Raw genomic sequence first — 52,326 nt, 5'->3', positions numbered from 1 at the left:
GCGGGGGGAGGGGCGGGGCGGGGGGGGGGAGTGAGCGGGGGGGAGGGCGGGGAGGTGCTCGGCTAAGGTCTCTGGACCGATCCGCGGGGAGCCCGCGGATCGTGAAAGAGCGTGGAGGCCTGAGGCGATGGCGGGTCAGGGACGTAAGCCGGTCGTGGTCGAGGGCCTGGTCTGCGACGATCCGACCATCCTCGTCTGGGAGGACGGGGAGCGGGAGCTGTGGCGGCAACGGGCCGCCGCGCTGGAGCACGGCCTGGAGCAGCCCGACTGGGTAACGGCGGCCACCGGCGCGGACCGGCTCTCCGATCTGACCCCGCCGCAGATCTCCTGGCTGGTGGCGAGGGGCCCGGAGGCGTCCGCGCGGTCCCTGCTGGCGGCGCCGTCGCTGCTGCGGCATCGGCAGCGGATCGACGTGGGCCGGGTCGCGGTGGCGCGGTTCGAGATGGATGCGCTGGCGCTCGCGTTGAGTGAGGCCGGTGAGAGCGCCGACCGGCTGGGCGCGTTGCTGCTGCCGTTCCGCGGTCCGGAGCCGGCGACGCTGGTCGCTGGATGGCTGCGCCACCTGGGTTCCGCGCGGCTGTGGGCGCGGCTGTGGCTGCACCGGCATGCCGAGGCCGCGGCGCGGGCGCTCGTTCCGGCGGCGGTGGGACGGCCGGGCCGGGTGCGGCAGAACGCCGAGGACGCCCTGCGGCACCTGGTGGCGATCGGCAAGGGGCAGATCACGATCAAAATCGCTGAGGGGTACGGGGAAGCAGCACTCGCCGTCATCACCGCTCTGGTGGAGCCCGTTCCGGGCCGGGAACCGGCCGGCGGAGTGCTCACCTCCGTACCCCCGAAGGTTCTTGAAAGAGCGCGGAACCTGCCGGAGCCTCAGGTGAAAGAGGGCGGGACGATGCCGCCGGACGACGTCGCGAGCCTGGTGAACGCGCTGGCCAGGTCGTGTCTGGCGGAGGCGCCGGAGCCGCCGCCCGGCGATGTCGCACCGCCCGGCGGCCTGCCTCTGGCGGTCGAGTCGTCGGCTGCCACGCAGCCGCTGGTCGCCCCGGCCGATCCGGAGGCGGAGAAGCTGATCGCGAGCTGTGACGAACGGAGTCTGGCGGAGTTCGGGCGTGCGCTGCTCGACGCGTGGCTGACGGACGAGATGCCGGCGTCGGAGGCGTGGGTGGTCCTGGCGCAGGCGCACATCGGCGACGACGCCACCATGGACGTTCTCGCGCCGCTGGTGCGGTCGTGGCCGGCGCGCAGCCGGTACGCGCGGGCGATCGACGGGTTCGCGGTGCTGGCCACTGTGGGTTCGGATGTGGCGTTGCGGCATCTGCTGGCGATCGAGGCCAACATGTCGGGCGGTCCGACGAACGAGCGGGCGGCCGGCTATCTCCGGCAGGCCGCGGCACGGCGCGGGCTGTCGGTGACGCGTCTGGCGGACCGGCTGACGATCACGCACGGGCTGGATGCGGTGGTCACGCTGGACTACGGGCCGCGGACGTTCCGGGTGGTCACCGACGAGCACCTCACCGCGCACGTCGCCGGTGCGGACGGGCGGGTCCTGGCGAGGCCGCCCAAGCCGGGGGTCAAGGACACCAGGCCCGAGGCGTACCAGTGGTTTCTCCGGTTCAAGAAGGAGTTGCGGGCGACCGCGGCGGTGCAGATCGCGCGCCTGGAGCAGGACATGCTCGCGCATCGGCTCCGGCCGGCCGGCGATCTGACGGCGGTCCTGCTGCCGCACCCGATCCTGGGGCCGATCGCGCGACGGTTGCTGTGGGGCGAATACGACGGGGCCGGCCGCCTGGTGCGGGCGCTGCGGGTCGCGGAGGACGGCAGCTTCGCCGACCTGCACGACACGACAGCGGTTGTCGGCCGGGACACGCCGCTCGGCATCGTGCACCCGGCGGAGCTGGGCGGCGAGGCGGCCGGCTGGGCGCAGATCTTCACCGACTACGAGATCCTGCAGCCGTTCCCGCAGGTGCACCGGCCGGTGGTGGTGCTGACCGGCACGCAGCGCGCGGCGACCAGCCTGGCCGGGTTCGGGCCGGTGGCGGGGAGCCGGATCGAGGCGATGCTGAACGGGCGGTGGCGGGGCAACGGGTACGACACTGCGGACCGGGTGCACACCCAACTCGCGCGGGATCTGCCCACCGGGCTGACGCTGCTGGTCGAGGTGACGCCGGGTGTGCCGACGTCGACGTACCACGCGACCGTCGAGCAGCGGGTCACCGAGATCTGGGTCGACGACGACTGGGCGGATCACTGGCAGGTCGCGCGGCGTACCCCGTTGGGTGTTGGTGATCCGGCCGCCCTGTCGGAGTTGCTCGTCGAGCTGTACGCGCTACCCGGATAGGCCGCCACACTCCCGATCGTTGACGCGGCAGTCGGTGGGCTGGGCGTCCAGCAGGGTCGCGCCGCGCACATCGAACTCGATCACGACCGGGGTGCCGGGGGTGACCGTGCGGGTGGCGTCCACCGGCGTGAACGTCCACACCGCGCCCTCCTGCTCGGCGGTGGCACCGGAGACGGCGGCGATCTGCAGGGTGGCGCGGGGCAGGCTGACGCTCAGCCGCCAGTCCGCCGACGGGCCGCCGCCCTCGGCGGTGAGGGTCACGGTGGCGCGATAACCGAGCAGGCCGCTCCCGTTCGCCGCCCGGTAGTCGGCCGTCAGCACCGGCGGGGCGGCTGCGCTCGTCGAGGAGCTGGACGGTGGGACGGTGGCGGTGGCTGACGACCTGGCCGACGCCGAGGGTTTCGCGGTCGCGGACGTCGGCCGGATGGCCGGCGTCTGCTCGGTGACCACCGGCGGGGCGATGCTGGTGACCGCCGGAGGTGCCGGTGCGGCCTTTCCGGGCAGCGGCAGGGAGGTCAGGCCGCCGGGTGAGCCGAGCACGGCGAGAACCAGGACGACGGTGCCGCCGACCACCGCGAGGACTCCGGTGACCAGCCAGAGCGGGCCGGTCCGGCGCGGCGGGGAGCCGTCGGCGGGCCGGCGGCGGCCCGGCAGGTTACCGGCCTGCACGGCGGTGACCGCGCTGAGCATCGCGTCCAGCAGGACGACCATCGGTGAGCGGCGGGGCCGGGGCTGCGGCGGGTGATCCATCGGTTCGGCCTCGGGGTTCACAGTGACCTCAGACCGCTGAGCACTTGCTCGAGCAGCCCCTTGGTGGGTCCGGCGGCGGTGTCGGGAGAGCGCGGCAGGGTGATCAGGCCGGCGTCGCGCAGGTCGCTGAGCAGGACCCGTACCGGGCCGAGCGGCAGGCGCAGCCAGGCGGCGATCTCGGAGACCGACACCGGCCGCTCGGCGAGCTGCATGATCGTCGATTCCGGGCCGGAGAGCTCACCGGACGCGGTGGCGCCGGGCACCCGCTGCACGATCGCGCTCAGCGTGATCCCGCTCGCGGGCGCCTCGGACCGGCCCCCGGTGATGGCATAGAGCCGGACGAGAGGGCCGGCGTCCTCGTCGTACCAGACGTCCTGGGTGAACACTGAACCTCCGTGGGGATCGTCAAGAACCGACGACAGGAAGATCTACGTACGTCGTTGCCATATCGCTCATTTCGAACCGCGCGGGGTCCGGCGACTGGCCGTCGGACGGCTCCGGCTCGGTCACCAGGCCGGCGGGCAGGCTCACCTCGGCGACGAACCCGCCGGACGGACCGCGGAACAGCCGCACGGTGATGGCGTGCCGGGCGGCGAACCGGCCCACCGCGTAGAGGCCGGACCAGAGCCCGCCACCGGGCGGCCGCGGGTCGGACATCACCTGGCGGGCGTTCTCCAGGTCCAGATCGCTCATGCCCTGCCCGGCGTCGGTGACGGTCACCGTGTAGCCGCCCTCGTCGTCGCGGCTGCCGCTGACCCGTACCCGGGTCTCGGCCGGTGAGTAGGTGATCGCGTTGTCGATCAGCTCGGCGAGCAGGTGGGTGACCTCGAGGACGGCGTCACCGGCCAGCGCCGCCGGCTGGATCTGCGCGGTGGACACCCGCTGGTAGTCGTCGACCTCGGCCGCCGCACCGCGTACCACCTCGCCCAGCGGCATCGGCCGCTGCCACTGCCGGCCGGGCGTCCCACCGGCCAGGGTGATCGCCTTCTCGACGTTGCGCCGCACCCGGGTGGCCAGGTGATCGGCGCGGAAGAGCTGGTCGAGGGTCTCGTCGTCGGTCTGGGCGCGCTCCAGAGTGTCCAGGAGCCGCAGCAGCCGGTGCAGCAACCGCTGGCTGCGCCGGTGCATGTCGAGCAGGAGAGCCTGCATGCCCGGCACGGTGTCGTCGCGCGGATCGTCGCCGGCCGTCTGCGCGGCGGCGGCCGGTCGCCTGGCGGCACGGCGGGCCATCACCAGGATGCCGATCACGGCGATCAGGCCCACCCCGGCGACCAGCCCGGCGAAGACGGTCGCGCCGGCCACCCCCGGGGTGGCCGAGGTGACCGTGTCATGGACGGCGCGGGTCTGTGCCGTACGCAGGGCGGCGTTGACCGGGTCGGCCGCGGCGGCCCAGTCGGCGGGGGCGACCTGGGGTCCCTTGTCCAGCAGCAGCCGCTGCTCCACCGCCGCCAGCGGCTCACCGGCGGCGGCGAGCTCGGTACGCGCCTCGGCGAGCCAGGCACTACGGCGGCCGGCCAGGTCACCGACGCGCAGCAGCTCGGCATCGGTGACACCGGCCCTGGTGCTCAATGCCGTGCGCAGCAGGGCGTCCTGTTCGGACAGCGCTTCCCGCGCACGGGCGAGGGGCCGGGCCGGCAGCCAGGGCAGGTCCAGTCCCGCGGTGATGATCGCGCGGTAGCCGTCGAGCAGCTCACCGCGGTCGGTGCGGGAGCGGACCGCGCCGAGCGTACGAAGGGTCGAGGTGAGCTCCTCGACTGAGTCGACGGCCTCCGAGGTGTAGGTCCAGCCGTTCCGGCCGCCGGTGAGGGCGCTGAGGTCGGCGACGGCACGGTCGGTGCGGGACCGGGCGGCGGCGTCACCCCCGGAGGGAGCGGCGACCGCGAGCCTGCGCTCCTCCTGGAGCGCCACCACCACGGTGTCGACCGCTCCACCGAGCCGGTCGGCGGTCGCGCGGGACCGTACCCGATCGGCGGCGCCGGCCACTGCCGGAACCGCGGCGGCACCCCAGAGAACAACAAGGAGGATCAGCCCGGCTCCCAGCCGGGGATCGACGTCACGCCAGCGTGGGCGCTTCATGCGAGGGCTCCGTCCGGTCGTTCCGATGGTTGGTCGGCCAGCAGCTCACGCAGCCGGTCCAGCAGGTCACGCCGGTCGGTGCAGCCCAGCCGGTGCCGGATCCGCGCGACGTGATGTTCGATCGTCTTGGCCGACAGGTAGAGCCGCTCGGCGATCTGCTTGTAGGTCAGCCCGGCCACCACCAGCGCGGCCACCTCCTGTTCCCGCTCGCTCAGCAGGGGGCCGGTGGGCTCGCCGGACGGTGACCGGCCCTGCAGCACCCGGGCGCAGTCGAGCAGCAGGGTCATCGCTTTGCGGTCGGTGGTGCGCAGTGCGGCCTGCCCGGCGAGGCGCGCCCCGTCCCAGGCGAGGCCGGTCGCGGCCAGGTCGCGGGCGGCGGTCTCGACCTGTTCGGGGTCGATGCGGTCGGTGATCACCGCGAGCCAGTTGCGGGCGGCGGTGGCCAGTGCCGCCGCGAACGACCGGTTGCCCGCCGGCCGGTTGCCGGCCGGCCGGCTCCCGGGCGGCTGGTTGCCGGCCGGCTGGTTGTGGGCGAGGCGGTCCAGTGCGGTGGCGTGTCGTTCGGCCTCGGTTCGATCATCGGCCAGGATCGCGGCGTGCAGGCGGCTCCAGTGCAGCGGGACGCTCCAGAGTGGTGGGTCGCCCAGGCGTTCCAACAGGTGTTCGGCCTCGCTGAGGTGGGCGGCGACCCGGCGCTGCTCACCGAGCCGGGCCGCGGCGACGGCCAGCTCACCGAGCGGGAGAAGCGTGAACAGGTCCACGGGTTGGCTGATCAGAACCTGGCAGGCGTCCGGCCACACGGTGCGCAGCCCTACCGGGTCGCTGTCCCGCCTGGCCAGGGCGACCCGCAGCGCGGTGGCGAACAGCAGGTCCCGGCCGGGCAGCGCCGGCGCGGCGGTGTGGGCTTCGGTGAGCAGGCGGTCGGCGGTGGCGAGGTGGCCGCGCAGCATGCGGCCCCAAGCCTGGAGGAGCCGGTGGCGGGGTGCCAGCGGCGGGCCGCCCATCGACGCCCTTATCGCCCGCTCCAGGGTGGTCTCGGCGGTGTCCAGGTCGGCGGTGTGCAGGGCGACGATCGCTGCCAGTGCCGCCGGGCTGTCCGGCAGCAGCACCGCGGCACCCGCGGGTTCCAGCAGCGTGGCGGCCTGCACCAGGGTGGACAGTGCGGCGGCCGGCGCACCGGTGACCGATTCCCGCACCCCGCGCGCCATCAGCGTGGCGCTGGCCTGGACCAGGGTGGGCGGGCCGTCACCCGCGGCGGCCAGGCCGGCGAGCAGTTCCTCGGCCTCCGCCACCCGGCCGGTGGCGGCCAGCCCGGCGGACCGGAAACCGGCGGCCGGACCGGGCCCGGCCCAGCGCAGCAGCTCGGTGGCGCTGTCGAGGCGGCCGCGGTGGGCCATCGCGGCCGCCGACACGTAGGCCGACTCGGCGCGCTGGGCGGGTGTGCCGCTGGCGACAGCCCGGTCGGCCAGCTGGGCGGCGAGGTCGAGGTCGCCGGTGAGGGCGATGGCCAGCGCCCGGCGGGCTCCGGAGGGCCGGCCCGCGTCCGCTGCGGCAGCGAACAGGCGGGCGGCCAGGGCCGGGTCGCTCTCCAGGGCCTCCTCGCCGGCGGTTTCGAAGGCGAGACCGAGTTCGGGGCCGTGCCTGGTGTCCTCGGCGCTGTCCGGCAGCAGGTGGCGTACCAGCGGGAGCACCGGACCGCCGCGGGCCATCTGGAGCACGGCGAGACGCTGCCGCACATCGATGCGCTGCGCGATCGGCCCGAGCGCGGCCAGGGCGTGCCGGGCCAGCGGAACCATCGCGCCGTCAGCGCCGAGCATGCCGGTGGCCTGTCCGGCAGCGACCAGCTCGGCAACCGTCCGCTGGTCACGGTCCAGAAGCTTGGCGATCAGATCGTACGACAGTCCGGCACCCGCCTCGACCGCCAGCAACAGCGTGCGCAGGTCGGCGTCGAGCTCGTCGAGCTCGGGGGCGAACGGCAGCAGCGCGGCAACCGGCACCCGCGACGGCACCTCAATGCCGGATCCGCCGAGCGTGCCGGACCCGCCGACCACACCGGACCCGCCGACCACGCCGGACCCGCCGACCACGCCGGGCCCGCTGAGCGCGCCGGGACTGCCGAGCGCGGCGGCCAGCCGGGCGACGTACCGGGGGACGCCGCCGGTGAGTGCGACGAGCGGCTCCGGGATCTCGGCGGCGGTCAGCGGCGGCAGCACCACGGGCGGTTGCCTGCGCCGTAGCACCTCGGTGAGCGGGGCGAGCGCCGCCGGGCGCGGCCAGGGCCGGTACGCCACCACGATCCGCGCGTCCGGCCGCTCCGCCCGGTCACGCAGCAGCCGCAGCCGGTCGTCGTCGAGCCGGTGCGCGTCGTCGACGAGCAGCACCTCCGCCGCCGGCTCGATCCACGGCACACCGACCGTGACACCCGCCTGCCGGTACACCTGTTCCAGCTGCGCCAGCAGCGTGCTCTTCCCGAAGCCGCCGGGTGCGCAGACCGCGACACGCAGCGGCGCCGCCGGGTCGTTCCGCACCTCGGTGAGCAGTTCCCCGGCGTTCATCGGCGGCTCACCGCCGGAGCGGCGACCTGCAGTGGCGGGCGGGGCGGTATCTCACCGGGCTCGGGAACACCGAGCCGGGTGTTCGTCACCGGCAACAGCTCGGTGGGCATCACCAGAACCTCGGCAACCGGCTCCGGAACCCGCGACAACTCTCCCGGCGGGCGCAACTCTCCCGGCGGGCGCAACTCTCCCGGCGGGCGCAGGGACAGAGCGGCTCCCCGCGCGACGGTGAGCCACGGATCGTCATCGCGGACGATCGGCGCCGTGACAGCCCCGGCCAGCGCCTCCACCACCAGCGGATGCGCGGCACCCCCACCGGCCGGCAGCACCGCGGCCAGGTCACCGAGACCGATCCGGCACGCCCGCGCCGTACGGCGGAAAACGTCCACCAGAGCCGCCATCACCTCCCGCGCCCCCGCCGGCGTGCTCTCCGCCAGGTCGTCCCCGCCGAACTCGTCGGTCTCGGCGACACCCAGCACTTCGAGGCGGCCCGGCTCGTACGGAACCACGAACGCCACCTCGGCACCCGCGCGACCGATCCGGCAGACCGCGACCGGCCGCCCCGCCGCCACCGGCCGCCCCGTGGCGCGGTGCCGCTCGATCACCGCTCGGGCCCGGGTGACGAGCACGACGTTGCTCATCCCGGCGTCGTCGAAGGCCGCCCGGAGCAGGCCGGACCGGCCGGGCCCCCACGCGGTCGGGCAGGCCACCGCGATCCGCTCCGGTCCCTCACCCTGCCGTTCCCACACCATGTCGGCCGCTCTGCGCGCCTGCTCGACCACCAGCGCCTGGGGCGTGATGAGCAGGTTGTCGCAGTAGACCGGCACGTCGTCGCCGCACCGCCGCAACAGTCCGGGCACGGCCGGCCGCGAGTCGGTGGCGACCGGCTCGGCCGGGCCCCATCCGGCCCGATCGGGGGTGCGGCGGCAGATCGCGGTCCAGGCGCTACCGGATCCGACGTCGACGCCAAGGAGGTACGGCAAGGAAAGCTCCTCAGGACTGGGGGACTTGATGTTCGTACCAGATCGGGCATCCGGGGTCTTCCCCCAAATTCCGGCCCACCGGATCCCCTAACCCCCTAACGCCGGCATCCGCGGATCGCCGTACGTCAGGGGGACGCATCCCGATGTCCGAACCGGACCCGGCTCCTAGCGTTCTGGTCACACCGGCGGCCTGTGCCTCCGATGTCACAACCCGTGAGGAGATCGCATTCCGATGGATTCGTCCCCGACGTTGCAGGACTTCATCCTCAACCTGATCTACGACCCGGGCGCCCGGTCGGCGTTCGAACTGGACCCGCACAGCACCCTCGACGCCGCCGGCCTCGGTGACGTCACCGCCGCCGACGTGCAGGACGTGCTGCCGCTCGTGCTCGACTACGCGCCGCTGGCGAACACCTCAGCGCTGGACGGGCTGAGCCCGGTGGACGACCTGACCACGGGTGTGGCGCACCTCGATGTGGCGGGCGCTGTGGCGCACCTCCAGGCGATCACCGCGGGCGTCACCGCGGCGCCGTCCTACGTGGCCGGCGACCTGAACCTCGCGGCCGCGGGCACCATCACGGTGACCGCCGACCACCTGGTCTCCGGTGCGCTGGACTACGGCACCGGCCTGCTCAGCCACACCGGAGCCGGCCTGGCAGACGTCAGCGTGGGCGCCGTCGCCGGCGGGCTGGACGTCGCGCACGACCCGGCGGCGAGCCTGGACGCGTCCGTGACCACCTCGGTGGAGCACACCGTGGCGGACGTGACCTACAGCTCGGACGCGATCGTCTCGCAGGCCGGCGTCACCGGCACGCTCGACACCGCCGTCTCGTCCGCGGGCATCTCCGGCACCCTGGACGCCACCGTGAACACGGTGACCGGTGTGACCGGATCGCTCGGACTCGGCATCGATGACCTTGACGTCGCCGGGGTCCACGAGGCAACCTCTTCGATTGTCGGAGCGGTCCCGGTGAACGGCCTGCTGCCGGACGGCGGTGTTGTGGACAGTGTGACCTCGACGGTCGACCACCATGTCTCCAGCGTCACCGGCCTGGTGGGCGGTTCGGCGGAGCCCGCACCGGAGACCGATCCCGGCCTGCTCGGCGGGCTCACCGGCCTGCACTTCTGATTTCGGCCGGGACGGCGTCACCGGAACCGGCCGACTGGTCCCCGCCGGGACGGCGCTGCCGGAACCGGCCTAGCGAGAGGCAGGACGAGCGTCCCGATGAGAAGTTGGGAGGTCGGACCCACGGCGTATGCGGGTCCGGCCTCCCCCGCCCGGGCGGACCGGACGGAACTCGACGCCTTGGCCGCCCCCGGTGGGCCGGCTCTGCTGTGGCTGGACGTCCTCGACGCGACCATCCGCACCTGTAAGGAGCACGGCCGCCCCGATCTGGCCACCTGGCTGTGGAAACGCCGGACCCAACTGCTCGATCCGCACCTGCGGGTGCTCGTCGCCGGCGCCGCCAAACAAGGCAAGAGCCAGCTTATCAACGCTTTGATCAACGCCCCGGTCTGTGTGACCGGCGACGACCGCGGCACCACGGTGCCGACCGTCATCAGGCACACCGCGCAGCCCACCGCTCACCTGATCCGGCGCACCACTGCCGACACGGAGTGGACACCGGACGCGGGCCCGCAGGACCGGATCCCGCTCGGTGTCGACCGGCTGGCCGACGTGCTCACCGAGGCCCTCGCCGTGCAGCCCACCGGAGCGGCCGAGCGGATGCACGCCGAGGTCGGGCTGCCCCGGTCGCTGCTGGCCGGCGGACTCCAGCTGATCGACACGCCGCCGCTGCCGGGCCTGCCGGGCACCCTGCCGGCCGCCCTGAAGCAGGTACACGCCCTGCTCACCGCCGGCCGGGCCGACATGCTGATTCTGGTCTGCGAGGCCGGCCGTGAGCTGACCGACGCCGAGATCGCCCTGCTCGCCGACCTGGCCGCGGTCTTCCCCAGCCTGGTCGTCGCGTTCACCAAGACGGACTACGCGCCGCACTGGCGCCGTGAGGTCGAGTCCAGCCGGATGCGGCTCGCGCAGGCCGGCGTCGCCGCCACCGTGGTGCCCACCTCGGCCGCGCTGCGCGCCCGCGCCGCCCGCGACAGCGACACCGCGCTCAACACCGAGTCCGGCTTCCCGCAGCTGATCACCATCCTGCAGACCCTCGGCGCCGCCAAGCGCGACCGCCTGGCCCGGGTAACCGTCGGCCTGCTGGGCCGGACCGTGACCGACCGGCTGGCCGGGCCGTTGCGCGAGAAGCTCGAGGCGCACCGGGCCGAGAGCGCCGAGTCGGACGCCATGACCCGCCTGCACGAGGCCCAGCGCCGCATGGACGAGCTGCGCAAGTGCACCACCCGGTGGCAGAGCCGGCTGGCCGACGAGGTCGCCGACCTGATGTCCGACGTCGAGCACGACCTGCGCGAGCGCACCCGCGCCGTGATCGCCCGTTCCGACGAGACGTTCACCGAGTCGGACCCGCTGCGGGTCTGGGACGACTTCGAACCGTGGCTGCGCGAGACGCTCGTGGAGACCGCGCAGACCAGCCTCGGCTGGCTCGGTGACCGGGCCGCCTGGCTGGCCCGCTCGGTGGCCGCCGAGTTCCCGCCCGAGCTCGGTGAGGTGCTGCCGTCGTGGGTGCCCGCCGTGCCCGACGACCTGCCCAACCGGGTCACCGACCTGCGGAGCCCGCCGGTGGAACGGTTCACGATCAGCCAGAAGCTGTTCACCGGCCTGCGCGGCTCCTACGGCGGCGTGCTGATGTTCGGCCTGGCCACCAGCCTCAACGGGATGTCACTGATCAACCCGATCTCGCTCGGCGGCGGTGCCCTGTTCGGCGGCAAGAGCATCCGCGAGGAGGGCAAGTCGCTGCTCAAGCGCCGTCAGGCGGTGGCACGCGCGGCCGTGCAACGCCACGTCGACGAGATCTACATCGGCATGGCCAAGGACGCAAAAGATTCGGTACGCAGGGTGCAGCGCGCCCTGCGGGACCACTTCACCGCCGTGACCGAGGACCTGCAGGACGCGATCGTCGAGTCGCTGCGCACCGCCAAGGCAGCCGCCGAGCAGGAGGCCGCCGCCCGCGAGACCCGGGCCCGCCGCGTCGAGCAGGAGCTGATCCGGCTCGCCGGCCTGCAACGGCAGTCCCTGGCCCTGCTGCAAGCACCGGCATGAGCGGTGACGCGCTCGAGCAGCGGGTACGGGCACTGCTCGACCAGACCGCACAGGTGTTCCGCGGGCACGAACGCGCCGAGACGTGGCTGCGCCGGCACCGCGAGCGCCTCGACGAGCCGCTGCGGGTGGCCCTGACCGGTTCACCGCGGTCCGGCCGCTCCACACTGGTCAACGCGTTCATCGCCGAGGACGTGGCGCCGGTACGCGCCGGCGGCGTCCCGGTCTGGTTCCACGACGGCACCCGCCCCGCCGCCCGGGTCCACCCCGACACCGGCCCGCCGCTCGTCACCCCGCTGCAACGCGAGCCCCGCGGCGGCCACCTCGTAGCGGCGCCGGCGGGCACCAGGGCGATCGTCGTCGAGTGGCCGTGCCGGGCACTGCGGCACACCCGCCTGCTGGAGACCACCGGCGACGAGGCGCACACCGAGGCCGACGCGATCCTGCACCTGGCCCGCCATCTCGGCGACGACGACCTCACCCCACTGCAGGGTGCTCGGAGCGGACGGGGTGCCGCGGCTCTGCCCGTACACATTCTGGTGGTCCTGTCCCGGGCCGACGAACTTGCCGGCGGTCGCGCGGATGCCCTGCTCAACGCCAAGCAGATAGCTCGCCGAAGGCGGCGTGACGCTCATGTGGCCGCCCTCTGCCAGGACGTTCTCGCGGTGTCGGGCCAGATGGCATACGCCGGGCGCACGCTGCGGGAGGAGGAGTTCGCGGCCATCGCGGCGATCGCCGCCCTGCCCCGGGCCGAGGCGGACGCGCTGCTGCTCTCCACCGACCGGTTCGCCGGCACCGCCCTGCCCGCTGCCCTGCCTGCATCGGTGGGTGCCACCGCCCTGGCCGTCGGCGTTCCGGCCGAGCGGCGCGCGGCCCTGCTCGACCGATTCGGTCTCGGCGCGATCCGGCTGGCCACGACCCTGACCCGCAACGGTGCCCGGTCCCGGGCCGCGCTCGGCGAACAGCTCATCCGGCACAGCGGGCTGACCGATCTACAGTCCTCGATCAGCGACCTGTTCACCACGCGGCGCGCGGTGCTGAAGTCCCGGACCGCGCTGGTCGCCCTCGAACAACTGCTGCGCGCCGAGGACCGCCCCGCCGCCGGCCACCTGATCGCCGAACTGGAACGCCTCGTCGCCACCGCTCACGAGTTCCGCGAACTGCGACTGCTCGCCGCCCTGCGCACCGGCCGTGTCGCGCCTCCGGCCGACCTCGCTGTGGAGGCCCGCCGCCTGATCGGCGGTGAGGGCGACGCTCACTGCGAACGCCTGGGAATGTCCCCGGACAGCACTGCCGAACAGCTGTGGCCGGCCGCCGAGAACGCCGCCGCCCGCTGGCACGAACAGACCACGGCGGCGGCCACAGCCGGCGAACGGCGCGCCGCCCAGGTCGTCCTCCGCAGCTGCACCGCCATCCTCGACGACCTCGGCTGACTCCTCAGCACGGGCGCTGAGCGGTCAGTCGAGGCCGAGGCCGCGGCGCCCGGTCTCGTTGAGGTCCTCGGGGCGGAAGCGGTTGGGCCACGCGCGCTCGTAGTGCTCTTCGGGGAAATCGCTGGGGCTGGAACCGGTCAAGAACGCTTCCCGTACGCGGGCGGCGTAGCTCTCGTTGCGAGGGCACCAGGGTGCGGCCGGGATGTACATGACGTTGCCCCAGCCCTGCTGGTTCCGGACCGGCGCGACGCTGTGGATCATGTCGCAGTGCCACCAGACGCTGTCGCCGGCGCGGACGTCGGGGATTCCGGACAGGGCGCGCATCAGCAGCGGGTGCCACCGGTCGCCGGCGGGGAACACCTGGTTGACGGTGACGCCGCACATGTCGTCGTCGGGTACGTCGGACAACAGCGGGCGCAGCATCAGGTAGGCCATCGCCTCCGGGATCGCGACGGTGTGCAGCACACCCTGGTCGTGATCCATGTCGGACAGCGCGGTCCAGCCCTGGAAGGTGCGGAAGGCCGAGCACATGGTGGAACCGGGGTACTGCGGCCCGGCGGTGCGGTGCGCGGCGTCCCAGGGGTCGTACTGCTCGACGGCGCCGTCGAACAGGTGCCGGAACGCCTTCTGGTATGCCTCGGTCATCCACAGGTCGAGGGTGCCGGGGTCGAGGTGGGTGCCCAGGCCGCCCGAGTCGGCGCCCTCGGGGCGGCGGCGGATGCGATCGGGGTAGAGCGAGTCGCGGCTGGGGTCGAACCACTGCACGCCGTCGGAGGCGTGCTTCCACTGACCGTTCAGAAACGCCTGGACGGCCGCCATGCGCTCGCTCTGACGGGCCTGCATCTGGGCGGGGGACCAGTAGATCGGGTAGATCTCGGGCTTGGAGCCGACGCTGCCGAAGAAGTCGTCGCCGGGACCGCGGTAGTCGTCGAAGAACCGGTTGCTCTCGACGTAGTCGACGATGTCGGCGTCCCAGCCGAGGGCCTGCTGGCGCGGGAAGTGGCCGCGCACGACCAGGCAACCGCGCCGGCGCAGCAGCGCGAGCTGCTCGGCGGGCACGGTGCCGTTGGCGATGTCGGCGTAGTCGATCTCCGGCCAGACGGTCTCGCCCCGCTCCCGGGCGGCCTCGATGTCCTCGACCGCGGCCCGCACGCGCTCCTCGACGACGCCGAAGACCTCCTCGACGGTGCGGCCGGAAGCCGTGATGCGGGCCCGCAACGCGCCTTTGATCTCGCGGATCGCGGATGTCAGGTCGGCGGGGGTCTGCTCCCAGTGCGGAAGCGCGGGCAGCGTGGTGGCGGGAACGGTCGGGGCCGACACGGTCAACTCCTTCTAGTCAGGTCTCCTTACTTAGAAAGACGATAGGGGTGCCGAACCTTCCAGGCAAGGGCCCTGCCTAGAATTCGCGGATGGATGCCGTCAAGCCGTCGTCGGAGCTGGTCCGGGCGGTGACCGACGAGAACGTCCTGCGCGCCCTGATGCGGCACTCCCGCCTCACCCGCGCCGAGCTCGCCGGCACCGTCGACATCTCCAAGCCGACCGCCGGTGAGAGCGTGCGGCGGCTCGCGGAGCGCGGCCTCGTGATCGACACCGGCGAGCGCACCCCCGGCGGCCGTGGCCGGGGCCGTGTCGGCTCCTACTACTCCCTCGCCCCCGGCGTGGGAACCGCCCTGGCGATCGACATCGCTCCCGGCGGCGTGGTGGCCGAGTGCGTGGACGCCTACGGCGACACCGTGACACGAGCGGCCGAGGGGATCAACCGGCCCGCCGAGCCCGCACAGGTCGCGGCGGCGTTGCGGGCCGCCGTCACCGCGATCCACGACCACATCGGGCAAATACCGCGGCTCGCCGTCGTGAGCGCCGCCGACCCGGTCGACCGGGCCACCGGCCGGCTGCTCCAGCTACCCGACGCGCCGTTCCTCGTCGGCGAGCTGGACCCGGCCGAGATACTGCGCCCGTACGTCACCGGGCCGATCACCGTCGACAACGACGTCAACTGGGCCGCCCGCGCCGAACGCGACGAGTCCGGTGACCCGGCGCTCGCCGACTTCGCGTACCTCTTCCTCGGTGAGGGTCTGGGCTGCGCCGTCTCCAGCGACGGCGAGATCCGGCGCGGGCACACCGGCCTCGCCGGCGAGATCGCGCACCTCGTCACCACCGGGCCGGACGGCAGCGCGGTGCGGCTCATCGAGGTCTTCGAACAGCTCGGCCTGCGCCGGCCGGACTCCACCGCCATCGACGTCGAGAAACTCCTCGCCGGTGCGCCGCCGGTTCGCGGTGCCGTCGCCCGCGCGGTCAGCGGAGCCCTCTCGGCGATCGTCGCGCTCGCCGACCCGCGAGAGGTGATCGTCGGCGGCCCCTGGGGCAGCCACCCCGACATGATCGACGCACTCCGTTCCGCCTTCGCCGAGGCGCCCCGCAGCACCCCGATCCGCGCCGCCACCCTCACCGAGCAGCCGTCTCTCATCGGGGCACGCCGAGCCGCGATCACCGGCCTGCGCACCGCGATCATCGCCATGCACGGGCCGCGGGCCGGCTGAGCCGAGCGATCACGGCCGGCCCCACGCCAGGGTCGGGCCGGCCGAGCCGGAGGCCGGCATCTGTTGCCGGGAGATTTCCACCGCGTTAGGTTGCCTGTATCGACAGCCGTCGTTATGGAGTGCCACCTCACCCGGAGGAGTCCCGCATGGCTGTGCAGATCAGTCGCCGTACCGTTCTGGCCGCCGGAACGGGTGCGGCCGCCGGCCTCGCGTTGCCCGGTGCCGTTTTCGCCGGTGGCCATCAGACCGCAGGGGTGAGCTTCGTCCTCAACGCGAAGACCCTCGACGGCGGCGAGCAGGTCACCGCGGTCACCCTCGACACCTCCCGGCTCGGGCCGATCGACCCGGCGAGCCTGACCACCAGCACGTTCCGCGTGCACGCCACCGCCACCAGCCCGATCCCGCTCGCCCCCGGCGATCAGATCTTCAGCGAGTACGACCTCGACCGTACGGTGACCGCCGCCCGGCTCACCCGCGGCGGCGACATCGTGCTGGAGCTCAGCCATGCCGAGGGCCAGCTCGGCGGCGGTACCCTCGGGTACATCGCGAGCAAGGGCCGCAACGTCCGGCTCGATCTGGTCTACACGATCACCCAGACCGCCCCGATCTCCCTGCGCCGCGGCCGGCCGGTCACCATCGCCCGGTTCGTGCAGCGCCGGCTGGTCAACCCGGAGGTCGACGCCTTCAGCCACCACGTCTCGGGTTCGGGCATGAAATACCGGCTGTACTCGGCACACGGCGGCCGGCGTCCCCTGATCGTCTGGCTGCACGGCGGGGGTGAGGGTGCCTCCCTGCCGGACGGCTACTACGACAACGAGACCACGCTGCGCGCCAACCGCGGCGCTCTCGGCTTCGCCACCCGTGAGGCACAGCGAATCTTCCGGGGCGCCCACGTGGTCGCACCGCAGAGCACCTCCGCCTGGATGCTGGACGGCCCAGCTTTCGCACCGCGGATCCGCGAGATCATCGGCGAGGTGGCCCGCAGGCGGGCCGTCGACCCCGACCGCATCTATGTGGCCGGATGCAGCAACGGCGGCTACATGAGCCTGAAGATGACCACGGTCTACCCCAGGCTGTTCGCCGCGTCCGTACCGATCTGCGGGGTTGTCACGTCCTTGCAGGGCAGCGGCCCGCCGCTGATCCCCGACAGCGAGCTGACCGCGATCAGCACACCCACCTGGCTGGTCGCGTCACGCGACGACACCACGGTGAACCCGCAGGCCAACACCGTGCACGCCCACGAGCTCATTCCCGGCTCGCTGATGACGCTCTACGACAACGTCGTCTGGAACGGCCACCAGTTCCCCGGCCACTGGTCCTGGATCTACGTGGCCCGCAACGACCCGGCCATCGACGGCACCCACATCTGGCAGTGGATGGCCCGCCAGCGACGCTGAACGGCCCGCGCCGCGCGAGTGCCGCGATCTTGGACATTTGAGCCGCCCCGTTATGGCGCAACTCGTCAAGATCGCGAGGGCTTCGACTCCGCGGCCGGGCACCCCGAAGGGAGCCCGGCCGCCGAGACTCACGGTCTCCGCACGACGCTCTGCCCAGGATCGACCACCACCGTAGCGGCCACCTCACCCTCCCGCCGGAACGTCACACTGACCCGCTCCCCCGTCGGGTTCACAGCGAGCAACCGCGGGTGCTCCACACTGCCGAACGCCATCCCGTACGGCCCATCGGCCACCACCGCGGGCTGCGGCGGCCCATAGGCGTCCAGCATCTCCACCCAGTACCGCACCATCGCCCGGCTGGTGCTCTCCTCCCGCGGCAACTGCGGTCCGAGCCGCCGCCGAGCCGCTGCTGGATCAGCCACCGCGAGGTCGGCAGCGAACAGGTCACCCCACACGCGGGGCGCGCCGCCCACCTCCTTGCCCAGTTCGGCCGAGCGGGCAGCGGCCTGTTCCGCGTCGCCGCGGTACAGCGAGCCGAAGGTCAGCGGCAAGAGCTGGATGCCGACGATCGACTCCGGCTTCGGATCGAACCACGTCGCGTAGTCGATCTTGGAGTTCCACACGATCCCGGCCACCGTGTGCTGGTAACCGGCCGGCCGCTGCAGGCCCTCACCCAGCCAGTACATCCGTGCGGTCGCCGCCTCGAGCGCGTAGTGGGTGACGCCGTACGCGGTCAGGTCCGGGTCGCCGGTGGCGATGCCCCAGCGGGTGACCGCCTCCCACGCCGCGACCGCCTCACCCGAGGACTCCTGGTTGTTGCCGTCGGCGAACGGGGCGAAGCCGGACGCCGCCGAGTGCCCCAGGTACGGGTTGAACGCGCGGAACGGCGGGAAGCCGTCCGCCCCGCTGCCCGAGAGGGAGCCGCTGTAGTCGCGTACCACCAGGCCGACGGCGGCGCCGAAGTCCCGGACGAAGCCCGGATCCTCCCCGGCCAGCACCGCGGCGGCGCGTACCAGATAGGCGTACTGGAAATGATGGTCGTTGTAATCGTTGCTCCCGAACTCGGCGGGCACCGCGATGAGCCCGCCCCACGTCCGGTCGTACGCGAAGTACCGGGTGTCGCCGGCACCGTCGTAGGTCAGCCAGTCCACCAGTCCGGCACGCAGCCGGCGCAGGGCCGCGTCCTGCTGGGACCGTGCGCCGATCCCCTTCGCGACCTCGGCGACGGTGGCCAGCCGGCCCAGCTCCTTGAGGCCGAAATAGCTGCCGCCGTCGGCGACCTTCGGCTGCTCCGCGAGGTCCCGATCAAGATCGGACAGCACCGCGGCTCGCGCGGCGTCGGACAGCGGCACCGCGGGCGCCTCGGTGATCAGACCGGGCATCGGCACCCGGACACCGACCGCGGTACCGCGCACCACGGTGAGCGGCCCGATCGCGTCGGAGTAGGTCCCGGCCAGGGCCTGCGGAGCGCCGCCCTCCCGGACGAGGCCCTTCTGCTGGTGCGGCAGCAGCGCCCACACGCTGGGCCGGCCCGACCGCCGCTCCGCCTGGAGGGTCTGCGTCACCGTCCCGGCGCTCTTGTCGTAGGCCATGTGCGACGTCGTACGGATCACCGGGTCACCGGCGGCACCCGCCAGCGCCGCTGTCCACTCGGCGTCGTTCACTGCCTCAGGCACCCGGGCTACCACGATCGCGGTACGCCCGGACCGGTCCACAGTCAGCCGATCACCGTCCTGCTTCCACCCGGCACCGTCCTGAGCCTGCACGTCCCACCGCTGCCCGGCGATGGTGAGCCGGGCGAGCGACCCACCGCCACCCGCACGCCGCAGCGGGCCGGTGGCGGTGAGCACCGGTTTCGCGTCCCGGAAGTCCAGGTACAGCAGCGGGCTGCCCTGCACCACGGTGATCTCCACGGTTCCTCCGCCGCGGAGCTCGGCACGGAGCACGACGTGGAAGGCGCCGTACCCGACGACCTCCGGCGCACCGATCGGCCCGCCCGCGGTGAGGGCCGGCTCGAACGGCGTCACGACGGCTTTCGCGGACGCGGTCGCGGCAGCCGCGCTGACGGCGAAGCCCGCGTCGGTCCGCTTGATCGCCAGCGGCCTCGCCCAGAGCGGCTGATCCGAGGCACCGGTCAGCGCCGAGGTCCACCACTGGTTGGTCGGCAGCGCCTGCCCGGCCAGCGACTTCCCGGCACGCGCCGGGCGCTGCTGCGGGCTCGCGGCCGCGGGCAGGCTGTCACCGAGCACGGCCTTGCCCTCGGCCACCGGGGGCCGCACCGTCGTCGTGGCGGCGCCCTCACTGAGCACACCGGCTGCCGACGACTCGGCACTGGGCATGGCGGGCTCCTTCCCCGGGGTGCAACCCGCGGCCAGCAGCGAAGCGGTCAGCAGAAGAGTGGACAGACATGCGGCGGTCGTCATCCGCCGAAGGCCACGCCTCATCCGGCGCTGTTGACGGCGGGGGTCCGGCCGACAGCGGTGTTGGTGTCGACCTCGACCGTGTACCGCAGACCGGGCACCAGGGCGCTGACCGCGTCGACGTCATCGGTGCGCGGCACCAGGACGACGGTGAGCCGCTCGTGGGCCACCTTCTGCTCCTCGGTGAGTGGTGCGTCCAGCATCGGGTCGGCGCCGACCCGCGGCTTCACGTGGTCGAGCGTGCCGGCCACCGGACGGCTGAGACCGGGGCCGGTGATCTTCGCGGCCATGCCGAGCCGCAGGTCACGCAGCTGCTCCTCGGTGGCCTTCGCCTCGAAGCTGAGCCTGGTGTGGTCGTACATGGTGACGATCGGTTCGCCGGCGCTCATCACACCTCCGACGGCGATGTCGATCCGGGACACGGTGCCGGGCTGCGGTGCCCGGAGCGTCTCGGTTCGCGGGCTGCGGGCGGGACGGGCCGGGTTCTCGGCGAGCCTCACCCGCGCGAGCTCCTGACCGGCGGCGACCCGGGCCTGCTCGGCCACCAGGACCTCGGTGACCACGCCGGCTCCGGTGGAGCCGACCGGCAGGGCGTCAGCGGTGAGGACGGCGTCGTCGAGGGAGACGTACGCGGCGTCGGCGAGCCGGTTCTGCACCATGTAGGTGCCACCGGCTGCCGCAGCGGCCAGGAGCACGACGGTCACGAGGAAGGTCCGCACGACGGGCATCCGGGAGCGGCCACCCTCTGCCGGAGGAGAAGGAGGAGGAGGAGGAGGAGGAGGAGGAGAAAGAACCGGTGAAGCAACCTGGGCTTCGACCACACGAGTGATAGTCATAGCGATAAATCCCTTGAACAGTTGAAGCAAAGACAGGGGCAGGGGCTAGTGCGCGGCCACGAAAGCCGGCGTCGCGGCAACCGGCTCCTCAGGACTGCGCCGGACGGACTCGGCGATGATCCGGCCCAGAATCAGGACGATCATGGTGGCCCACGCCACCGACAACCAGGTCGGCGCCGGGTCGGCCATCACCACGAGGCCGACGACGATGCCCGTCACGTTGAGCAGCGCGAGCGCCAGCTGCGGCATGACCACCCACAGCGACCGCGACCCCGCACCGGCCTGGTTGGTCACGCTCCATCGCGCCGGCTTGTTGCGCAGCGTCGCCCAGAACGCCCGGGCGTGCACCGGCGCGGCTCCGATGCTGGCCACGATCGCCGACATCTTGAAGCCGCCGGACTGCAGCCAGGTCACGACCAGGACCATCACCTGGAACGGCACGTAGTGCGCCGCCCAGGTCAGCCCGTCGGCCCGGATCGGGCTCAGCGCGAACAGCAGGTAGAGGGCCGGGAACAGCATGAACACGAGCATCGCCAGCGACAGCACGTAGTGCGTGCCGACGAACAGGTACTGGAGCCGCTGGTCGAGGGTCAGCCCGCCGCCGCGGCGGAACAGCCCGCCGCGCAGGACGACCTCGAAGCCGCCGCTGGCCCAGCGCAGCTGCTGCTTGAAGAACGACGTGACGTCCACCGGCGCCAGCCCGCGCGCCAGCACCTGCGGCACGTAGATCGACTTCCAGCCACGCCGGTGCAGCTCGAGCGACGTCCAGATGTCCTCGGAGTTGCTGCCGGTGGCGATACCGCCGATCTCGTCGAGCGCCGCCCGCCGGAACATCACGTTCGTGCCGACGCAGAACGCGGCGTTGAAGTGGTTCTTACCCGGGCACACCAGCTCGTAGAAGATGCGCTGGGCCTCCGACGAGCCGGTGGAGACCAGGTTGGTCTGGTTGGCGTACGACTGCGGCGACTGCACGAACGCCACGTCCGGGTCGTCGAAGTGCGGCAGCACCTGGAGCAGGAAGTTCGGCTCCGGGACGTGGTCGGCGTCGAGGATCACGACGTACTCGCCGGTGGTCTGGCCGAGAGCGGCGTTGACGTTGCCCGCCTTCGCGTGCCGGCCGCCCTCGCGGCGCAGATATCCGACGCCCTCGTCGGCGCAGATCTGCTGGAGGACGTCGCTGTCCCCGTCGTCGAGGACCCACGTCTCGTGGTCGAGCGTCATGTCGCGGGCCGCCCGCAGCGTGGTGCGGACCAGCTCGGGCGCCTCACCGTAGGCGGTGATGAAGACGTCGATGGTGGGCACCACGGCACCGGCACGGAGCTGGTTGCGCCACACCGTGACGTTCACCGGCTCGCCGCGGTTGTCGTGGGCCAGGATGGTCCACCAGGTTCCGATGGCGTGGATCGCGATGAGGCCCTCGGCCATCAGCATCGCGGCCCACAGCCACGTCGGTCCGCGGTATTGCGGATCCAGCAGGAAGACCTGGTAGAACACCGTCGCGAGAAGCGCACCGATGATGGCGACCCTGGTTGACCGCTGCAGCGGCCGCCACGCCTGGCGGGGGGATGAGCCCGCCGTGCGGGCTTGCGGACTGGTGGTGGGCATGTTCGCTCCCAGAGGTTGCATGGCCACGGAAGGCCGCGAGACGCGAGGCCGCGGGTGGGTCACCCAGCGGCCGGCGCGGCCGGGCAGACGACATTTCCGGTACGACCGGAGCACGTTCCCGCATCGGGATAATTGACGATCATGTCGCCGTGCACGTATTGAGATCATTCATTTGGTCGGCCGTCATTGCCCGCCGAGAGGAACCGTAGGGCCGCGGCGCATCCCCCGCAAATTCGGTGACCGGCGGCACAGGCGAACCGGAAACTATTTCGACGCACCCGGTAAACACAATCTTCATCAATGCGTTGCACTGCCCGGACCCCCGGCACCGAATGTCGCAGCTCAACCACGGTCAATACCCGAGAAATGTGACCACCGCCCCATCGCGGGGATTTCACACACCGATCGACGACCGCCTACGTCCCCGGAAGTTCGCCGGACCCATCCTGAGCTGCGGGAACTGGCGCCGGACGGAACCGGCCACCCGGCAGACTCCCGCTTTTCTGCGCAATCTGAAATCGATCGTGGCGCTACGCCCTAATCAGGGTCGCCTGATTGTCTCGCAACCACAGATTGCGTACGGTGACACCAGCACCCCGACACTCGAAAAGGATCACCACAGATGCCGCTCACCGAATTGTTTCACAATAGTGACGACGCGCACGGTTTATCGGTGAACATTCCGGTGAGTAGGCCGATTCGATCGGGAATTCCGGCGTGACGACCGGCATTCCCGCCGCTCAGCCACCGGCCGAGGGCCGTGAGCGCCCCACCCTGGAAACGGTCGCCGCCCTCGCCGGGGTGTCCCGGGCCACGGCGTCGCGGGTGGTCAACGGCGCGACGACGGTCTCCCCCGCCATCCGCGACGCGGTGCTGCACGCCGTCCGCTCCCTCGGATACGTGCCCAACCGGGCCGCGCGGGGCCTGGTGACCCAGCGCATGGACGCGTACGCGCTGATGCTCGACGAGTCCGCCGACCGGATGTTCGCCGAGGACCCGTTCTTCTCCACCCTCGTGCACGGTGCCGCGCACGAGCTTGCCGAGGCCGGCAAGGAGCTCGTGCTGCACCTGGCCAGTTCCCGGCACACCCGGGACCGGGTCCGCGACGCCGCCCTGAGCGGCCACGTGGACGGCGTCATGGTCGTCTCGATGCACGGCGCCGACGAGCTGCCCCGCACGCTCGCCGAGAAGGGCGTTCCGGTCGTCGTCAACGGGCGGCCGATGGACCCGTCGCCGGTCCCCTACGTCGACGTCGCCACCACCGATGCTGCCCGGCAGGCGGTTCGCCGCCTGGTCGACTCCGGCCGCCGCCGGATCGCCACGATCGCCGGGCCCCAGACGGTTCCCGGCGCGATCGACCGGCTCTCCGGCTACCGCGCCGAGATGCGCGACTCCCGCCGGCGCCCGGTGGTGGCCGTCGGCGACTTCACCTACGAGTCCGCCGGCTCGGCGATGCGGCAGCTGCTCGCCGACCACCCGCAACTCGACGCCGTCTTCGTCGCCTCCGACCTGATGGCCCACGCCGCCCTGCGGGTCCTCCGGCTCTCCGGCCGCCGCGTGCCCGACGACGTCGCCGTCATCGGCTTCGACGACACCGAACCGGCCCGCTACGCCGAGCCCCCACTGACCACGGTCCGCCTCCCGATCCACGACATCGGCCGCACGATGGCCCGCCAGGTCGTCCGCCTCGCCGAGGGCGAACCGGTCGAACAGTCGATCCTGCTCAACACCGAGTTCGTCACCCGCGAGTCAGCCTGAGCCCCGCGACGACTCAGCCTGAACCCCAAGACCCGCTCAGGCTGAGTCCCGACACCCGCGCAGGCTGAGTCCCAACACCCGCTCAGGCTGAGTCCCAACACCCGCGCAGGCTGAGCCGACGGCCCGCTCAGCCTGAGCCCCGACACTCGCGCAGCCTGAGCTCGGCGGCAGCTCGACACCAGCTCGACACCAGCTCGGCGACAGCTCGGCGACAGCTCGGCCGGCCGCGAGGCGGTCCCCCGATGGTGGATGAGGACGGATAACCACCCGCGGCCCGGGTAATGCAGGCGCACCACCCGACAAGCCCCCGGAGGCACCGTGAACACCGCCGGTTTCGACGCGATGACGACCGAGGAGCTGCGTGCGAGCGTGGTGAACCGCGGCCTGCACGGCTCCGAGAACCTGGACCGCGACCAGCTGATCGCCATACTGTCCGGCACCGGCACCGGCGACACCTCCGGTACCGACGACGCGATGACCCGTTCGGAGGAACAGCTGGTCGTCAGCACCGAACTGTGGGAGACCGGCCGCGCCCGGCTGCGCAAGTTCGTCGTCACCGAAGAGGTCCAGATCACCGTGCCGGTGCGCCGCGAGGGCATCCGGCTGGAACGCGAGCCGATCGACGAGGGCGACCAGCAGCCGGTACGGGATCCCGACGTCTTCGGGCCGGCCGAGGTCTTCGGCGGCGAGGACGGCGGGGTCGTCTTCGAGATCACACTGCACGAGGAGCGCCCGGTCGTCACCACCGAGATCGTGCCGGTGCAGCGGGTCCGGCTCACCAAGGTGGTCGAGACCGACGACCAGGTGATCTCGGGAACGCTGCGCAAGGAGCGGATCGAGGCCGAACTGCCCGGCGAGGCACCCAAGCCCGTCTATTGACGCCGCCACCTGGGGACGAACCGCGGGGTGCGCCGGGCATACTCCCGGTACTCCGGGAACCGTGCCCGCATCTGCCGCTCCTCCCAACCGGCCTTCGCGACCAGCAGCGCGCACAGTGCGGCGGCAGCGGCCGGGCGGGACCGGCCGCCGGCTGTCAGCCCGCGCACGGCCGAGGCCGCCATCACGCCCGTGTAGACCGGGTGCCGCACGACCGCGTACGCGCCGCCGGTGCGCAGACGGCTGCCGTCCCGGGGCAGTGGCATCGGGGTGAGGTCGGGTCCCAGCTCACGGGCACCGGCGACGGCCACCACGGCACCGGTCCCGATGCCGAGGGCGGCTGCCGTCCGGACGGCAGCTGACCGGTGCGTGTGCCGACGTGGGGTGAAGATCAGCACGAACAGTCCGGATTGGGCGAGCACGTAGGCGTACCCCTGCAATTGCTCTTTTAGGTTGAAGCCCGTGCTGGTCACTGGCCCGGGTGATAACTGCGCTCGATGTGGCCGCGCAGCTCGCCGGGGTGGAAGTAGACCGGGCGCAGGTCTCCCCGCGCATACCGTGCGGCCTGGTCGTTGAAGTGGGGCGACTCGGGGTGACCGCTCGCGCCGCCGGCGGTGATCGCCCAGGCCCGCAACCGGGGCCCGAACTCCACGACCGCCACGAAGCTGTTGCCGCTGGTGCCGTAGTAGCGTTTCGTTCCCGGCCAGCGCCGCGCACCGAAGGAGGCGAGCGAACCCCACTGCCCGGAGGTGAAGGGCACCGGAATGCTCGGCTTGGCGTCGTCGAAGGCCTGGGAGATCGCGCCGTCGTTGCGCTGGAAGCGGTTGATCTCGCCCCACGGCACCTGCCAGCTGCCGAAATCCAGCGTCAGCCGGTCGGCGGCGGCCTCGAGTGCGGTGAGTCGTTGCGGGTCGGTGGCCCGCTCGGCGAGGTAGTCCCACATCGACATGCCCGCGTCGCGCGCCGCCTGGGCCAGCGGCGCCCAGAGCGCCTCGCCCCAGAAAACGGCGAGCGACGTCGCTGCCGACCGCACTCCCCAGCGGTAGTCCCAGCCGCGCAGCAGGCCGATCGGCCCGGCGAGCCGCGCCTTCCGCTCGCCGGCGGGCAGGCGGTCCCAGGCGGCGACGAGGCCGGGCACCAGCCGGGCGAAAGCGGTCAGGTACGGGTCGTAGGCGGCAGCGATCAGCGTCCGCGGGGTGAAGTGGCGCCGCGCGGTCAGTACCCGGATCGCCTGCGGCCCGCGCGGGTTCTCGCCGGCTTGGTCGAAGTAGCGCGGGTAGTCGGCGGCCCGCGGGCTGTCCGGGCCGGCGGCGGTCCAGGGCCAGTTGTTCGAGTTGAACGCCCAGCCGGTCCGCGGGTTCACCGCCTGCGGCAGGCTCCGCAGGCTGTGCAGTCCGCGCCAGTCGGTCGCCGGGTCGCTGCCGTCGACCGGCTTGCGGTAGTCGAAGCGGTCGTCGCGAATCGGCATGAACTGCGGCATCAGGAAGGCGATTTCGCCCTTCGAGCTCGCGAACAGCGTGTTGTTCGAGCTGTTCGCCTTGAAGCCGGCCACCTTGAGGAAGTCCGCGTAGTCGCGGGTCTTGGTGCGCAGGAAACTCTGCTGCAACGCCTCGACCGGCTTGTTCATCAGCGCGAACGCGATCCACTTGCCGTCGGCCTCCCGCACGATCGGGCCGTGGTGGGTCGCGAAGGTGATGAAGGTGCGCTTTTCCAGATCACCAGCTTCGGTACGGAAGGACAGCGTGATCCTTTTCGACACCACCCGCCGCAGCGCCTCGCCGTACCGGTAGAACCGGGTCCCGTCGGCCCCGGTCACGATGGTCTCGGCGAACTCGTCGACGTTGTCCACGCCGCTCGACGTGTGCATCCAGCCCGTGTTCGCGTTGAACCCCTGGTAGATGAAGAACTGCCCCCAGGTCGCCGCGCCGTACGCGTTGAGCCCTTCCCCGCTCGTCACATGCTGCTCGGAGCGGAAGAAGAAGCTGGTGTGCGGGTTGATCAGCAGCAGCGCGCGGCCGTCCCGGGTCCGGCTCGGCGCGATCGCCATGCCGTTGGAGCCCTGCGGTTCGCGGAACAGCAGCCCCCGCTCCTCCTCGGTCATCGGAACGGCACGCCCGTCGTAGAACGCTTCGAGCTGGGTCAGCGGCACCCGTTCGATGTCGCCGCCGATGCTGCCCTCGGAGAAGCTCAGCGGCATCCACGGCTCGAACCTGGTGAGCACCCGCGGCCGCACCTCGGGATGCGTCGCGAGGTAGTGGTTCAGGCCGTCCGCCCAGGCGCGCATCAGCTCGCGCATCCAGGCCGGACTGCGCGCGAAGTCCCGCTTCAGCTCCGCGGGATCGACGAACAACCGCTGGCGCAGGTCCTGCCAGATCGCGGTCGGCCCCTCGGCCTCGGCGAGGCGGCCGAGGCTCACCAGGTAATTGCGCTCGATCCGGTCGAAGTCGTCCTCGGCCTGCGCGTACATCATTCCGAAGACCGCGTCCGCGTCGGTCCGGCCGGTCACGTGCGGGATGCCCCAGTCGTCGCGGGTGATCGTCACGCGCGCCGCCCGCTCACGTCGGCGGGCGAGATCGGGAGCGACTGCGGCGCCGGCCGGCGTACCCACCGCGACGGCGGTGATCGCGGCGGCCCCGCCCAGAACGCCGCGGCGGCTCAAACCCTCATGGCGGACCTGACTTCTGGCTTCGTCCATTTCTCAGCAGTACCACCGGCCCGGCCACCATTCAATAGACCAGAATAAATATCAGACCAGGATGACGCGTACGCCTGCGTGCTCGATCCTGGCAACCTCGTCCTCGGGCGCACCACTGTCGGTGACCAGCACGTCGACCGCCTCGATCGGGCAGATCCTGGCGAAAGCCCGCTGACCGACCTTCGACCCGTCGGCGGCGACGATCACCTGCGCGGCACTGTCGACGAGCAGCCGGTTGATGTCGGCCTCGCCCTCGTGGTGGCAGGTGGCGCCGCGGCCGGTGTCCAGCCCGCTGACGCCGATGACGGCGGCGTCGATCGTGATCCGGCCGAAGATGCCCGTCGCCAGCGGCCCGATGAGCTCGAAGGACTGCGGCCGGGCGACGCCGCCGGTCGAGACCACCTTGACGTGCGGGCGGACCACCAGCTCGTTGGCGATGTTGAGAGCGTTGGTGACGATGGTCAGCTCGGACGCGCCATCCTCGGCATTCAGGTCGGCCTGGACGGCGAGCGCGCGAGCTACCTCGGTCGTTGTCGTCCCGCCGTTGACGCCGACCGTGGAGCCCGGCTTGATCAGCGCGGCGGCCGCGGCGGCGATGCGCTGCTTCTCCGCGGCGTTGCGGGCGGCCTTGTAGCGCAGCGGCAGCTCGTAGGCCACCGTGTGCGCGACGACGCCGCCCCGGGTCCGGGTGACCATCTGCTGCTGGGCCAGCTCGTCGAAGTCACGGCGGATCGTCGCGGTGGACACGTCGAGCTCCTGAGCGGCCTCCTCGATGCTCAGCCGTTTCCGCTCGGACAGCAGCTCCAGGAGCGTGTTCCACCGCTCGTACCTACTCACTCGGGCGTCCCCTCTCGTACCGCGGCAAGCATCTCATGATCCAGGGCTGGCTCTCGCACGTGATGCAAACTCATGATTAGATCTGCAACATGAGTGAGAGTTCGTTGCATGAAATTGCAGAGACCCACACTGAGGACGAGATCGCGAGTCAGCCCGGCTGTTGGCGGCGGGCCTCCGCTATGGCCGGCACCGTTCCGGCGTTGCCCCGGGCCGGGGAACGGGTGGCCGTCGTCGGTTGCGGCACGTCGTGGTTCATCGCGCAGGCGTACGCCGCCCTGCGCGAGACCTCCGGACAGGGCCTTACCGACGCCTTTCCTGCCTCTGAGTTCCCGGCCGGACGCCACTACGACCGGGTGCTTGCGCTGACCCGGTCCGGCACCACCACCGAGGTGCTGGAGCTGCTGGCCCGGCTGCGCGGCCGGGTGCACACGGTTGCCGTCACCGCCGATCCGCGCACGCCGGTGATGCGGAGCGCCGACGACGTCGTAGTGCTCGACTTCGCCGACGAGCAGTCGGTGGTGCAGACCCGATTCGCCACCACCCAGCTGATCCTGCTGCGCGCCCACCTGGGCGAGGACACCGCGGCGGCGGTCGTCGACGGGGAGCGGGCCCTGGCCGAGCCACTGAGCCGGGACCTGGTCACGGCCGAGCAGTTCACCTTCCTCGGCCGGGGCTGGACCCGCGGACTGGCACAGGAGGCGGCGCTGAAGATGCGGGAGGCAGCCGGCGCCTGGACCGAGGCGTACCCGGCGATGGAGTACCGGCACGGGCCGATCAGCATCGCGGCACCGGGCCGGGTGGTGTGGATGTTCGGCGCTCCCCCGGCCGGCCTCGCCGAGCAGGTGGCAGCCACCGGCGCCACGCTCGTCACCACCGGCCTCGACCCCTTGGCCGATCTGGTACGCGTACAGCGGCTGGCAGTCGCCGTGGCCCGGCACCGCGGCCTCAACCCGGACCAGCCGCGCAACCTGACCCGCTCGGTGATCCTCCCCGACGGCCTCCCGTGATCATCACCGTCACGCTCAACGCCGCGCTCGACATCACCTACGCCATGACCAGCCTGGACCTGGGCGACACGAACCGGGTGGGCCGGGTCCACGAGCGGGCGGGCGGCAAGGGCCTCAACGTGGCCCGGGTGCTGCACACACTCGGCGAACCGGTGCTGGCCTGCGGACTGCTGGGTGGCCGGGCCGGCGAAACCGTGCGGGCCGACCTGGCGGCCACCGGGATCGGCGTGCGGTTCACGCCGATCGGTGGCGAGTCCCGCCGGACCGTCGCCCTCGCCGAGCAGGACCGCACCACGCTGCTCAACGAACCCGGCCCGCACGTCACACCGGACGAGTGGCACACCTTCCTGGCCGACTTCGGCACCCTGCTGACCACCTCCGGCGCCGACGTGGTGGTGCTCTCCGGCAGCCTCCCGCCGGGCGTGCCCGCCGACGCCTACCGGACCCTGACCACGGCCTGCCGCCGCACCGGGACCAGCGTGATCCTCGACGCCGACGGCGAACCGCTGCGGCACGGCCTGGCCGGACAACCGGACATCGTCAAGCCCAACACCGCCGAACTGGCCCGGGTCGCGCTGACCCCCGAGACGGCACGCCGGGCCGGAGCCGCCGCCGTAGTCCTGTCCCGCGGCCACGAGGGCCTGCTCGCTCTGACCCCCGACGGCGCCTGGACCGCGACCCCACCGGCGGTCAGCGGCAACCCCACCGGCGCCGGCGACGCCCTGGTCGCGGCCCTGGCCCGGGGCCTCCTGCACGGCTGGTCCTGGCCCGACCGGCTCCGGCACGGCGCCGCCCTGTCCGCCGCCGCCGTTCTGGCCGAGGTCGCCGGCGCCGTCGACCCGGCCGCCTACCGCGCGCTTCTCCCCCAGGTCCGGCTTCAGCCCCTCTGAAGGATCACCATGATTGTTGGATCGCCATGATTGTTGGATCGCCATGCCCCTCGTGAACATCGCCGACATCGTTGCCCCCGCCGTCGCCGGCGGCCGCCCGGTCGGCGCCTTCAACGTCGTTCAACTCGAACACGCCGAAGCCATCGTCGCCGGCGCCGAACGCGCACAGGCCCCCGTAGTCCTCCAGATCAGCGAGAACTGCGCCCGCTACCACGGCGCCCTGGCCCCGATCGGCGCCGCCACCCTGGCCGTCGCCCGCGCCGCCGCCGTACCCGTCGCCGTCCACCTCGACCACGCCACCGACACCACCCTGGTCCACGAGGCGGTCCGGCTGGGCTTCGGCTCCGTCATGTACGACGCCTCCGCCCTCGACCACGACGCCAACGTCGCCGCCACCCGCGAGGTCACCGATTGGTGCCACCAGCACGACATCTGGGTCGAGGCGGAACTCGGCGAGATCGGCGGCAAGGACGGCGTCCACGCACCGGGCGTCCGAACCGCACCCGCCGACGCGGCCGCCTACGTGGCGGCCACCGGCGTCGACGCCCTCGCCGTGGCCGTCGGCAGCTCCCACGCCATGCTCACCCGCGACGCGGTCCTCGACCTCACCCTGATCGCCGACATCCACGCCGTCGTCCCGGTACCCCTGGTCCTGCACGGCTCCTCCGGCGTACCCGACGCCACCCTCACCGCCGCCGCCCGCCACGGCATGACGAAGATCAACCTGGCCACCCACCTGAACCGCGTCTTCACCACCGCCATCCGCGACCACCTCACCCGCGAACAGCACACCGCCGACCCCCGCAAATACGGCGCCACCGCCCGAGCCGCCCTAACCCACGAAATAACCCGCCTCCTAACCCAAGTCCTGATCTGACCCTCCCTCCCCTTCCCCAGCTGGTTCCCAGTGCTCCCTCACCCCCGCCGACACAGCACCCACGCCCCCCGGACCAACCAGCTGGGCGTGAGCGGGGCCTCGCGAGCCAAAACACCCCGCTGGCAGCCAGCCGAGCGAGCCGGCTCGGCGGGCGGGGTGGGTCGGCTGGCCGTGAGCGGGGCCTCGCGCGCCGAAACACCCCGCTGGGAGCCAGCCGAGCGAGCCGGCTGGCCGTGAGCGGGGCCTCGCGGGCCAAAACACCCCGCTGGCAGCCAGCCGAGCGAGCCGGCTCGGCGCGCGCGGCGAGCCAGCTGGGCGTGAGCGGTGGGTTGCGCGCCGAAACACCCCGCTGGCAGCCAGCCAAGCGAGCCAGCTGGCCGTGAGCGGGGCCTCGCGCGCCGAAACACCCCGCTGGCAGCCAGCCGAGCGAGCCGGCTGGCCGTGAGCGGGGCCTTGCGGGCCGAAACACCCCGCTGGGAGCCAGCTGAGCGAGCCGGCTGGGCGTGAGCGGTGGGTTGCGGGCCGAGACACCCCGCTGGGAGCCAGCGGGGCGAGGCGGCTCGGCGGGAGGGGTGGGTCGGCTGGGCGTGAGGGGTGGGTTGCGGGGCGAAATGCCCCGCTGAGGGCCAGCTGGTCAGAGCACCTGGCGGAGGCGGTCGGCGGCGCTTTCGGCGGTGATGTCGCGCTGTGGCTGGCCGAGGAGTTCGAAGCCGACCATGAACTTGCGGACCGTCGCCGACCGCAGCAGCGGCGGATAGAAGTGGGCGTGCACGTGCAGCTCCGGATGGGGCGCCCCGTCGGTGGGCCGCTGGTGGAAGCCCATCGAGTACGGGAACTCCACCCCGAAGAGCCGGTCGTATCCGCGGGTCAGCCGCTGCAGGATGCCGGCCAGACCGTCGCGGCCGGCGTCGTCGAGAGCGGGCAGAGCGCCGGCATGACGCCGGGGCAGGACCAGGGTCTCGTACGGCCACACCGCCCAGAACGGCACCAGCGCCACGAACTCCTCGTTCTCGCACACGACCCGCTGCCCGACGGCCAGTTCCGCCTCGAGGTAGTCGCAGAGCAGGCAACCACCGCCCCCGCCCACATAGGCACGCTGCCGTTCGATCTCCTTGGCCGGCTCACCCGGCAGGCGTTCGGTGGCCCAGATCTGCCCGTGCGGGTGCGGGTTGCTGGCACCCATCATCGCGCCACGATTCTCGAAGATCTGCACATGGCCCACCCACGGAATGCTGCCGAGGTCGACGGTCTGCTCGGCCCACGCGTCCACCACCCGCCGCACAGCAGCCGCGTCCATGCCGGCCAGCGTCAGATCGTGCCGGGGATCGAAGCACATCACCCGGCAAACACCCCGCTCCGCCTCCGCCACAAGCAGCCCGGAGCCCAGCGCGCCGGAAACCGGCTCGTCCGACAGCGGCGCGTCCGACAGCGGCGCGTCCGACAGCGGCGCGTCCGACAGCGGCGCGTCCGACAGCGGCGCGCCGGAAACCAGCGCATCGGGCAGCAGCGCCGCGAAGTCGTTGTCGAACACGAACGTCGACGAATACTCAGGCGTCAGCACCCCACCCGCCCGAGTATTCCCCGGGCACAGATAACACTCCGGGTCGTAGGGCGGCCGCGTCACCCGGGCCGTCTCCTCGACCTGCCCCTGCCACGGTCGCGCGGTGCGGTGGGGCGACACCAGCAGCCACTCGCCGGTGAGCTGGTTCAGCCGCCGGTGCGGTCCGGCCGGTAATGAGGTGATCTCCACTGTTGTCACCTTTCCGAAAGGCCGAGGAGGCGGCGGGCGTTTCCCGCGTACACCGAGGGAAGCACGTCCGGGGGCAGTCCCGCCGCCGAGATGTCCCAGCGGCCCTGCGGCGGCACCCGCGTACCCGGCGCGTAGGGGAAGCATTCGTCCTCGGTCTCCAGGAAACGCCAATACACCTCGTACGCCTCGCGGGTCGCCGGGAACGCGTCGGAGCCGAACAGCACCCGGTCCGGATGATCGAGGATCAGCCGCCGGGTGGCGCGCGGCCGCCGTCCCAGCTCGGCGAGCCGGCCGCCGAGATCCACGTGGAAGTTCGGGTAGCGGCGGAGCATGCCGTCCACCCATCCCAGATCCTCGGCGGCACAGCCGACGTGGGCGCCGATGAATGTCGTCCCCGGTGCATCGGCCACCACGGTTTCCAGCGCTCGCATCAGCCGGTCGAAGGTGGGATGACCGGGTGCGCCGAACCACCAGTCCGGGTTCTCCGCCAGCTCCTCCAGGCGCTCGTTGCTGCCGTCCAGCGGGCCGAAGAAGGCGATCGGGTCGGCGGTGTGGATCAGAACCGGCAGCCCCAGCTCGCCCGCCGCCGCGAAGACACCGGCGAGCCGGGGGTCGTCGGGCAGCACCCGCGTCCCGCCGGCGTCGGTCACGCTCAGGCCGAGGTCCTTCCACACCTTGACCCCGCGCGCTCCGGCGTCCCGCGCCCGGTGCAGGGCGGCGATCAGCGCGCCGGTCGGATCGGGCCCTCGCAGCAGCGACCAGTCGAGGTGGCAGAAGGTGAGGAACCGGCCGGGGTGGGCCTGGTCGTAGCGGGCGATGTTCGCGTCCAGCTCCGCGTCCCACCGGCCGTCGAGGTTCACCACGGTACGCACGCCGACCTCCTCCATCAGCCCGAGCAGCGCCCCGACGTCGGGGATCAGCCAGTCGCCGCCGCCGAGCCACCGGCCGAGATGGTTGTGGACGTCGACCGCCGGCACCGAAGCCCGCGGCACTGAGGTCAGCGGCCGTCGTACCGCCGGTACCGGCGCATAGTCGCGCAGCCGAAGCTCGTTCAGGTTCATACCCCGCCCATCCCGATACGCGCTTCGGCGAGGGTCGGCTGGGCGGCAGTGCCACCGGCGGCCCGCGTGGAGAGCGCACCACAGGCCGCCGCCAGTCGCAGCCCGCCGGCGATGTCGTCCCCACCCAGATATCCGGCGAGGAATCCGGCGTTGAAGCTGTCGCCCGCGCCGACGGTGTCCACCGGCGCGGCAGGCGGTCCGGACACGGCGGCCGGCCCCTCGGCCGTCCACGCCAGCGCACCGTCCGCACCCCGCTTGACCACGACCAGTCGGCCCGAGATGCCGGCCAGGGACCGCGCTGCCGCCCGCACGTCACCGGCACCGGTGAGCGCCAGCGCCTCCGCCTCGTTGGGAAGGAAGACGTCCGTCTGCGCCAGCGCCGCCGCGATACCCCCGTCCCAGCGGCCCGCCGGGTCGTCGTTGGTGTCGAGCGACGTCGTGGCACCACCCTCGCGGAGTTCCGCGAACCACTCCGGAAGCCCCGCCGCGAGCCGCGGCTGCAGATAGAACGAGCTGACGTGGACGTGCCGCGCCGAGGCGGCCAGGCCGGGATCGACGTCGTCGGCGCCGAGCAGCGGCAGGCAGCCGGGCGCGGTGAGGATGGCCCGATCCTCGCCGTTCGCGATCACCACGGTCAGCGCGGTCGCCACGGCGGGGTCCACGACGCAGCCGGAGACGTCCACGCCACGCTCGCGCAGCGCGTCGAGGCAGAATCGCCCGGCGGGGTCGTCACCGACCCGGCCGGCGAACGCGGTGCGCAGGCCGAGCCGCGCCGCACCGCAGGCGGTGATCGCCGCTGAGCCGCCGAGGAGCAGCGCACCGGTCTCGACGAGCCGTTCCCGCTGGCCCCAGGGCAGTTCGCCCGGCGCGCCGGAGAGCACCACGTCAGGGTTGGCGTCCCCGACGACAAGAAGATCGAAGGTACGGGTCATCCGCGCAACGCCTCGGGCAGCAGGTCGCCGTGCGCCTCGGTCAGCGCGTCGCACAGGTCCCAGATGGCGCCGACGGTCAGCGACGCCGCGGTGTTCGGGTCGACCATCGCGGCCTGGCGGACGAGCCGCGGGTCGCCGGTGATCGCGGCTTCGACGGTGAGCTCGGCAACGCTGACGTAGGGCCGGTTGACCGCGGCCAGCTGCGGCGGGAGGTCGCCCATCGGCTCGGGCCGGGCGCCGGTGGCGTCGACGAGCGCCGGGACCTCGACCGCGAAGCCGCCGGGCAGGTTGCCGATCAGCCCGCGGTTCGGCACATTGGCGACGATCCGGCGGGGAGTGCCGGTGACCATGCTGTGGATGACCTGCGGGGCATACTCGGTGGTGTCGCGCCGGAGATCTATCGGTGCGGGGTTGTCGCGCGTTTCCGCGTACTCAACAAGGTTTTTCTCACTGACAGTGAGGTACTCGCCGACCGGGATGCGCAGGCGGGTGATCTCCTCGTCGTGCCGCAGGTACCAGGGCACGTATTCGGCGGAGTGCTCGCTCGTCTCGGTCGGATAGCGGCCCAGCCTGCGGTACATGTCGACGCGCACCCGGCGGCGCAGCTGTGGATCCGCCTCGATCGCCGCGTCGAGAGCCGGGTAGAGGTCGGTGCCGTCGCGTTCCCAGCGCAAGATCCAGGCCTGGTGGTTGACGCCGGCGCTGTCGAACTCGACGTCGCCGAAGGGCACATCGACGATGTCGCAGAGGTCCCGCACGGTCCAGTACACCGAGTGGCAGAGGCCGAGGACGTTGAGCCGCGGCGCCACCCGGGAGAGGTAGGTGACGTTCATGGCCATCGGGTTGGTGTAGTTGAGCAGCCACGCGCCGGGGCACAGCTCGGCCATGTCGGCGGCGATGCCGGCGAGCACCGGGAACGTCCGCAGGCCGCGGAAGATGCCGCCGACGCCGATGGTGTCGCCGATCGTCTGGCGCAGGCCGAAGCGGGCGGGCACGTCGAAGTCGGTGCGGGTCGCCGGGTAACCGCCGACCTGGATCGCATTGATGACGAAATCGGCGCCGTCGAGGGCGGCCCGCCGGTCGAGCGTGGTGGAGATCTCGGGCCGGGCACCGGATGCGGCGGCGATGCGCCGGGCCAGCGCCTCGGCCGTGGCGAGCCGTTCCGGGTCGATGTCGTGCAGGACGATGCGCGCGCCCGCCAGTTCGGGATAGCCGAGGATGTCGGTGAGCAGTTCGCGGGTGAACACGACACTGCCCGCGCCGAGGAACACGATTGAAGTCATAACCGGGTCTTTCGTACGGGGGGATGCCGGGTGCCCGCCGGACAGCCGGCGGGCACCCGGAGCGGCTACCTGGTAGTGAGGGATCCGAGGGTGAGCCAGCCGGACCTGTTGTTCTGGCTGGTGTTGGCGAACCGCAGCGGGATGCCGCCGCGCATCGGGTTGGCCACGCGCAGGACGATGTCGTACCGCCCGGAGCGCAGACCGTGAGTGTTGATCCGGGCCGACAGCTCCGCCGGTTCCGCTCCGGGCTGGATACCGGCGACGGTCCATCCGGTGTGCCAGCGCCGCACCGTGCGGCCCCTGCTGTCGATGGCGGCGAGCTCGACCGGCCAGTCGTAGTAGAACGGTGCGGTGCCGCGGTTGGCGATGCGGACCCGCACCCGGTCACGGCTCAATGCGGCCTCGGTGACGCTCAGCTCGTACCCCAGAGATTTTGCTGCCTCGACAGCGCGCTGGAATTTGCCGCCGGTGAACCCGGTACCGGTGAACGCGCCGTGGTTGATCAGCCAGGAGGCGTGCGTCTGTGCGACGGACTGGCCGAAGTCCTCGAACTGGGTGCAGCTGACCGGCTCGTCCCACAGGCAGGACTGGATCTCGGGTCGCAGTTCGCCGCCGATCGGCTGCTCGCGCCACTTCTCGGTGACACCCTCGTCGATCAGGCGCTGCACGAAGTGCCAGGACGTCGGCGGGAGCGTCTCGAAGGCGAACGAGTCGTCGTGATAGCCGATGTCGAGGCTCTTGTTCTCCGGGCTGGGATAGCGGGCCAGCAGCCTGGTCACGTCGAACGCGGCGTCGTAGCGGTTCAGGATGCGGGTGAGGATCTCGGTGCCCGGCATCCAGTTCTCCGGCTGGGTCCACCCGTCGTGGGGCCAGGTGTGCCACTCGCCCCAGAAGCCGATCAGCCCGAGGGTGACGAAGCCGATGCGCGGGTCGCCGTCGTAGCGGCGGCCGAGCGCGGTGATGAAGTTCTCCAGGGCCGCGACCAGGCGCGGGTCATCGTAGTCGGGAGCGACGCTGACGCCGTTGTTGCCGAAGTCGGTGTACGGGCGTGTCAGCAATCCCTGATCGAGCAGGTACTGCGGTATCCCACTCGGGCGGCCGGGGTAGTCCAGGTAGAACCGGAACACGCCCTGGTGGCCCCGTTTCGCGATGGCGCCGAGCTGGCTCTCGAAGGCGTCCCAGTCGAACGTGCGCGGTCCGGTCATCACGTCGCTCAGCGGCAGGTAGAACCACTCCATGCTGTGCGGGAAAGTCTCGAACTCACCGGCGAACGGCAGGAAGCCCTTGAGCGGGTTGTCGGCGGGTGCGGAGGTGTAGGCCAGCGGCTTCCACTGTGTGCCACCGGTGTGGGGTTCGGCCACTGCGGGAGTGCCCGCGGCCGTGGCCCCGGTGTGCGGTTTCGCCACGGCGGGCGTGCCCGCGGCCATGGTCAGCGCCGCCAGCAGGGCGACGGTGAAGCGTAGTGCTCTTCGCATGATGATCCTCAGCTGACGGTGATGCGGTCGATGTCCGGGGCCCAGCCGCTCGGATTGGCGACGGTGATCGTGGTGGTCCCGGCGGGCAGGGTGAGCGTCGTCGTGGCGGTGCCGACCGTGTCCCAGCTGCCGGTGGGCGCGAAGGTGACCGTCTGACCGTTGATCACGGCGGTCCGGGTCTCGGCTGTCAGGTAGTGGATGGTCACGGTGCGGGACCCGCCGGTGCCGCCGGCGACGCCCTGGAAGGTGAGGGTTCCGCCGTTGCCGAGGTAGCCGACCTTCGAGGCGCCGGAGCAGGCGGAGCACGAGGCCACGACCGCCGAGCCGCCGCGGGTGTTGTTCGCCGCCTCGGCCTCGTAACTGGTGGAGCCGCCGCCGGTGCCGGTGCCGACCGTCACGGCACCGAGTCCGAGCCAGCCGTCGGCCTGCTGGGTGCTGTTGGCGAAGCGCAGCTTCTTGGCGGCGGCGCTGACGGTCTCGAGGGGGTTCTTGACCCGCATCACCCACTGGTAGTCACCGGAGGTGACGCCGGACAGGTTCACGCTGTGCTGGAAGTACTGCCGGTGGCCGAAGTCGCGGTAGCTCGGGTTCGCTCCGGCGTTCCACTCGGGGAAGTTGCGGATCGTCAGCGGCTGGACGGTACGCAGGTCCCAGGCGGTGTCCCAGGTCCGTACGACGCTTCCGGCGCTGTTCTTCAGCCCGAGGGTGACCGTCCACGGGTAGTAGAACGGTGCCACCCCGCTGTTGGCGATCCGCACACCGACGTTCGTGGTGCCGGTGGCGGTGTTCCGGTAGTACGAGTTGTCGACGGTGAGGTTGTAGCCCATCAGCCGTACCGCCGCGCCCACGTTGGCGTCCCCCGCCGAGTAACCGCCGCTCTGCTCATTGATCATCCACGTGGGGTGCAGCAGCTCGATGCACGCCTTGAGGTCGTCGACGCTGCCCGAGCCGTTCGGCCACGACTGGAAAGCCGTCGACTGGATCTCCGGGCGCAGCTCACCGCCGATCGAACTGGTGATCCACTTGTTTTCGGTGCCGGCGGCGAGAGTGCGCGTCAGCTGCGAGTAGGACGCGCCACCGAGCGACGCGGGCAGGGTCACCCCTTGCAGCGGTGAGCCCTCGCGGTAGCAGAACGAGTCGTCGTGATACCCGATGTCCCGGCTGTTGGCGGCGCCGCCGGCCACGTCCGGGTACCTGATCTCCAGCTTGGTCCGGTTGAAGGCGGCGTCGAACGCGGCGACCAGCTGGGCGCCGTTGGCATCGGCAGGCATGTAGTTGGGCCGGCCGTCGGCGGTGTCGGTGTCGTACGGCCAGGTGTGCCACTCCCCCCACAGCCCGACCAGGCCCATGTGGATGAACCCGAGCCGGGCATCACCGTCGTAGCGCGCGCCGAACGCCGCGATGAAGTTCTTCAGCGCGGTGATCAGGAACGGGCTGTCGTAGTCGGGGTGGGTGACGTTCCAGTAGGTGTCGGACCGGTTGGCGACGTTGCCGCTGAAGCACGGCGGGATCGCGTTGGCGGGGTGGCTGCCGGTGCCGCCGGGATAGGTCAGGTAGATGCGGATGGCGGCCTGATTACCGTTGGCGGCCGTCTCGGCCAGCATGCTGTCCACGATCGACCAGTTGTAGCTGCCGCAGTTCGACGCGCTGGTCATGATCTCGGAGAGGCCGAAGTAGCCCCAGGTCAGCGAGTGCGGGTAGCCGACGTTCTGGTTGGCGCCGGGTGAGTAGAACTTGGCCCAGCCCTTGAGCGGGTTGTCGACCGGGCCGGGTGCCGCGGTCAGCGGGTGGACCTGCAGCGCCGGGTCGGGGCTTGCGGGTGCGGCCGGGCGCGGCGGCGGGCCGGCCGGTGCGGCATGCGCTGCCGCGGGGCCGATGAGCATGAGAGCGGCGCCGAGGACGAGGGCGCCGAGAACGGCCGGGATGGTGCGGCCGCGTCTTCCTGTTGTCATCTCGATCTCCGATGGGTCGCGCCGGCCGGGCGCCGCGGGGTGGATCGCGGGCCCGGCAGGTCAGGGGGATGGTCACCTCTCCCGGCGCCATCGCTGCCGATGTTGCCGGGGTATTACGAAGAGGTATTGACAAAATATCGAAGGTCCACATCATTATTCGAGAACGGGGCGGCTGGCAAGAGCGAACCCGGACACGGATTAGAGGCGAGGGATGAGCTCGACAAAACGGCGCGACGACCGTCGCGCGGCGTGGTGGTTCCTGGCGCCGGTACTGGCCGGGTTCGCCGTCTTCTACGGCTATCCGGCGTTCCGCGGCGCCTGGTACTCGGTCACCGACTACAGCATGTTGAACACGCCCACGTTCGTCGGCGCGGACAACTACGCCAAGCTCGTGCACGACGAGCAGTTCTGGCGCTCACTACTGGTCACGCTCTGGTACGTGGTCCTCAACATCGGATCGCAGACCGTGCTGGCCCTGGCCATCGCGGCGCTGATGCACCGGCTGACCCGATCGGTCGTGCTGCGGGCCACGCTGCTGCTGCCCTGGCTGGTTCCCAACGTGACCGTCGGCCTGCTGTGGATGTGGCTGCTCGACACCAACCTCGGGTTCGTCAACCACCTGCTCGGCGCGCTCGGCGTGGGCCCGGTCGGCTTCCTCACCGACGCCTCCCTGGCGATGCCGTCGATCGCCGCCATCAACACGTGGGCGTACACCGGCTACACCGCACTGCTGCTCTACGCCGGGATGCTGCAGATCCCGCAGTACCTCTACGAGGGCGCCTCGATCGACGGCGCCGGTGAGTGGCGGATGTTCCGCAGCATCACCCTGCCGCTGCTGCGCCCGGTCCTCGCCCTGGTGCTGGTGGTCTCCCTGATCGGCTCGTTCCAGATCTTCGACACGATCGCGGTCACCACGCAGGGCGACCCGGCCGGTGCCACCCGGGTCCTCTACTACTTCATCTACCAGCAGGCGTTCTCCTACTTCCAGATGGGTTACGCGTCGGCCGCGGCGGTCTTCCTCGCGCTGATCCTCGGCATCCTCACCGCGATACAGATGCGCCTGCTGCGGGCGTCCACCTCGGACCTGGCCTGAGGACTGATCCCATGCGCAAATTCCTCGGCTGGACCGTCATGGCCGTCATCGTCGTGGCCACCGTCTTCCCGTTCTGGTGGATGATCCGCACGGCGCTCACCCCCGCCGCCGACCTCTACACCGACAACGCCGGCCTGCTGCCGAACCACCCGACGATGATCAATTTCGCCCGGGTGCTCGGCCTGACCAGCGAGGCCGAGGCCCGCGCGGCCGGCGGCTCCGGCGCGCACATCGACTTCGCCCGCTACATCCTCAACTCGATCATCTACTGCGGCCTGATCGCGGCGTTCCAGACGATGTTCTGCGCCATGGCCGGCTACGCCTTCGCCCGGCTGCGCTTCCCCGGCCGGGACCTGGTGTTCGCGATCCTGATCAGCGCGCTCATGGTCCCGCCGATCTTCACGCTGCTGCCCAACTTCGTGCTGGTCAAAGACCTCGGCCTGATCAACACGATGGCCGGCATGGTGGCGCCGACCCTGCTGATGACCCCGTTCGCGGTGTTCTTCCTGCGCCAGTTCTTCCTGTCGCTGCCGCGCGACGTGGAGGAGGCCGCCGTCCTCGACGGCAACGGCCCCTGGGGCATCTTCTGGCGCATCTCGCTGCCGATGAGCCGCGGCCCGCTGATCACCATCGGCATCACCACCACGGTCTGGGCGTGGAAGGACTTCCTCTGGCCGCTGCTCGTCGGCCGCGGCGAGGAGAACCGCCTCGTCACCGTCGCCCTCGGCGTCTTCCTGCAGCAGTCGCCCAACACCCAGCCCGACTGGACCGGGCTGATGGCCGCCTCGACGCTCTCGGTCATCCCGGTCGCGATCCTGCTGCTGTTCGTCGGCAAGCGGCTGGTCCAGTCCCTCAACTTCACCGGAAGCAAGTGAACCCCTCCCGCAGAAAAGAGAAAAAGATGACACGTAGGACTCGAGCGGGCGCAGCGTTGCTGTCGCTCGCCGTCATCGCCGGCCTTTCCGGATGCTCCTCCTCCGGCGACAGCGACGGCGCCGGTGACAGCGTCACCCTCGACTACTGGCTCTGGGACGACAACCAGAAGGCGTCCTACCAGGCCTGCGCCGACGCCTTCACCACCGCGAACCCCACCATCAAGATCCAGATCACCCAGTCGGCGTGGGACCAGTACTGGTCGAACCTCACCACCCAGCTCGCCTCCGGTGACGCCCCCGACGTGTGGACCAACCAGGGCTCCTACTACCCGCAGTTCGTCACCTCCGGGCAGATCCTCGACATCCAGCCCTTCGTGACCGCCGACAACGTCGACCTCACCCAGTACCAGGCCGGCCTCGCGGATCTGTTCACCAAGGACGGCAAGCGCTACGGCCTCCCCAAGGACTGGGACACGATGGCGCTCGTCTACAACGCCGACCAGCTCACCAAGCAGGGCATCAAGCCGGCCGACCTGGCGAACCTGACCTGGAACCCCACCGACGGCGGCACGTTCGAGCAGCTCATCGCCAAGGCCACCGTCGACGCCAACGGCCGCAACGGCCTCGACCCGGCCTTCGACAAGAGCAAGATCAAGGTGTACGGGTACCTGTCGGAATGGGCCGACGGCTCACAGGGCCAGAACGGGTGGGGCATCCTCGCCTCGAGCAACGGCTTCACCTACCTCGACAAGAACCCCTGGGGCACCCAGTACAAGTACGACGATCCCGCCCTCGCGCAGACCATCGAATGGTTCAAGTCGCTCGTCGCCAAGGGCTACAGCCCTCCGCTGGACAAGAACTCCACGCTCAGCCGCGACACGCTGATGACCGCCGGCAAGGGCGCCATCACCGTCGCGGGCTCCTGGACGATCAACACCTACCTCGGCGACTCCGCGAAGGCAAAGTTCGCGTTCGCGCCGCTGCCCACCGGACCGCAGGGCCGCAAGACCCCGATCAACGGGCTCTCCGACGCGATCTGGGCCGGCACCGAGCACAAGGACGAGGCCTGGAAGTGGGTCAAATTCCTCGCCTCCGCCGACTGCCAGAACATCGTCGGCGGCAACAGCGTCGTCTTCCCGGCCATCAAGTCGGCCAGCGAGAAGGCCCTCGCCGCGCACAAGGCCAAGGACCGTGACGTCCAGGTCTTCGTCGACCAGGCACAGGCACCGGGCGGCACCTACTTCCTGCCGATCACCGAGCACGGCAACGAGATCAGCCAGATCGTGCAGGACGCCATCCAGTCGTCGGTGCTCGGCCAGAGCGACTCGGCCTCCGCCCTGAAGAAGGCGAACGACCAGGTAAACGCCCTCTTCAAGTAACTGGACCGACCGGAGAAGGTGCGGCGGCCGCCCGCCGCACCACTCCTGAAACCGCAAGGGGAAACATGGCATCGCTCATCGAGCTGGCCGGCCGTACCTTCGCTCTCGTTCACGACGGCCCCGGCCCTCTCGTTCACGACGGACCCGGCCGCCTCGTTCACGACGGACCCGGCCCTCTCGTTCACGACGGACCCGGCCGCCTCGTTCACGACGGACCCGGCCGCCTCGTTCACGATGGCCCCGGCCGCCCGGAAGCAGCCGACGGCGGCCTGATCCTGCCGCCCGGGCGCGTCGCGCTGCTGCACGAACTGGGCGACGCCCTGTTCTACCGGCACGGGCAGAACTCCTGGAGCCCGTGCGGATGGCGGCGGCTGTCCGAACCGCCGCTGCGCATCGCCAACCCGGAGCGCCGTCTCACCGCCGACGACGACGTCTGGGACGACCCGGCACGCCACCACTCCTCGGCCGTGGCCGCCCTCGACGCCGGCGACGGCAACGTCCTGCTCCTCGGCGCGCTCGGCCTGGGCACCGCCCGCCTCTCCGCCGACCGTGACACCCTCTCCGGCTGGTACGAGCACGGCGCCCAGCCCTGGTTCGCCGCCTACGGCCCCGAGGAGGAGGTGTTCGCCGCCTACACCCGGCACCTGTCGGCCCGGCTGGGCAGCAGCGACCGCCGCGCCGGCAATGTCTGGTGCTCCTGGTACGCCTACTACGAGCAGATCACCGAACAGCAGCTCACCAAGGACATCCAGGACCTGGACGGGCTGCCGTTCGACGTCGTGCAGGTCGACGACGGCTGGGAGCGGCTGGTCGGCGACTGGGAACCCAACTCCAAGTTCCCCTCCGGCATGAAAGCCCTCGCCGACCGCATCACCGACGCCGGGATGACCCCCGGACTGTGGCTGGCCCCGTTCATCGCCCTGCCCGGCTCCCAGTTCGCGCGGGAGCACCCGGAGCTGCTGCTGCGCGACAGCCGGGGCGACCTGGTGATCGCCGGGAACAACTGGGGAACCGGCTACTACGCCCTCGACCTGTCCCAGCAGGCCGCCCTCGACCACGTCGCCGAGCTGACCCGGCGGGTCGTCCACGAGTGGGGTTTCAAATACCTGAAGCTCGACTTCATCAACGCCGGAGCCATCCCCGGTGACCGCACCGGCGGGGCCGAACGGGAACAGACCTACCGGGACGCGCTGGCCCTGATCCGCCGGGTCGCCGGCGACGACGTCTACCTGCTGGGCAGCGGCGCCATCCTGCTGCCGTCGCTCGGCATCCTCGACGGCCTGCGCAGCGGCCCCGACGTCGCGCCGATGTGGCAGAACTACGCCAGCGACGACCCGTCCGACGCCATGGCCCGCAACGCCGTGGTCAACACCGTGCACCGGCTGTGGAGCGGGCCGCTCGCCGAGGTCGACCCCGACGTCATCTACTTCCGCAGCCGGCTCAACCTGCTCACCGATCAGCAGCTCGGATGGCTGCGCGACCTGGCCGACATCTGCCGGTTCCGCGCCGTGTCCGACCCGCCCGCCTGGCTCACCCCCACCGAGCTGGAGGACATGACGACCTACCTGTCGGCCCGTCCCGAGGTGCGCAGGCTCGGCCGCTACCGGTATACCGTCGGCGGGCGTGAGGTGGACTTCACCCCTGCGATCACGCCGGCGGCGCAGGCGTACCCGATCACCTGAATTTGCCTTGTCTCACCCGGCTGTCGCGGCAGGCCGCTTGGTATTTTGTAAGCTCGAAGGGGACATATCTTGACAGAGATCGTGACGACCGGAGCGGACCTGCCGCGCCTGCGCGAGCTGAACTCCCTGAGCGTCGTGCGAGCTCTCCGCGACCATCCGCCGTCGACCGTCACCGAGTTGTCCCAGCGCACCGGGCTCTCCCGGCCCGCCGTCGACGTCATCGCACAGGGCCTGGTCACCGACGGCTGGGCCAGCCTGCTGGAACCCGGCGCCAGCAGCGCCGTCGGGCGCCCCGCACGCCGCTACCAGTTCCGGGCCGGCGCCGGTCACGTCCTCGGCGTGGACGTCGGCGCGCACAAGATCCTGGCGCTGCTCGCCGACCTCGACGGCAACATCGTGCACAGCGTCCGCCACGCCGTCGCCGCGGACGCCGGCCCCGGCGAACGACTCGCCGAACTCGACGAGGTCATCACCGCCTGCCTGACCGAAGCCGGCAAAGCACCCTCCGACATCTGGGCGATCACCGCCGCGGTCACCGGCGCCGTCGACGCGACCGGCCGCACCAGCTTCTTCACCCCGCTGCCCGGCTGGCACAGCGTCGACCTCACCACCCACCTGAGCGACCGGTTCGCCTGCCCGATCCTCGTCGAGAACGACTGCAAACTCGCCGCCCTCGCCGAACGCTGGAAGGGCGCGGCCCGCGACGCCGACGACATCGTCTACCTGCTGGCCGGCATGCGCACCGGCGCCGGCCTCATCATCGACGGCATCCTGCGCCGCGGCTTCGGCGGCGCGGCCGGCGAGATCGGCGCCCTCAAACAGGTCCGCTGGCTCAACGCCCCCGCACACCTGCAAAACTGCCCCGGCGTCCCCGACACCGTCAGCCCCGACGACGCCGCAGCCTGGGTCTTCAACGCCGCTCGCCAGGGAGACAAAGCCGCCCGAACCGCAGTCAACCGCTACGTCAAAGACCTAGCCGTCGGCACCGCCGCCCTGGTCCTCACCCTCGACCCACAAGTCGTCATCTTCGGCGGCGGCTTCTCCCGCTCCGCCGACCTCATGCTCGACCTCCTCCGCCGAGAACTTCAACGTCTCTGCTTGCGTACGCCCGAAGTCCGCCCCTCCACCCTCGGCGCCGATTCGGTGGCCCTGGGTGCGCTGAAGCTCTCCCTCAACGAGGTGGACGATCGGCTGCTCAGCGCCGGCCTCTCCGCCCCGGTAGCCCCCCGCCGCCGGTGATCCCTCTCGCCTCCTCTTTCGCGCGCTTCGCTACCGTTCGGCTCACCCTTTTGGCGCTCTGACGGGCTTTGCTGTCGCTTGGCTTTCCTCGGCCCGTTTGGCTGCCCTCGATCCGCTTGCCTCATCCACCTCGCGCGATCCTGGCCGGCCGCGGCAGCAGCGCCGGAACACGGCGCATGTGCTGCTCATAGGCCGGACGCCGAGCCAGCGACCTGCGATCCATCATCGGCACACTGACGAACGCGAACAACAGCACCATGGTGATCGGCCCAACCACCGTCCACCACCATCCCGGCGCCGCCGCCATCCCGAACAGCCACATCCCCCACCAGAACGTGATCTCCCCCAGATAGTTCGGATGCCGCGAATACCTCCAGAGCCCCCGATCAATGATCCCGCCCCGATTAGCGGGATCGCTGGCAAACCGGTGCAACTGCCGATCCGCAGTAGCCTCGATCACCACCGCACCCCCGGTCACCACCACGGCCGCAAAGTCCAGCAGCCCCCAAGCCCGACCGGTAACCGTCACCGCCGGCCAGACCGCGAGCAGTCCACCGAAGACCACAAGCGTCGGCATCAACTGAATACCGGTGAGGTTGACCAGCCACCACGGCAACCCACCCGCCCGCTGCTCCCGCAACTGCACATAGCGCCAGTCCTCATGACCCAGCCCCCGCCACGACAACGCCCAATTCGCGGTGAGCCGGATCGCCCAGGCCATCACCAGCAGAACCACAGCCACCTGCCGCCCGCTGACCTCCCCCAGGTCTCCCCCGCTCCGCCACACCACCCAAGCCACCACGATCACCGCCGGGGCAACACTCCAATACGCGTCATAGACGCTCGCATTAGCCACCAGCACACTGGCCACGAAAACCACGAGAGTGGCAACGAGATCCGCGTAAAACGTGACCAGTAACGGATGCTGCCCCCGCACAACAGCGACAACAGCCCAAGCCGCCATCCCCGCCACGACATAACTGAGCACCACCACGGCAAACCCAACAGCCCGCGACGCCGAGGCCAGGCCCCGCCCCACCCGGTACGTCCCCTCATCCCCTGACATATCGAAGAGGGTAAGCCCGAACCAGCACTCCACCAGGACCCCTGCAAACTTGGACCTCCCCACCGCCCACCGCCCGCCGCCGCCCATCACCCGCCGCCGCCCACCGCCCGCCGCCGCCCACCGCCCGCCGTCCGTCCGCCCCGCGCCCCCGCGGCCCGCGCTCCTAGGTCACGGCCACGGTCACGGCGACGCTGGCGGCGGCGATCGCCGCTGCGGTTCCGGCGACTGCGGTGTTGACGGCCGCGGCTCCCCAGTTGCCGTTTTCCAGTGCTTTCGCCCGGGTGGCGACCGGGGTGGACCAGGCCAATGCCGGACGCAGGGCCGGCAGGGCGCCACTCGCGGAGAGCAAGGCGGTCACGGTGGCGGTGCGGGGGTCCGGCTCGTCCCCGTCGACCAGGATGGCGCGGATCCTGCGGCGCAGTTCCTCCTCGTGGCGACTGTCGTCGGCGGGCAGCCGAGTCGTGCGGAACAGCCCGAGCACACGCTTGCTCTCACGCCGGATCAGACCGCGTTCGAGGAGCCGGTCGATCACCTGCTCATACAGGCGGGTACCGATTTCGATCAGCAGCGTCTGCGCCAGACGGGGCTTGCGGGCCACCTTGTCGTAGGCGTCCTGAAGCAACGGATCCGGGAGCGTCCCCTCCCCCATCGCACGGACCATCGGATTGTTGAGCGCCGGATAGCCGCCGTCGGTCTCGATGCGGCCGAGGAGCGCCAGTTCAGCAAGAACGGCGCCGCCGAGGGCGTAGTGAAGAGTCCCCGCTCCAGCAGGAATCCCCGTTTCGTCGTCGAGCAGGAGCAGCATCAAGTCCTCGACGATCAGCATGTCGTTCTGCACGGTCATCCTTTCGGCCGAAGCCTGTCGTAGTGGCCCAGCAGAGCCAGTCCTATTCGCCCAGTCCGGAACATGGCGCGTCCGCTCGGTCCAGATCGCGCACGTCCGCTCGGTCGAGATCACGCACGTCCGCTCGGTCTGGAACGCGGCACGTCCGCTCGGTCCAAATCGCGGCACGTCCGCTCGGTCCGGAACGCGGTCTCGGGTGCGGCCTTGGTGCGGAACCAGTTGTGTTCATTTCGCTAGAGCCAATCGTGTTCGCGGGCATAGCGAGCCGCGTCGTGGCGGGTCTGGGTCTGGGTCTTCTGCATGGCGTTGGAGAGGTAGTTGCGGACGGTGCCCGGCGCGAGGTGAAGGCGCGTGGCGATGTCGGCGACGGAGTAGCCCTCGCCGGTCACGCGGAGCACATCCAGCTCGCGGTCGGTGAGGGGGCAGTCGTCGATGACAGCGAGAGCGGAGACATCCGGGTCGATCCACCGCTTGCCGTCGCGCAGGGTGGTGATGACTGTGGCGATGTGAGCCGGCTCCGCGGACTTGGTGACGAAGCCCTGCACCCCCAGCTTCAAAGCCTTGCGCAGCACGCCCGGACGAGCGTGGCGAGTGAGCATCAGGATGACCTGGTGGGGATGAGTGCGACGGATCTCCGCCACGGCGCCGAGGCCGTCGACGTTCGGCATTTCCAGGTCGATGACAAGCACGTCGGGGCGGTGCTGCAGGGTGGCCTCGACGGCGGTGCGGCCGTCCTCCGCCTCGGCCAGGACGGTGATGTCGCCCTCAAGCGGCAGCAGGGCAGCCAGCGCTTTACGGAGCAGGGCCTCGTCGTCGGCAAGCACCACAGTCGTCATTGCTCCCCTCCCGGTTCAGACCGCATGCCCTCCAACGAGGTGAAGGAGGCAGCCGTCAGGAACTGGCCGTCCTTCTGCTCGACGGTGAGCTTGCCGCCGTCGTCGGCCACTTTCCGGCGGAGAGCCGAGAGCCCGCGGAGTTCGCCCAGCGCATCGCCCTGCGCGCCGTCGTTCGTGATGGCGATACCTAGGCCGGTCAGGGTGACTCGGACCTCGGTGGCCTGGGTGTGCCGCAGGATGTTGGTCGTGGTCTCGCGGAGGACCTGGCCGAGCAGTTCGCTCACACGGGCGTCGGCGTCGGCCTGCCGAGTTATCCGCACGCGGATCCCGGCGGCTTCGAACAGGTTCTTGGCGTTCTCCAGTTCGGCCGTGAGGTTGAGCCTGCGTTGCGCGTACGCAAGCTCCTTCGTCTGTGTGATCGTGTCGCTGACCAGCGCATGAATCTCACGCAGCTCCTCCTCCGCCCTGCCGGGATCGCTGTGGACGAGTTTCTGTGCGAGCGCGACCTTCAGTTTGACCACGTGGAGGGTGTGGCCCTGGATGTCGTGCAGATCGCCGGCAAAACGGACCCGTTCGCGGATGACCGCGAGCTCGGCCTCGCGCTGCTTCGACTGCTCGAGGTCGCGGACGAGATCGTAGAAGCGCTCGTTGGGGAACTGGAGGGTGGTGACGACGATGGTGATCGCGGCCGGCACGAGCAGGTAAGTGATCAGGTCACCGCGCACGTCGCCGGAGACGAGCAGCAGTCGCGAACCGCCGACAGCGGCGACATAGAGGATGAGTGCGACAGCTGCCGCACCGCGGTGGCGCGGGAGGCGGGGCACGATGAGCGAGCCCACCACGCAGAGCCCCCAGAACGCGTTGGGGCTGTCGGTCAGCAGAACGCCCATCGGCCACACGACAGCGGTGATGAGCAGGCAGGGCCACGCCACCAGCGGGCGGAGGATCTCACCGGCGGCCCATCGCTCGGCGGCGACCAGGGCGGCGAGCACGCCCAGGCTCAGGAAGGCGGCGTCCCACCAGGTCTTGGCGTCGAACGCCACCACGAACGCCCCGGCGACGCCGAGGATGGGGATGATCAGCATGGTGTTGAGGCGTCGCAACCGTCCGTGCGTCGCCTCGGTCATATGCAGTGATCTTGCTGTCACCTCACCAGTATTCGGGCCGATCGGGGCGGCAGACAGTGACACCACGTCATTGGTTTGCGGTGACGTGGCGACACTGATCAAGTGGGTGCGCCCGCTGGTGTCATGGAGCCATGACAACGACCCCAGTCATCGAAGTCGAAGGACTGAATCTCAGCTACGGCGACTTTCACGCGGTCAAGGACCTGTCGTTCCAGGTGCGGCGCGGTGAGCTCTACGCGCTGCTCGGCACGAACGGCGCGGGCAAGACCTCGACCCTGGAGGCCGTCGAGGGGCACCGCCAGCCCACCTCGGGAACGGTGCGGGTCTTCGGGCGCAGCCCGCACGACCGAGCCGCCGTGCGGCCCCGGATGGGCATCATGCTGCAGGAAAGCGGCTTCAGCCCCGATCTCACGGTCCGCGAGTCGGTCCGGCTGATCGGCAGGCTGACCAGGCGCCAGGACGAGGTCGACCGTGTGCTCGACGTCGTCGACCTGACCCGTAAGGCCGGCACGAAGGTCTCTCAGCTCTCCGGCGGGGAGAAACGACGGCTGGACTTCGCCACTGCCGTCTACGGGACGCCCGAGCTGGTTTTCCTGGACGAGCCGACCACCGGCCTCGACATCCAGTCCCGCGACGCCCTCTGGAGCGCGGTCGACCGGCTCCGGGAGAACGGCTCCACCATCGTGCTCACCACGCACTACCTGGAGGAGGCGCAGCAGCGCGCCGACCGCATCGGGCTCATGCACCAGGGCACCTTCCACCGGGAGGGCACCGTCGCCGAGCTCACGCGGGCCCTACCGGCCGTCATCCGCTTCTCACTGTCCCATCCGGTGCCGGCACTGCCGCTGCCCGCCCTGCCGCTGCCCGCGGTGCCGGACGGTGACGGGTTCCTCGTCGAGACCTTCGCCCTCCCGAAAGACCTGTATGTGCTGCTCGGCTGGGCTCAGGACAACGGCGTGGAGCTGGTGGACCTGTCAGCCGGCCCGACCCGGCTCGACGACGTCTTCCGCGCCATCGGCAGCTGACCACCCCACGAAAGGACCTTCGCCATGCTCTCCATCGCGCTCAGTGAGCTGATCCAGATCTTCCGAAACCGACTCGTACTGGTCACCAGCCTGATCATGCCGGCGGTGGTCAGCGCGTTCTTCATCTACCGGCACGAGGTCTTCGCGTCCGTCGCCAGCCTCGGCTATATCGCGGCCATCGTGATGTTCACCGTCGGGGCCTTCGGGCTCTACACAACGGTGGTGACCACGCTCGCGTCCCGCCGGCAAACCCTCTTTCTCAAACGGCTGCGATCCACCGCCGAGCCGGACACCGGGATCCTCGCCGGCCTGTTGTTGCCGGTCACCGTTCTCGCCCTGGTTCAGGTGACCGTCATCCTGACCGTGCTGGCCGTGGTCGCAGGCGGGCCGGCCAACGTGTTGCTCCTGGTAGCGGCGGTCCTCGCGATGGTGACGATGATGGTCGGCCTGGGGCTGGCCACGGCGGGGCTGACGAACTCGCCCGAGCACGCCCAGGTGACCACACTCCCGATCAGCCTCAGCGTCATCGCCGTGGCCAGTTGGGTGGGCATCAGCGGCACCGAGGAACTCACACTGCTCAAGCGGCTGCTGCCCGGCGGCTCGGCCACCGAACTGGTGGTCAACGCCTGGAACGGCGGCGTCGCCGTAACCGACTCCCTCCTGCTGCTGGCGCCGACGGTGAGCTGGGTCGTCGTCGCCGTCGCCCTCGCGGCCCGCATGTTCCGCTGGGAGCCGCGCCGCTGAAAGCCTGGGTCGAGGTCGAGGTCGAGGTCGAGGCGAGGCGAGGCGAGGGCCGGGCGAGGTGGGGTGAGGGCGAGGTGGGGTGAGGGCGAGGTGGGGTGAGGGCGAGGTGGGGTGAGGGCGAGGTGGGGTGGGGTGAGGGCGAGACGGGGTGAGGGCGAGGCGGGGTGAGGGTGAAGCGCAGGCATTAGGCGGCTGCGGCTACCCGCGGCTCGGGAAACCAAGCTGTCGCTCATACCGACGGCAGGGCACCGTAATCGATCCGGTCGCGGTTTCCGCCGAGTACTCGATCGGGCCGGCGTCCTGCCAGTCCATGCGTTCGTAGAACCGCCGGGCACGGGTGTTGCCTGAAGCGACGGCCAGCCAAGCGCGGCCGAGCCCACCAGCGGACACCATTTCCTCCCCCTGCCGCAGGAGGGCGTCCGCTACACCTCGGCCCCGAGCCTCAGCAGCAACGAAGAGCTGCTCGATCTCGTCGTAGTCGACCATCACGAAGCCGATCACCCGCGGGCCCAGGACGGCCACCTGGGTGCCGGCGATGCGGGCGGGGACCCGGCGGCGGAAGTCGTCGAGTCTCCGGTGCTGCTCAAGAGATGCCGGCACATTACCCAGGTGGCCGTCCCGCCAGCCGGTATGCCAGACCGCAGCTACGGCTGCCACGTCGTCCGAGTCGGCTGGGCGCAGCGTTACGCCCGGCAAGGTCATGCTCGTCATTTCAGGGCTCCCGTGACTGGTGTACGTTTAAATGCCAGTTACGTTACCGACAGACAGGTGACTGTTCAAGGCATGATAGATAGTTACGCTGACGATCCTGGGATGGTCGTCGCGATGGCGTTGATCAATGCGCTGGCGGTGGAGCATGCCCACGGACGGCCGGTCGGCCCGGTTGAGCCCGGACCGGCCATCGCCGGCATCCTTGCCATCGAT

Annotated in this window: 42 protein-coding genes (1 of these 42 running past the window's edge); 19 read left to right on the top strand and 23 right to left on the bottom strand. The window is 71.1% G+C overall.

Annotated features, from left to right (window positions below):
* Window positions 1-127 precede the first annotated feature (127 nt).
* Window positions 128-2,338 carry a DUF4132 domain-containing protein gene (locus ACFQV6_RS35410; RefSeq protein WP_378032038.1) on the top strand — a complete coding sequence of 737 codons (2,211 nt, stop codon included), beginning with the start codon at window positions 128-130 and terminating at the stop codon, window positions 2,336-2,338.
* Here ACFQV6_RS35410 and ACFQV6_RS35405 read toward each other — a convergent pair.
* Genes ACFQV6_RS35405 through ACFQV6_RS35385 form a run of 5 tightly spaced genes read right to left on the bottom strand, consistent with a single transcriptional unit; the run spans window position 2,327 to window position 8,702 of the window.
* Window positions 2,327-3,088 (bottom strand): cellulose binding domain-containing protein, encoded by a 762-nt coding sequence (locus tag ACFQV6_RS35405; RefSeq protein WP_378032037.1) that lies wholly within the window; start codon window positions 3,086-3,088, stop codon window positions 2,327-2,329. The genes ACFQV6_RS35410 and ACFQV6_RS35405 overlap by 12 nt on opposite strands.
* A gap of 17 nt (window positions 3,089-3,105) precedes the next feature.
* Window positions 3,106-3,474 carry a DUF742 domain-containing protein gene (locus tag ACFQV6_RS35400; protein ID WP_378032036.1) on the bottom strand — a complete coding sequence of 123 codons (369 nt, stop codon included), beginning with the start codon at window positions 3,472-3,474 and terminating at the stop codon, window positions 3,106-3,108.
* Between the two features lie 19 nt (window positions 3,475-3,493).
* Window positions 3,494-5,164, bottom strand: coding sequence for an ATP-binding protein (locus tag ACFQV6_RS35395; RefSeq protein WP_378032035.1), 1,671 nt, complete (start codon window positions 5,162-5,164; stop codon window positions 3,494-3,496).
* Window positions 5,161-7,719 (bottom strand): LuxR C-terminal-related transcriptional regulator, encoded by a 2,559-nt coding sequence (locus ACFQV6_RS35390; protein ID WP_378032034.1) that lies wholly within the window; start codon window positions 7,717-7,719, stop codon window positions 5,161-5,163. Before ACFQV6_RS35390 ends, ACFQV6_RS35395 begins: the two co-directional genes overlap by 4 nt.
* Window positions 7,716-8,702: a hypothetical protein gene (locus ACFQV6_RS35385; protein WP_378032033.1), complete on the bottom strand. Its 987-nt coding sequence runs from the start codon at window positions 8,700-8,702 to the stop codon at window positions 7,716-7,718. Before ACFQV6_RS35385 ends, ACFQV6_RS35390 begins: the two co-directional genes overlap by 4 nt.
* Before the next feature lie 232 nt (window positions 8,703-8,934).
* Here ACFQV6_RS35385 and ACFQV6_RS35380 point away from each other — a divergent pair, with 232 nt between their 5' ends.
* The 3 genes from ACFQV6_RS35380 (at window position 8,935) to ACFQV6_RS35370 (ending at window position 13,301) form a co-directional block, all read left to right on the top strand.
* Window positions 8,935-9,831, top strand: coding sequence for an IniB N-terminal domain-containing protein (locus tag ACFQV6_RS35380; RefSeq protein ID WP_378032032.1), 897 nt, complete (start codon window positions 8,935-8,937; stop codon window positions 9,829-9,831).
* Window positions 9,832-9,927: 96 nt separating this feature from the next.
* Window positions 9,928-11,871 carry a dynamin family protein gene (locus tag ACFQV6_RS35375; protein WP_378032031.1) on the top strand — a complete coding sequence of 648 codons (1,944 nt, stop codon included), beginning with the start codon at window positions 9,928-9,930 and terminating at the stop codon, window positions 11,869-11,871.
* Window positions 11,868-13,301, top strand: coding sequence for a hypothetical protein (locus ACFQV6_RS35370; RefSeq protein WP_378032030.1), 1,434 nt, complete (start codon window positions 11,868-11,870; stop codon window positions 13,299-13,301). The genes ACFQV6_RS35375 and ACFQV6_RS35370 overlap by 4 nt, the downstream gene beginning before the upstream one ends.
* Window positions 13,302-13,325: 24 nt before the next feature.
* Here the strand turns inward: ACFQV6_RS35370 and ACFQV6_RS35365 are convergent, their stop codons facing one another.
* Window positions 13,326-14,621: a DUF1479 domain-containing protein gene (locus tag ACFQV6_RS35365; RefSeq protein ID WP_378032029.1), complete on the bottom strand. Its 1,296-nt coding sequence runs from the start codon at window positions 14,619-14,621 to the stop codon at window positions 13,326-13,328.
* An 89-nt stretch (window positions 14,622-14,710) separates the two neighbouring features.
* Here ACFQV6_RS35365 and ACFQV6_RS35360 point away from each other — a divergent pair, with 89 nt between their 5' ends.
* Together ACFQV6_RS35360 and ACFQV6_RS35355 are read left to right on the top strand one after the other, a co-directional pair.
* Window positions 14,711-15,841, top strand: a complete 1,131-nt coding sequence (locus ACFQV6_RS35360) for an ROK family transcriptional regulator (protein WP_378032028.1) — start codon at window positions 14,711-14,713, stop codon at window positions 15,839-15,841.
* A gap of 146 nt (window positions 15,842-15,987) precedes the next feature.
* Window positions 15,988-17,238 carry a prolyl oligopeptidase family serine peptidase gene (locus ACFQV6_RS35355; RefSeq protein ID WP_378032027.1) on the top strand — a complete coding sequence of 417 codons (1,251 nt, stop codon included), beginning with the start codon at window positions 15,988-15,990 and terminating at the stop codon, window positions 17,236-17,238.
* Between the two features lie 128 nt (window positions 17,239-17,366).
* On the opposite strand, the gene ACFQV6_RS35350 is transcribed toward ACFQV6_RS35355, so the two are convergent.
* The 3 genes from ACFQV6_RS35350 to ACFQV6_RS35340 form a co-directional block, all read right to left on the bottom strand.
* On the bottom strand, window positions 17,367-19,577 hold the full coding sequence (locus ACFQV6_RS35350) for a glycosyl hydrolase (protein WP_378032026.1): 2,211 nt from the start codon (window positions 19,575-19,577) through the stop codon (window positions 17,367-17,369).
* Between the two features lie 101 nt (window positions 19,578-19,678).
* Complete coding sequence (locus ACFQV6_RS35345; RefSeq protein ID WP_378032025.1) at window positions 19,679-20,386, bottom strand: HlyD family efflux transporter periplasmic adaptor subunit; 708 nt, start codon at window positions 20,384-20,386, stop codon at window positions 19,679-19,681.
* A 153-nt stretch (window positions 20,387-20,539) separates the two neighbouring features.
* Entirely contained in the window at window positions 20,540-22,099 is a 1,560-nt protein-coding gene (locus ACFQV6_RS35340; protein WP_378032024.1) for a glycosyltransferase family 2 protein, read from the bottom strand.
* Between the two features lie 717 nt (window positions 22,100-22,816).
* Here ACFQV6_RS35340 and ACFQV6_RS35335 point away from each other — a divergent pair.
* Together ACFQV6_RS35335 and ACFQV6_RS35330 are read left to right on the top strand one after the other, a co-directional pair.
* A complete protein-coding gene (locus ACFQV6_RS35335; RefSeq protein WP_378032023.1) occupies window positions 22,817-23,857 on the top strand; it encodes a LacI family DNA-binding transcriptional regulator in 1,041 nt (346 codons plus the stop codon).
* 318 nt (window positions 23,858-24,175) lie between these two features.
* Window positions 24,176-24,736, top strand: coding sequence for a YsnF/AvaK domain-containing protein (locus ACFQV6_RS35330; protein ID WP_378032022.1), 561 nt, complete (start codon window positions 24,176-24,178; stop codon window positions 24,734-24,736).
* Here the strand turns inward: ACFQV6_RS35330 and ACFQV6_RS35325 are convergent.
* Genes ACFQV6_RS35325 through ACFQV6_RS35315 form a run of 3 tightly spaced genes read right to left on the bottom strand, consistent with a single transcriptional unit; the run spans window position 24,730 to window position 28,265 of the window.
* Entirely contained in the window at window positions 24,730-25,206 is a 477-nt protein-coding gene (locus ACFQV6_RS35325; RefSeq protein ID WP_378032021.1) for a methyltransferase family protein, read from the bottom strand. The genes ACFQV6_RS35330 and ACFQV6_RS35325 overlap by 7 nt on opposite strands.
* A complete protein-coding gene (locus ACFQV6_RS35320) occupies window positions 25,203-27,428 on the bottom strand; it encodes a penicillin acylase family protein (protein ID WP_378032020.1) in 2,226 nt (741 codons plus the stop codon). Before ACFQV6_RS35320 ends, ACFQV6_RS35325 begins: the two co-directional genes overlap by 4 nt.
* Window positions 27,429-27,479: 51 nt before the next feature.
* On the bottom strand, window positions 27,480-28,265 hold the full coding sequence (locus tag ACFQV6_RS35315) for a DeoR/GlpR family DNA-binding transcription regulator (RefSeq protein ID WP_378032019.1): 786 nt from the start codon (window positions 28,263-28,265) through the stop codon (window positions 27,480-27,482).
* 179 nt (window positions 28,266-28,444) lie between these two features.
* Between ACFQV6_RS35315 and ACFQV6_RS35310 the strand changes: the two genes are divergently transcribed.
* Genes ACFQV6_RS35310 through ACFQV6_RS35300 form a run of 3 tightly spaced genes read left to right on the top strand, consistent with a single transcriptional unit; the run spans window position 28,445 to window position 31,039 of the window.
* Window positions 28,445-29,272 (top strand): SIS domain-containing protein, encoded by an 828-nt coding sequence (locus ACFQV6_RS35310; protein ID WP_378032040.1) that lies wholly within the window; start codon window positions 28,445-28,447, stop codon window positions 29,270-29,272.
* The gene (locus tag ACFQV6_RS35305) at window positions 29,269-30,162 is read left to right on the top strand and encodes a 1-phosphofructokinase family hexose kinase (RefSeq protein WP_378032018.1); all 894 of its coding nucleotides are present in this window, start codon (window positions 29,269-29,271) and stop codon (window positions 30,160-30,162) included. Before ACFQV6_RS35310 ends, ACFQV6_RS35305 begins: the two co-directional genes overlap by 4 nt.
* Window positions 30,163-30,205: 43 nt before the next feature.
* Entirely contained in the window at window positions 30,206-31,039 is an 834-nt protein-coding gene (locus ACFQV6_RS35300; protein ID WP_378032017.1) for a class II fructose-bisphosphate aldolase, read from the top strand.
* A gap of 634 nt (window positions 31,040-31,673) precedes the next feature.
* Here ACFQV6_RS35300 and ACFQV6_RS35295 read toward each other — a convergent pair.
* The 6 genes from ACFQV6_RS35295 to ACFQV6_RS35270 form a co-directional block, all read right to left on the bottom strand.
* Window positions 31,674-32,789, bottom strand: coding sequence for a UDP-glucose--hexose-1-phosphate uridylyltransferase (locus ACFQV6_RS35295; RefSeq protein ID WP_378032016.1), 1,116 nt, complete (start codon window positions 32,787-32,789; stop codon window positions 31,674-31,676).
* Window positions 32,790-32,794: 5 nt separating this feature from the next.
* Window positions 32,795-33,850, bottom strand: a complete 1,056-nt coding sequence (locus ACFQV6_RS35290; RefSeq protein ID WP_378032015.1) for an amidohydrolase family protein — start codon at window positions 33,848-33,850, stop codon at window positions 32,795-32,797.
* Window positions 33,847-34,782 carry a carbohydrate kinase family protein gene (locus ACFQV6_RS35285; RefSeq protein ID WP_378032014.1) on the bottom strand — a complete coding sequence of 312 codons (936 nt, stop codon included), beginning with the start codon at window positions 34,780-34,782 and terminating at the stop codon, window positions 33,847-33,849. The genes ACFQV6_RS35290 and ACFQV6_RS35285 overlap by 4 nt, the downstream gene beginning before the upstream one ends.
* Window positions 34,779-36,065, bottom strand: coding sequence for an alpha-glucosidase/alpha-galactosidase (locus ACFQV6_RS35280; RefSeq protein WP_378032013.1), 1,287 nt, complete (start codon window positions 36,063-36,065; stop codon window positions 34,779-34,781). Before ACFQV6_RS35280 ends, ACFQV6_RS35285 begins: the two co-directional genes overlap by 4 nt.
* A 65-nt stretch (window positions 36,066-36,130) precedes the next feature.
* Window positions 36,131-37,540, bottom strand: a complete 1,410-nt coding sequence (locus ACFQV6_RS35275; protein ID WP_378032012.1) for a DUF4832 domain-containing protein — start codon at window positions 37,538-37,540, stop codon at window positions 36,131-36,133.
* 8 nt (window positions 37,541-37,548) lie between these two features.
* Window positions 37,549-39,492, bottom strand: coding sequence for a DUF4832 domain-containing protein (locus tag ACFQV6_RS35270; protein WP_378032011.1), 1,944 nt, complete (start codon window positions 39,490-39,492; stop codon window positions 37,549-37,551).
* A 211-nt stretch (window positions 39,493-39,703) separates the two neighbouring features.
* Between ACFQV6_RS35270 and ACFQV6_RS35265 the strand changes: the two genes are divergently transcribed.
* From ACFQV6_RS35265 to ACFQV6_RS35245, 5 genes are all read left to right on the top strand, one after another.
* The gene (locus ACFQV6_RS35265) at window positions 39,704-40,585 is read left to right on the top strand and encodes a carbohydrate ABC transporter permease (protein ID WP_378032010.1); all 882 of its coding nucleotides are present in this window, start codon (window positions 39,704-39,706) and stop codon (window positions 40,583-40,585) included.
* An 11-nt stretch (window positions 40,586-40,596) separates the two neighbouring features.
* Window positions 40,597-41,460 carry a carbohydrate ABC transporter permease gene (locus tag ACFQV6_RS35260; protein WP_378032009.1) on the top strand — a complete coding sequence of 288 codons (864 nt, stop codon included), beginning with the start codon at window positions 40,597-40,599 and terminating at the stop codon, window positions 41,458-41,460.
* A gap of 26 nt (window positions 41,461-41,486) precedes the next feature.
* Window positions 41,487-42,839: an ABC transporter substrate-binding protein gene (locus ACFQV6_RS35255; RefSeq protein WP_378032008.1), complete on the top strand. Its 1,353-nt coding sequence runs from the start codon at window positions 41,487-41,489 to the stop codon at window positions 42,837-42,839.
* A gap of 65 nt (window positions 42,840-42,904) precedes the next feature.
* A complete protein-coding gene (locus ACFQV6_RS35250) occupies window positions 42,905-44,521 on the top strand; it encodes a glycoside hydrolase family 36 protein (RefSeq protein WP_378032007.1) in 1,617 nt (538 codons plus the stop codon).
* Window positions 44,522-44,590: 69 nt separating this feature from the next.
* On the top strand, window positions 44,591-45,760 hold the full coding sequence (locus ACFQV6_RS35245; protein ID WP_378032006.1) for an ROK family protein: 1,170 nt from the start codon (window positions 44,591-44,593) through the stop codon (window positions 45,758-45,760).
* A 121-nt stretch (window positions 45,761-45,881) separates the two neighbouring features.
* Here ACFQV6_RS35245 and ACFQV6_RS35240 read toward each other — a convergent pair whose 3' ends face one another.
* The 4 genes from ACFQV6_RS35240 to ACFQV6_RS35225 form a co-directional block, all read right to left on the bottom strand.
* A complete protein-coding gene (locus tag ACFQV6_RS35240; RefSeq protein WP_378032005.1) occupies window positions 45,882-46,826 on the bottom strand; it encodes a DUF1295 domain-containing protein in 945 nt (314 codons plus the stop codon).
* Window positions 46,827-46,989: 163 nt separating this feature from the next.
* Window positions 46,990-47,652, bottom strand: a complete 663-nt coding sequence (locus ACFQV6_RS35235; protein ID WP_378032004.1) for a GPP34 family phosphoprotein — start codon at window positions 47,650-47,652, stop codon at window positions 46,990-46,992.
* A 251-nt stretch (window positions 47,653-47,903) separates the two neighbouring features.
* Window positions 47,904-48,506, bottom strand: a complete 603-nt coding sequence (locus tag ACFQV6_RS35230) for a response regulator (protein WP_378032003.1) — start codon at window positions 48,504-48,506, stop codon at window positions 47,904-47,906.
* Window positions 48,503-49,633 carry a sensor histidine kinase gene (locus ACFQV6_RS35225; protein WP_378032002.1) on the bottom strand — a complete coding sequence of 377 codons (1,131 nt, stop codon included), beginning with the start codon at window positions 49,631-49,633 and terminating at the stop codon, window positions 48,503-48,505. Before ACFQV6_RS35225 ends, ACFQV6_RS35230 begins: the two co-directional genes overlap by 4 nt.
* A gap of 131 nt (window positions 49,634-49,764) precedes the next feature.
* Between ACFQV6_RS35225 and ACFQV6_RS35220 the strand changes: the two genes are divergently transcribed.
* A complete protein-coding gene (locus ACFQV6_RS35220; protein WP_378032001.1) occupies window positions 49,765-50,658 on the top strand; it encodes an ABC transporter ATP-binding protein in 894 nt (297 codons plus the stop codon).
* Window positions 50,659-50,682: 24 nt separating this feature from the next.
* On the top strand, window positions 50,683-51,402 hold the full coding sequence (locus ACFQV6_RS35215) for an ABC transporter permease (protein ID WP_378032000.1): 720 nt from the start codon (window positions 50,683-50,685) through the stop codon (window positions 51,400-51,402).
* A gap of 198 nt (window positions 51,403-51,600) precedes the next feature.
* Here the strand turns inward: ACFQV6_RS35215 and ACFQV6_RS35210 are convergent, their stop codons facing one another.
* Window positions 51,601-52,113, bottom strand: coding sequence for a GNAT family N-acetyltransferase (locus tag ACFQV6_RS35210; protein ID WP_378031999.1), 513 nt, complete (start codon window positions 52,111-52,113; stop codon window positions 51,601-51,603).
* 102 nt (window positions 52,114-52,215) lie between these two features.
* Between ACFQV6_RS35210 and ACFQV6_RS35205 the strand changes: the two genes are divergently transcribed.
* Window positions 52,216-52,326, top strand: partial view of a CGNR zinc finger domain-containing protein gene (locus ACFQV6_RS35205; protein WP_378031998.1) — the 5' portion only. Its footprint extends 423 nt past the window's final position; 111 of the gene's 534 nt are visible here — the first part of the coding sequence; its start codon is at window positions 52,216-52,218; its stop codon lies off the right edge, out of view.

This window comes from Actinoplanes sp. GCM10030250, assembly GCF_042666575.1.
Lineage (GTDB): Bacteria > Actinomycetota > Actinomycetes > Mycobacteriales > Micromonosporaceae > Actinoplanes.
The sequence above is the reverse complement of the archived record's forward strand: the minus strand, read 5'-3'. Positions and strand labels throughout refer to the sequence as shown.

Coding starts and splice junctions, on each gene's coding strand:
- ACFQV6_RS35410 (WP_378032038.1), top strand. CDS start 128: ATGGCGGGTCAGGGACGTAAGCCGGTCGTGGTCGAGGGCCTGGTCTGC.
- ACFQV6_RS35405 (WP_378032037.1), bottom strand. CDS start 3,088: ATGGATCACCCGCCGCAGCCCCGGCCCCGCCGCTCACCGATGGTCGTC.
- ACFQV6_RS35395 (WP_378032035.1), bottom strand. CDS start 5,164: ATGAAGCGCCCACGCTGGCGTGACGTCGATCCCCGGCTGGGAGCCGGG.
- ACFQV6_RS35390 (WP_378032034.1), bottom strand. CDS start 7,719: ATGAACGCCGGGGAACTGCTCACCGAGGTGCGGAACGACCCGGCGGCG.
- ACFQV6_RS35380 (WP_378032032.1), top strand. CDS start 8,935: ATGGATTCGTCCCCGACGTTGCAGGACTTCATCCTCAACCTGATCTAC.
- ACFQV6_RS35375 (WP_378032031.1), top strand. CDS start 9,928: ATGAGAAGTTGGGAGGTCGGACCCACGGCGTATGCGGGTCCGGCCTCC.
- ACFQV6_RS35370 (WP_378032030.1), top strand. CDS start 11,868: ATGAGCGGTGACGCGCTCGAGCAGCGGGTACGGGCACTGCTCGACCAG.
- ACFQV6_RS35360 (WP_378032028.1), top strand. CDS start 14,711: ATGGATGCCGTCAAGCCGTCGTCGGAGCTGGTCCGGGCGGTGACCGAC.
- ACFQV6_RS35355 (WP_378032027.1), top strand. CDS start 15,988: ATGGCTGTGCAGATCAGTCGCCGTACCGTTCTGGCCGCCGGAACGGGT.
- ACFQV6_RS35350 (WP_378032026.1), bottom strand. CDS start 19,577: ATGCCCAGTGCCGAGTCGTCGGCAGCCGGTGTGCTCAGTGAGGGCGCC.
- ACFQV6_RS35345 (WP_378032025.1), bottom strand. CDS start 20,386: ATGCCCGTCGTGCGGACCTTCCTCGTGACCGTCGTGCTCCTGGCCGCT.
- ACFQV6_RS35340 (WP_378032024.1), bottom strand. CDS start 22,099: ATGCCCACCACCAGTCCGCAAGCCCGCACGGCGGGCTCATCCCCCCGC.
- ACFQV6_RS35320 (WP_378032020.1), bottom strand. CDS start 27,428: ATGGACGAAGCCAGAAGTCAGGTCCGCCATGAGGGTTTGAGCCGCCGC.
- ACFQV6_RS35310 (WP_378032040.1), top strand. CDS start 28,445: ATGGCCGGCACCGTTCCGGCGTTGCCCCGGGCCGGGGAACGGGTGGCC.
- ACFQV6_RS35300 (WP_378032017.1), top strand. CDS start 30,206: ATGCCCCTCGTGAACATCGCCGACATCGTTGCCCCCGCCGTCGCCGGC.
- ACFQV6_RS35290 (WP_378032015.1), bottom strand. CDS start 33,850: ATGAACCTGAACGAGCTTCGGCTGCGCGACTATGCGCCGGTACCGGCG.
- ACFQV6_RS35285 (WP_378032014.1), bottom strand. CDS start 34,782: ATGACCCGTACCTTCGATCTTCTTGTCGTCGGGGACGCCAACCCTGAC.
- ACFQV6_RS35280 (WP_378032013.1), bottom strand. CDS start 36,065: ATGACTTCAATCGTGTTCCTCGGCGCGGGCAGTGTCGTGTTCACCCGC.
- ACFQV6_RS35275 (WP_378032012.1), bottom strand. CDS start 37,540: ATGCGAAGAGCACTACGCTTCACCGTCGCCCTGCTGGCGGCGCTGACC.
- ACFQV6_RS35270 (WP_378032011.1), bottom strand. CDS start 39,492: ATGACAACAGGAAGACGCGGCCGCACCATCCCGGCCGTTCTCGGCGCC.
- ACFQV6_RS35265 (WP_378032010.1), top strand. CDS start 39,704: ATGAGCTCGACAAAACGGCGCGACGACCGTCGCGCGGCGTGGTGGTTC.
- ACFQV6_RS35260 (WP_378032009.1), top strand. CDS start 40,597: ATGCGCAAATTCCTCGGCTGGACCGTCATGGCCGTCATCGTCGTGGCC.
- ACFQV6_RS35255 (WP_378032008.1), top strand. CDS start 41,487: ATGACACGTAGGACTCGAGCGGGCGCAGCGTTGCTGTCGCTCGCCGTC.
- ACFQV6_RS35250 (WP_378032007.1), top strand. CDS start 42,905: ATGGCATCGCTCATCGAGCTGGCCGGCCGTACCTTCGCTCTCGTTCAC.
- ACFQV6_RS35240 (WP_378032005.1), bottom strand. CDS start 46,826: ATGTCAGGGGATGAGGGGACGTACCGGGTGGGGCGGGGCCTGGCCTCG.
- ACFQV6_RS35235 (WP_378032004.1), bottom strand. CDS start 47,652: ATGCTGATCGTCGAGGACTTGATGCTGCTCCTGCTCGACGACGAAACG.
- ACFQV6_RS35230 (WP_378032003.1), bottom strand. CDS start 48,506: ATGACGACTGTGGTGCTTGCCGACGACGAGGCCCTGCTCCGTAAAGCG.
- ACFQV6_RS35225 (WP_378032002.1), bottom strand. CDS start 49,633: ATGACCGAGGCGACGCACGGACGGTTGCGACGCCTCAACACCATGCTG.
- ACFQV6_RS35220 (WP_378032001.1), top strand. CDS start 49,765: ATGACAACGACCCCAGTCATCGAAGTCGAAGGACTGAATCTCAGCTAC.
- ACFQV6_RS35215 (WP_378032000.1), top strand. CDS start 50,683: ATGCTCTCCATCGCGCTCAGTGAGCTGATCCAGATCTTCCGAAACCGA.
- ACFQV6_RS35210 (WP_378031999.1), bottom strand. CDS start 52,113: ATGACGAGCATGACCTTGCCGGGCGTAACGCTGCGCCCAGCCGACTCG.